The 57,106-nt window shown below is 71.8% G+C and carries 49 protein-coding genes (2 of these 49 only partly in view); 20 read left to right on the forward strand and 29 right to left on the reverse strand.

Annotation, left to right across the window (positions count from 1 at the left end; all coding sequences use genetic code 11):
* Window positions 1–309, reverse strand: the 5' portion of a protein-coding gene (locus ABZV42_RS17160; protein ID WP_355978897.1) for a hypothetical protein. It extends 78 nt beyond the left edge of the window; 309 of the gene's 387 nt are visible here — the first part of the coding sequence; it begins with the start codon at window positions 307–309; the stop codon falls past the left edge of the window.
* Between the two features lie 177 nt (window positions 310–486).
* Between ABZV42_RS17160 and ABZV42_RS17165 the strand changes: the two genes are divergently transcribed.
* Window positions 487–1,260: an MBL fold metallo-hydrolase gene (locus ABZV42_RS17165; protein ID WP_355978609.1), complete on the forward strand. Its 774-nt coding sequence runs from the start codon at window positions 487–489 to the stop codon at window positions 1,258–1,260.
* 89 nt (window positions 1,261–1,349) lie between these two features.
* The gene (locus ABZV42_RS17170; protein ID WP_355978900.1) at window positions 1,350–1,976 is read left to right on the forward strand and encodes a VTT domain-containing protein; all 627 of its coding nucleotides are present in this window, start codon (window positions 1,350–1,352) and stop codon (window positions 1,974–1,976) included.
* Between the two features lie 42 nt (window positions 1,977–2,018).
* Here ABZV42_RS17170 and ABZV42_RS17175 read toward each other — a convergent pair whose 3' ends face one another.
* The 7 genes from ABZV42_RS17175 to ABZV42_RS17205 all read right to left on the reverse strand — a co-directional run bounded on the left by ABZV42_RS17175 (window position 2,019) and on the right by ABZV42_RS17205 (window position 9,866).
* Complete coding sequence (locus ABZV42_RS17175) at window positions 2,019–3,140, reverse strand: MBL fold metallo-hydrolase (RefSeq protein WP_356052441.1); 1,122 nt, start codon at window positions 3,138–3,140, stop codon at window positions 2,019–2,021.
* On the reverse strand, window positions 3,137–4,384 hold the full coding sequence (locus tag ABZV42_RS17180; protein ID WP_356052443.1) for an aminotransferase class I/II-fold pyridoxal phosphate-dependent enzyme: 1,248 nt from the start codon (window positions 4,382–4,384) through the stop codon (window positions 3,137–3,139). Before ABZV42_RS17180 ends, ABZV42_RS17175 begins: the two co-directional genes overlap by 4 nt.
* A 266-nt stretch (window positions 4,385–4,650) precedes the next feature.
* Window positions 4,651–5,790 carry a hypothetical protein gene (locus ABZV42_RS17185; RefSeq protein ID WP_356052445.1) on the reverse strand — a complete coding sequence of 380 codons (1,140 nt, stop codon included), beginning with the start codon at window positions 5,788–5,790 and terminating at the stop codon, window positions 4,651–4,653.
* Window positions 5,791–6,208: 418 nt separating this feature from the next.
* Window positions 6,209–7,003 (reverse strand): RNA polymerase sigma factor SigF, encoded by a 795-nt coding sequence (locus ABZV42_RS17190; protein ID WP_355978621.1) that lies wholly within the window; start codon window positions 7,001–7,003, stop codon window positions 6,209–6,211.
* Between the two features lie 221 nt (window positions 7,004–7,224).
* A complete protein-coding gene (locus ABZV42_RS17195) occupies window positions 7,225–7,803 on the reverse strand; it encodes a TIGR03086 family metal-binding protein (protein WP_355978624.1) in 579 nt (192 codons plus the stop codon).
* Window positions 7,800–8,042 (reverse strand): DUF6158 family protein, encoded by a 243-nt coding sequence (locus ABZV42_RS17200; protein ID WP_355978626.1) that lies wholly within the window; start codon window positions 8,040–8,042, stop codon window positions 7,800–7,802. The genes ABZV42_RS17195 and ABZV42_RS17200 overlap by 4 nt, the downstream gene beginning before the upstream one ends.
* Before the next feature lie 204 nt (window positions 8,043–8,246).
* Window positions 8,247–9,866: an ATP-binding cassette domain-containing protein gene (locus tag ABZV42_RS17205; protein WP_355978628.1), complete on the reverse strand. Its 1,620-nt coding sequence runs from the start codon at window positions 9,864–9,866 to the stop codon at window positions 8,247–8,249.
* A 103-nt stretch (window positions 9,867–9,969) separates the two neighbouring features.
* On the opposite strand from ABZV42_RS17205, the gene ABZV42_RS17210 reads away from it, so the two are divergent.
* The 3 genes from ABZV42_RS17210 to ABZV42_RS17220 all read left to right on the forward strand — a co-directional run bounded on the left by ABZV42_RS17210 (window position 9,970) and on the right by ABZV42_RS17220 (window position 12,646).
* Complete coding sequence (locus tag ABZV42_RS17210; RefSeq protein ID WP_356052447.1) at window positions 9,970–11,475, forward strand: phosphatase PAP2 family protein; 1,506 nt, start codon at window positions 9,970–9,972, stop codon at window positions 11,473–11,475.
* A 129-nt stretch (window positions 11,476–11,604) separates the two neighbouring features.
* Complete coding sequence (locus tag ABZV42_RS17215; RefSeq protein ID WP_355978633.1) at window positions 11,605–12,432, forward strand: class I SAM-dependent methyltransferase; 828 nt, start codon at window positions 11,605–11,607, stop codon at window positions 12,430–12,432.
* Window positions 12,433–12,475: 43 nt separating this feature from the next.
* Entirely contained in the window at window positions 12,476–12,646 is a 171-nt protein-coding gene (locus tag ABZV42_RS17220; protein WP_355978636.1) for a hydrophobic protein, read from the forward strand.
* Window positions 12,647–12,746: 100 nt separating this feature from the next.
* On the opposite strand, the gene ABZV42_RS17225 is transcribed toward ABZV42_RS17220, so the two are convergent.
* The 13 genes from ABZV42_RS17225 to ABZV42_RS17285 all read right to left on the reverse strand — a co-directional run bounded on the left by ABZV42_RS17225 (window position 12,747) and on the right by ABZV42_RS17285 (window position 31,093).
* Window positions 12,747–13,487, reverse strand: a complete 741-nt coding sequence (locus tag ABZV42_RS17225; protein ID WP_355978639.1) for a GvpL/GvpF family gas vesicle protein — start codon at window positions 13,485–13,487, stop codon at window positions 12,747–12,749.
* Between the two features lie 204 nt (window positions 13,488–13,691).
* A complete protein-coding gene (locus ABZV42_RS17230; RefSeq protein ID WP_355978642.1) occupies window positions 13,692–15,539 on the reverse strand; it encodes a transketolase in 1,848 nt (615 codons plus the stop codon).
* A gap of 175 nt (window positions 15,540–15,714) precedes the next feature.
* Entirely contained in the window at window positions 15,715–16,206 is a 492-nt protein-coding gene (locus ABZV42_RS17235) for a phage holin family protein (protein ID WP_356052449.1), read from the reverse strand.
* Between the two features lie 222 nt (window positions 16,207–16,428).
* Complete coding sequence (locus tag ABZV42_RS17240; protein WP_355978647.1) at window positions 16,429–18,405, reverse strand: DUF5107 domain-containing protein; 1,977 nt, start codon at window positions 18,403–18,405, stop codon at window positions 16,429–16,431.
* Window positions 18,406–18,488: 83 nt separating this feature from the next.
* Entirely contained in the window at window positions 18,489–19,037 is a 549-nt protein-coding gene (locus ABZV42_RS17245) for a GNAT family N-acetyltransferase (protein WP_355978649.1), read from the reverse strand.
* A gap of 46 nt (window positions 19,038–19,083) precedes the next feature.
* Window positions 19,084–20,010: an LD-carboxypeptidase gene (locus tag ABZV42_RS17250; protein ID WP_355978902.1), complete on the reverse strand. Its 927-nt coding sequence runs from the start codon at window positions 20,008–20,010 to the stop codon at window positions 19,084–19,086.
* Between the two features lie 310 nt (window positions 20,011–20,320).
* Entirely contained in the window at window positions 20,321–22,297 is a 1,977-nt protein-coding gene (locus ABZV42_RS17255) for a prolyl oligopeptidase family serine peptidase (protein WP_355978652.1), read from the reverse strand.
* Window positions 22,298–22,306: 9 nt separating this feature from the next.
* Window positions 22,307–23,611 carry a M20/M25/M40 family metallo-hydrolase gene (locus tag ABZV42_RS17260; RefSeq protein ID WP_355978655.1) on the reverse strand — a complete coding sequence of 435 codons (1,305 nt, stop codon included), beginning with the start codon at window positions 23,609–23,611 and terminating at the stop codon, window positions 22,307–22,309.
* The gene (locus tag ABZV42_RS17265) at window positions 23,604–24,437 is read right to left on the reverse strand and encodes a M55 family metallopeptidase (protein WP_355978658.1); all 834 of its coding nucleotides are present in this window, start codon (window positions 24,435–24,437) and stop codon (window positions 23,604–23,606) included. Before ABZV42_RS17265 ends, ABZV42_RS17260 begins: the two co-directional genes overlap by 8 nt.
* A 74-nt stretch (window positions 24,438–24,511) precedes the next feature.
* The gene (locus tag ABZV42_RS17270; RefSeq protein WP_355978661.1) at window positions 24,512–25,237 is read right to left on the reverse strand and encodes a class I SAM-dependent methyltransferase; all 726 of its coding nucleotides are present in this window, start codon (window positions 25,235–25,237) and stop codon (window positions 24,512–24,514) included.
* A gap of 171 nt (window positions 25,238–25,408) precedes the next feature.
* Window positions 25,409–27,865, reverse strand: coding sequence for a SpoIIE family protein phosphatase (locus tag ABZV42_RS17275; RefSeq protein ID WP_355978664.1), 2,457 nt, complete (start codon window positions 27,863–27,865; stop codon window positions 25,409–25,411).
* A gap of 166 nt (window positions 27,866–28,031) precedes the next feature.
* Window positions 28,032–30,422 carry an MFS transporter gene (locus ABZV42_RS17280; RefSeq protein WP_355978666.1) on the reverse strand — a complete coding sequence of 797 codons (2,391 nt, stop codon included), beginning with the start codon at window positions 30,420–30,422 and terminating at the stop codon, window positions 28,032–28,034.
* Window positions 30,423–30,649: 227 nt separating this feature from the next.
* Window positions 30,650–31,093, reverse strand: coding sequence for an SRPBCC family protein (locus tag ABZV42_RS17285; RefSeq protein ID WP_355978669.1), 444 nt, complete (start codon window positions 31,091–31,093; stop codon window positions 30,650–30,652).
* A gap of 254 nt (window positions 31,094–31,347) precedes the next feature.
* Between ABZV42_RS17285 and ABZV42_RS17290 the strand changes: the two genes are divergently transcribed.
* The 3 genes from ABZV42_RS17290 to ABZV42_RS17300 all read left to right on the forward strand — a co-directional run bounded on the left by ABZV42_RS17290 (window position 31,348) and on the right by ABZV42_RS17300 (window position 34,835).
* Window positions 31,348–32,391 carry an Rv2578c family radical SAM protein gene (locus tag ABZV42_RS17290; protein ID WP_355978672.1) on the forward strand — a complete coding sequence of 348 codons (1,044 nt, stop codon included), beginning with the start codon at window positions 31,348–31,350 and terminating at the stop codon, window positions 32,389–32,391.
* A gap of 233 nt (window positions 32,392–32,624) precedes the next feature.
* Window positions 32,625–34,211: an alpha/beta hydrolase gene (locus ABZV42_RS17295; protein WP_355978675.1), complete on the forward strand. Its 1,587-nt coding sequence runs from the start codon at window positions 32,625–32,627 to the stop codon at window positions 34,209–34,211.
* A 60-nt stretch (window positions 34,212–34,271) separates the two neighbouring features.
* Window positions 34,272–34,835: a GNAT family N-acetyltransferase gene (locus ABZV42_RS17300; RefSeq protein ID WP_355978678.1), complete on the forward strand. Its 564-nt coding sequence runs from the start codon at window positions 34,272–34,274 to the stop codon at window positions 34,833–34,835.
* A gap of 86 nt (window positions 34,836–34,921) precedes the next feature.
* On the opposite strand, the gene ABZV42_RS17305 is transcribed toward ABZV42_RS17300, so the two are convergent.
* Window positions 34,922–35,506: an adenylosuccinate lyase gene (locus ABZV42_RS17305; RefSeq protein ID WP_356052451.1), complete on the reverse strand. Its 585-nt coding sequence runs from the start codon at window positions 35,504–35,506 to the stop codon at window positions 34,922–34,924.
* Window positions 35,507–36,068: 562 nt separating this feature from the next.
* On the opposite strand from ABZV42_RS17305, the gene ABZV42_RS17310 reads away from it, so the two are divergent.
* The 9 genes from ABZV42_RS17310 (at window position 36,069) to pssA (ending at window position 47,005) form a co-directional block, all read left to right on the forward strand.
* Window positions 36,069–37,874: a 3-hydroxyacyl-CoA dehydrogenase family protein gene (locus ABZV42_RS17310; protein WP_355978684.1), complete on the forward strand. Its 1,806-nt coding sequence runs from the start codon at window positions 36,069–36,071 to the stop codon at window positions 37,872–37,874.
* Between the two features lie 136 nt (window positions 37,875–38,010).
* Window positions 38,011–38,823, forward strand: a complete 813-nt coding sequence (locus ABZV42_RS17315) for a TetR family transcriptional regulator (RefSeq protein ID WP_355978687.1) — start codon at window positions 38,011–38,013, stop codon at window positions 38,821–38,823.
* A 425-nt stretch (window positions 38,824–39,248) separates the two neighbouring features.
* Window positions 39,249–40,586 (forward strand): crotonyl-CoA carboxylase/reductase, encoded by a 1,338-nt coding sequence (gene ccrA, locus ABZV42_RS17320; protein ID WP_355978690.1) that lies wholly within the window; start codon window positions 39,249–39,251, stop codon window positions 40,584–40,586.
* An 8-nt stretch (window positions 40,587–40,594) separates the two neighbouring features.
* Entirely contained in the window at window positions 40,595–42,643 is a 2,049-nt protein-coding gene (locus ABZV42_RS17325; protein ID WP_355978693.1) for a protein meaA, read from the forward strand.
* Window positions 42,640–43,605, forward strand: coding sequence for a CoA ester lyase (locus ABZV42_RS17330; protein WP_037621468.1), 966 nt, complete (start codon window positions 42,640–42,642; stop codon window positions 43,603–43,605). Before ABZV42_RS17325 ends, ABZV42_RS17330 begins: the two co-directional genes overlap by 4 nt.
* A 5-nt stretch (window positions 43,606–43,610) precedes the next feature.
* Window positions 43,611–44,138, forward strand: coding sequence for a MaoC family dehydratase (locus tag ABZV42_RS17335; protein WP_261705053.1), 528 nt, complete (start codon window positions 43,611–43,613; stop codon window positions 44,136–44,138).
* A 2-nt stretch (window positions 44,139–44,140) separates the two neighbouring features.
* On the forward strand, window positions 44,141–45,346 hold the full coding sequence (locus ABZV42_RS17340; RefSeq protein ID WP_355978696.1) for an acyl-CoA dehydrogenase family protein: 1,206 nt from the start codon (window positions 44,141–44,143) through the stop codon (window positions 45,344–45,346).
* A gap of 170 nt (window positions 45,347–45,516) precedes the next feature.
* Window positions 45,517–46,164, forward strand: a complete 648-nt coding sequence (locus tag ABZV42_RS17345) for a phosphatidylserine decarboxylase (RefSeq protein ID WP_355978699.1) — start codon at window positions 45,517–45,519, stop codon at window positions 46,162–46,164.
* Window positions 46,165–46,186: 22 nt separating this feature from the next.
* On the forward strand, window positions 46,187–47,005 hold the full coding sequence (pssA, locus tag ABZV42_RS17350) for a CDP-diacylglycerol--serine O-phosphatidyltransferase (protein ID WP_355978905.1): 819 nt from the start codon (window positions 46,187–46,189) through the stop codon (window positions 47,003–47,005).
* Window positions 47,006–47,153: 148 nt separating this feature from the next.
* On the opposite strand, the gene ABZV42_RS17355 is transcribed toward pssA, so the two are convergent.
* The 5 genes from ABZV42_RS17355 to ABZV42_RS17375 form a co-directional block, all read right to left on the reverse strand.
* Complete coding sequence (locus ABZV42_RS17355) at window positions 47,154–48,416, reverse strand: ABC transporter substrate-binding protein (RefSeq protein ID WP_356052453.1); 1,263 nt, start codon at window positions 48,414–48,416, stop codon at window positions 47,154–47,156.
* Window positions 48,413–49,456 (reverse strand): branched-chain amino acid ABC transporter permease, encoded by a 1,044-nt coding sequence (locus ABZV42_RS17360; protein ID WP_356052641.1) that lies wholly within the window; start codon window positions 49,454–49,456, stop codon window positions 48,413–48,415. The genes ABZV42_RS17355 and ABZV42_RS17360 overlap by 4 nt, the downstream gene beginning before the upstream one ends.
* Window positions 49,457–49,538: 82 nt before the next feature.
* Complete coding sequence (locus ABZV42_RS17365) at window positions 49,539–50,429, reverse strand: branched-chain amino acid ABC transporter permease (RefSeq protein ID WP_355978705.1); 891 nt, start codon at window positions 50,427–50,429, stop codon at window positions 49,539–49,541.
* Window positions 50,426–51,247, reverse strand: coding sequence for an ABC transporter ATP-binding protein (locus ABZV42_RS17370; RefSeq protein ID WP_355978911.1), 822 nt, complete (start codon window positions 51,245–51,247; stop codon window positions 50,426–50,428). The genes ABZV42_RS17365 and ABZV42_RS17370 overlap by 4 nt, the downstream gene beginning before the upstream one ends.
* Before the next feature lie 48 nt (window positions 51,248–51,295).
* Window positions 51,296–52,102, reverse strand: coding sequence for an ABC transporter ATP-binding protein (locus tag ABZV42_RS17375; protein ID WP_356052455.1), 807 nt, complete (start codon window positions 52,100–52,102; stop codon window positions 51,296–51,298).
* Window positions 52,103–52,282: 180 nt separating this feature from the next.
* Between ABZV42_RS17375 and ABZV42_RS17380 the strand changes: the two genes are divergently transcribed.
* A complete protein-coding gene (locus tag ABZV42_RS17380) occupies window positions 52,283–53,506 on the forward strand; it encodes a helix-turn-helix domain-containing protein (RefSeq protein WP_355978706.1) in 1,224 nt (407 codons plus the stop codon).
* A 159-nt stretch (window positions 53,507–53,665) separates the two neighbouring features.
* On the opposite strand, the gene ABZV42_RS17385 is transcribed toward ABZV42_RS17380, so the two are convergent.
* A complete protein-coding gene (locus ABZV42_RS17385) occupies window positions 53,666–54,784 on the reverse strand; it encodes a glycerate kinase (protein ID WP_356052643.1) in 1,119 nt (372 codons plus the stop codon).
* 210 nt (window positions 54,785–54,994) lie between these two features.
* Here ABZV42_RS17385 and ABZV42_RS17390 point away from each other — a divergent pair, with 210 nt between their 5' ends.
* Both ABZV42_RS17390 and ABZV42_RS17395 read left to right on the forward strand, forming a co-directional pair.
* Complete coding sequence (locus ABZV42_RS17390; RefSeq protein WP_356052457.1) at window positions 54,995–56,059, forward strand: ADP-ribosylglycohydrolase family protein; 1,065 nt, start codon at window positions 54,995–54,997, stop codon at window positions 56,057–56,059.
* A 126-nt stretch (window positions 56,060–56,185) separates the two neighbouring features.
* Window positions 56,186–56,677, forward strand: coding sequence for an NUDIX hydrolase (locus tag ABZV42_RS17395; RefSeq protein WP_355978711.1), 492 nt, complete (start codon window positions 56,186–56,188; stop codon window positions 56,675–56,677).
* Between the two features lie 180 nt (window positions 56,678–56,857).
* Here ABZV42_RS17395 and ABZV42_RS17400 read toward each other — a convergent pair whose 3' ends face one another.
* Window positions 56,858–57,106 carry the 3' portion of an SHOCT domain-containing protein gene (locus ABZV42_RS17400; RefSeq protein ID WP_355978713.1) on the reverse strand. It continues 33 nt past the right edge of the window, so the window shows 249 of its 282 coding nt (coding positions 34–282); its start codon lies beyond the right edge, outside the window — the gene reads right to left on this strand; the stop codon is at window positions 56,858–56,860.

Raw genomic sequence — 57,106 nt, forward strand, 5'->3', positions numbered from 1 at the left:
TTCGGCGGTACCCACGGTCTCGACGCGGACCCCCCGGCGCGCGCACTCGGCGGTGAACTCCTCCACCGAGGCGAGAGCCCGCTCCAGCACCCGGCGGCTGGGCGCGACGAACAGGTCCACGAGGCCGGCCTCGACATCCGCCCACAGGCTGCGGTGGTCGGGGCGCAGACCGCGTACCAGCAGTTCCCGGGTGACCACGTAGCCGTGCTCGGCGGCCCAGCGGGAGCACATCGCGTGCTGGCTGCGGGAGTCGACGAGAAAGGGGTCCTCGTCGAGTTCTTCCAGGGGGGTCAGGCTCGCGATCGCCATGACGCGGAGCGACTCGGGCCGCGGCGCGGGGCCGCCGCGCTCGTGCGGGCGCGTGAGGGCGTGCGAGCCGGAGGCACCGCGTGCGTCTCCCATGGTGTCCCCCTCACCTCCTGGTTTCGCCGCAGACCCTACTCCTGCCCGTAGGCTCGGGGGGAGTCGTGCGAAGGAGGCAAAGAGGTGCCGGTGGAGATCACCTGGTGGGGGCACGCCACCTGCACGCTGGAGGACTCCGGGACACGCGTGCTCACCGACCCCCTCTTCGCGCGCCGGCTCGCACACCTTCGGCGCAGGCGCGGAGCACCGCCCCCTCCCCCGGCGGCGGTCGCCGACGTCGCGCTGGTCTCCCATCTGCACGCCGACCACCTGCATCTTCCCTCGCTGGCACGGCTGGCCCCCGGTACCCGGCTGCTGGTGCCGCGCGGGGCCCCGCGCTCGGTGCCGGGACTGCGAAGGCTCGACCATCTGCGGCTCACGGAGGTCGCGCCCGGTGACCGCACCCGGGTCGGCGACCTGGCCGTACGCACGGTTCCCGCACGGCACGACGGACGCCGGCTGCCGATCGGACCGCACCGCTCCCCCGCCGTGGGGTACGTGATCGAGGGAGAGGCGCGGACGTACTTCGCCGGGGACACGGGGCTGTTCGCGTCGATGGCCGAGGAGGTCGGTCCCGTCGACCTGGCGCTGCTGCCGGTGGGCGGCTGGGGCCCGTATCTCGGGGAGGGACATCTGGACGCGGGCCGTGCCGCCGAGGCCCTCGCGGCGCTCGCTCCGCGCAGCGCTGTGCCGGTGCACTTCGGCACGTTCTGGCCCATCGGGATGGATGCCGTGCGCCCCCATGAATTCCACGCGCCGGGTGAGGAGTTCGTGCGTCTGGCCGCCGAACGCGCTCCGCAGGTGGCGGTGCATCTGCTGCGGCAGGGCGAGAGCGTGCGTCCGGAGGCCGCTCGGTGATTTCCTGGTCCGCCGCCGGGACGACGGCTCCCTCGGTCCTTCAGTCGGTCAAGGGCACCGCGTTCCTGTCGCTCAAGAGCACCGCCCCGGTGGTGTTCCTGTCCGCCACGGCGCCGACGGTCCCGCCGGAGTCCACCCAGCAGGCGATCGGCTATCCGTCGCTGTTCCTGCTGGTGCTGATCGGCGCTCTGGTGCCGGTGGTGCCGACGGGTGCGCTGGTGAGTTCGGCAGCGGTGGTGGCCTTCCATCAGACCTCGCCGTTCGCGCTGCTGACGGTGTTCCTGGTCTCCTCGGTCGCCGCGTTCCTCGGGGACATGTCGCTCTACTGGCTCGGGCGGCGCGGCATGGGCTCGAAGAACGGATCCCGCTGGCTGGAGGCGATCCGGGAACGCGCCCCCGAGGACCGGCTCGCCCGGGCGCAGCGGAAACTGGACGACCACGGCATCGCCGTCCTCGTCCTGTCCCGCCTCGTTCCGGCGGGCCGCATTCCGGTGATGCTGGCCTGTCTGCTGGCGAAGATGCCGCTGCGCGTCTTCGCCCGCGGGGACATCCCGGCCTGTCTCGCCTGGGCGGCCACCTACCAGATCATCGGCATCCTCGGCGGCTCGCTCTTCCCCGAGCCGTGGGAGGGCGTGGTGGCGGCGGTGGCGCTGACCGTCGCGATCAGCCTGGCGCCGGGGGTGTGGCGCCGGTTCCGCGGGAGGAAGCTCTCGTAGGAGCACCGGTTCCGCGGGAGGAGGCCCTCGTAGGAGCGCGGTTCACTCCAGCACCCGGGAGGCTCCCACCGCCAGATCCCACAGGTTCTCCCGGGCCAGGCCCGCCCGCTCCCACGCGGCCCGCACCCGCCGCAGGGGTTCGAGCACCGGTTCGGCCGAGAGCACGAACGTGCCCCAGTGCATCGGGGCCATCCGCCGCGCGCGCAGATCGACGGCAGCCTGTACGGCCTCCTCCGGGTCGCAGTGCACGTCGCTGAGCCACCAACGGGGGTCGTACGCGCCGATGGGCAGGAGGGCGAGATCGATCCCCGGGTGGCGCTGCCCGATGCGGGCGAACCAGTGGCCGTATCCGGTGTCGCCCGCGAAGTACACCCGCCGGCCCTCGGGCGCCGTGAGCACCCAGCCGCCCCACAAGGAGCGGCAGGTGTCGGTGAGGGTGCGCTTGGACCAGTGGTGGGCGGGGACGAAGTCGAACCGCACGCCGTCGAGTCGGGCCGCCTCCCACCAGTCGAGCTCGGTGACACGGGTGAACCGGCGGCGTCTGAACCAGCGTCCGAGGCCCGCCGGTACGAACACGGGGGTGTCGCGCGGGAGTCGGCGCAGGGTCGGCGCGTCCAGATGGTCGTAGTGGTTGTGGCTGATGACGACCGCGTCGACGCGCGGCAACGCGCTCCAGGCCACGCCGACGGGCGTGATCCGGGCCGGGGTTCCCACGATCCGGCGGGACCAGACCGGGTCGGTCAGGACGGTGATCCCGCCGATCCTGATCACCCAACTCGCGTGTCCCGCCCAGGAGACGGCGACCGTCCGGACGTCCGCACCCGGGAGCGGTCCCGGCTCGAAGGGCAGCAGCGGGATCTCGGCGAGCGCTTCGGGGCACGGCCGCAGCGCACCCTCACGGGCGAGGCGTGCGAAGGCCCGCAGACCCGGCAGCGGCGCGGTCAGCCGGTCCACGAAGGACCGGGGCCAGACACGCCGCTCGCCCAGCGGGCGGGGCTCGGCGAGCGGCGGGGAAGGGGGAAGGACGGTCGGCCGCCCCGGCGCCGCGCCACCCTGGACAGCGGGGGCGGCCGGGGGCGCGGGATCGACGGTGTCCCGGGGCGCGGGCTCGGCCGTGTCCTGGGGCACCGTGCTCGTGGTGGTCGACTCGGACCGCTGCGTCATCGAGGGGACTCCCGTCGCTGAGCGTCGTCGCGGAGATCGTCGAAGGCCGACCCCAACGTGGTCAACGCGCGGTGCACATGCGGCAGTTCCAGTGGCGATTCGGAGGTGAGCGATTCCTGCCGCTCAGCGTCCGTGGAGCCGAGCAGCGGTCCGGTGCCGAGGCGGACCCGGAGTGCTGCCAGGTCGTCGCCGAAGCGGTGTCCGCCCGGCGCCGGCATGCCCAGCCGGGCGGAGAGCCAGTCCTCCAGGTCCTGCGCGTCACCGACTCCGTGCGCGCCGAGGGCGGAGCGGAACGGGCCGAGGTCGACATACAGGTGCCGGCCGGCCCGCGGGGGGCGTGCGACGGCTCCCGCGCCGCTCACCGCGCGGTGGGCGGCGTCCGCCACGCGCGCGTGCAGGCGTACGGCGGCGGTGAGCCGTTCGGTGATCGCGGCCGGCTCGCCGAGCGCGTACACGGCCGCGGCGGCGACCGGTTCGGCGACGCGCGCTCCGAGCACGGTGAGCACGTCGAGAACGCGGGAACGCAGCGACGCGCCCGCCTCGTTGTCGGGGAAGCGGGCGACGGCGGCCGGCCAGCCCTGCGGCAGGAAGGCGCCCGCGAGGTCGGTGATCACGGTGACCTCGCCGGGGAGCATCTCGGCGGGGCTGAGCAGCACCGTGTCCTGCGGCTGGTGCAGGGTGTCGCGCCAGGTCTCGTCGCTGACGATGTGCAGGCCCTCGCCCGCCGCGGCCTCCACGGCCTCGTGCACCGCCTCGGGCGGTGCGACGGTGGCGGTCGGATCGTCGGCGACGGACAGCAGGAGCAGACGCGGGTCGCCGCCCTCCTGGCGGACCCTGCGGACGGTCTCCAGGAGTGCGTAGGAGTCGGGGACACCGCCGCACTCCGCGGGCGTCGCCACATGGAACACGGATCTGCCCAGCAGGCGTGCCTGCGGCGCCCACCACGCGGCGCACGGGCGGGGTACGAGAAGGTCGCCGCCGACCGCTCCCGTCAGGGCAAGCAGCAGCGCGGCGGCCCCGGGGGCGGCCGCCACCCGGTCGGGTGTGGCGCGCAGTCCGCGCCGGGTCCAGTAGCCGCTCGCTGCGTCGAGGAGCACCGGGCCGCCGCCGCACGGCTCGGCATCGGGGCGGTCCGCGGCGGCGGCCAGCACGGAGCGGAGCTCCCGCAGCACGGGCAGGCCCTGGTCGGGCAGGTGCGGACCGTACCTGACCGGTCCGTGGCTTTCGGGGTCCGTCCGCCGCATACCTGCCTCCGCACCATGGATGCCGCCGTTCCCTGTTCCGGAGCCTGTCCGCCCGTACGGTTCCGGGGTCTTCGTCCCCTCGTACAACTCACCGGGCGCGGCCCGCCGACCCGCGCCGTGAGCCGCTCAGTGCCCAGAGGCCTGCCGTCCCGTGCACGCACTCGTGCGAGCTCTCATGTGTGCTCTCGCGTGTGCGCCCGTCACCTCGTCATCCCTCGTGCCGTCCACCGCCGTCGTGCCGTCGGCCACCCTCGTGCCGTCCCCCGCTAGGTCCGCCGTCGGCGCAGTCCGTGCAGCCGCTGCGCCGCCCAGCCCACGGCCCCGGCGATCAGCACCCCGCCGGTGATCAGGGCGGGCACCGAGTCGGTGAACACACCGCCCTCACCCGCCCGTACGCCGCGCTGGACGGTGGGGGGACGCTCACCCGCGCCGGTGCCTGAGCCGGTCCCGTCGTCGGGACCGTGGGTCGCCGTGGCACCGCGGGCCACGGAGTACGAGGCCGTCCACTGCTTCCCGTGGCCGCCGGGCGGCGCGGGACAGACCCCGCCGACGTCCCAGCGCCCGTCGGCGCCCCCGGTGCCGGGGCCTCCGGTGTCGGGGCCCGTCCTGTCCGGGCTCACCGCGCCGGGAGCCGCGGTATCGGGACTCACGGCGCCCGGCCCCACGGTGTCGGGGCCCACGGCGCCCGGCCCCACGGTGTCGGGAACCGTGTCGGGTCCCACCGCGTCCGGGCCCAAGTCATCGGGGCCGACCGTGCCCGGACCGACCGTGTCGGGACCGCCGGTGCCGGGGATCAGCGAGTCGGGGACCACGGGGTCACCGGCGCCGGGAGCCGGTGCCTGGGCCTGGGCGTCGGGCACGACGGTGTTCGGGTCCCCGGCGGCGGGAATCGCCGAACCCGCCCCGGCACCCGCTCCCGCACCCACATCGCCGGAGTTCTTCGCGTCTGAGGCACCGGAGGCACCCGAGGCACCGGAGGCACCGGAGGCACCGGAGGCACCGGAGGCACCGGAGGCACCGGAGCCGAGCGTTCCAGGACTCACCTCGTCGAAGCCGCGCCCCGCGTCGGACCCTTCCGTGGCGGAGCCTCCGGCGGAGTCCGGCCCGCCGGAGGAGACGAGGGCGGTGCCGCTGTAGGAGGCCGCGCCCCCCGCGCCCGGGCCGGCGCCCTCGACGCGGTGCAGTTGGACCCTGCCCTCCTGGAAGCCCTGGGAACTGGCGTCGATGGAGTCGGGCAGGGTCCCCCCGATCGCGTCGCAGCTGACCGTGACGGTGACGGAGCCGCCGGGTTCGACGGAGCCCGGACTGACGTCCGCGGCCGGATCCGCGGCCGCGCCCGACGCGGCGGCGCCGAGAGCGGCGCCGGCCAGGGCGGTGGCGTACAGGACACGGGCGGTACGGCGCATGAGCGGGGCTCCTTCGGCGGGGCTGCGGTCCGAGAGCCACGGCCGTCGTGTCCCTCGGAGCCATCAGAGCCCGCCGTACCGCCCGGCGCGAACGGCCGGGCACCATTCGCGGGAAAGCGGGGGCCCGAGCGGGTGACATCCGGTCGGGCGGCGACCCGTTTGCCCGCGTACGGCATCGACGGCACCGTCACCCGAAACCACCCTCGCCATCGCCCGCGCACTCGCACTCGCCCGGCTCCGCCCTAGCCCGGAGCCCGTACGACACCCGCGACCGGCGTCCGCAGGGCTGCTCTCCCCCGGGAAACCGGTCACCGGCCACCCTTCACCCGACCCAGGGCGCCACCATGCTCGGGATCGTTGGACGCGGCCCCAGCCGACGGGTCCACGCTGCCCCAGACTGCGGGTCCGCGCGGAGCGCTCAGGCCGCGTCGCGCATGATCTGCTCGCGCAGCCGGTTGCAGCAGCGGTTGATGAGGCGGGAGACGTGCATCTGGGAGATGCCCAGTTCGTCGGCGATGCTGCTCTGGGTCATGTCGCTGAAGAACCGCATGTAGAGGATGGCGCGCTCCCTCTCGGGCAGGGCCTGGAGCCGGGGTTTGACGGCCTCGCGGTCGATGACGGTGTCGAGGGCCGGATCGGGCGAACCGAGGGCGTCGCTCAGGGAGTAGCCGTCCTCTCCGCCCGGCAGTTCGGCGTCCAGGGAGAGCGCGGTGAAGCTCTCCAGTGCCTCCAGCCCCGTCAGGACGTCCTCCTCGCTCAGGCCGGCTTGCTCGGCCAGCTCGGCGACCGTGGGCCGGCGTCCCGGAATGGTCTGTGACAGGTCCTGGCCGGCGAAGCGGACCCGATTGCGCAGGTCCTGGACCCGGCGAGGCACGTGCAGGGTCCACATGTGGTCACGGAAGTGGCGCTTGATCTCGCCGGTGATCGTCGGCACCGCGTAGCTCTCGAAGGCGTTGCCGAGCTCGGGGTCGTAGCGGTCGACGGCCTTGACCAGTCCGAGCGCCGCCACCTGGCGCAGGTCGTCGTAACTCTCGCCGCGGCTGCGGAAGCGGCCCGCGAGTCGTTCGGCCATCGGCAGCCATGACTCGACGATCTCCGCACGGAGTGCGTCACGTCGCTCCCCCTGGGGGAGTGCGGCGAGCCTGCGGAATGCCTCCCCGGTGTCGGGGGCGTCGTCGTGCGGATGGTGCGTCGCGCTCGCTCGGGTTCGCATGGTGCGTCGCAACTCCCTTGATGGTGCCAGGTGATGGACAGTCATCGTGGGAACGCACCCGTGCTCCGGACGAGTACACCCATGGCGCGGATAGCCGCTCCCACGGACGTGCCTCCTGTCCGAAGCACTGCAACTGCGTCTGCCCCGCGCCATGCGGGGCAAACACGCTCCGATTCTCCCCGACTCCGGACAGCGCCCGCTCCCCGGGGGTCCGGGTCGGGTCAGGGCCGGCGCCCGACCAGGCAGAGCAGTTTCGTCTGGACGTCGGCACCGGGCGGTGGCTCCTCCGGGGGCGCGAAGAGCCCGGAGTTCTCCAGTTCCTCCGCGTGCGGGGTGACCTCCCGGACCGCGAAGGACAGGAGGTCGCCGGGGAGTTGTTCGTCGGCCCCGATGGCGCGGGACAGATCCCAGCTGTGGACCGTCAGATCGGTGACGAGTTGCGCGCAGTAGTCGCCGGCCGGCATGTCCCCGAACGAGAGATGGACCGTGCGGTCGAGCGCGCCCGCCTCGGCGAACACCGCGCGGGAGGCCTCGGCCGCGGACTCCCACGCGGCGACGGGGTCGGGGCCGAGCAGGTCGCTGTCCAGAGCGTCGCCGACCGCGTCGACGGTGGCGCCGTCCCGGACCAGGGCGGGCACCCATGCCTGCTCGGCGACGAGGTGGCCCACGAGATCGCGCACACTCCAGGCGGCGCACGGCGTGGGCGACTCCCACTGGTCGTCGTGGATCGCGTGGACCCGGCGGCCGAAGAGCTCCAGGGCCTCGGCCTGCCGGCTCAGGATCGGATGCGCATCGCTCATGCCGGCGGCACCCCCGCGGGTCCGCGCTCCCGGGCGCCGTCACGGGTGCGGCCCGCCGTGACGGGCCGCCGTGGGTGGCGGCGCAGGTACTCGCCCTCCAGCTGGGCCATGCGCACGTTGTGGGTGTGCAGCGCGTCGTTCGAGCCGTGCAACAGCGTGTCGTGGCGGGTGCGGTGGATGGCCTCCAGCTCTTTCATCAGCTGCTGGTCGTCCAGCCGGCCCGGGTCGACTCCGGTCATGGTGCTACCCCGCTCGTCGTGGACGTCGGTGCGGTCCGGGCACCCGACCGGGCAGTCACTGCCCCGAGCGGCGTCCGGGAGGGAGCCATGGATCGAACCCACTGACTCCACTCTACGAACATCCGAGGTGCCGGGCCTCCCCGGGACGGGCCCGGTGCCCCTGGCCAGGGGCACCGCGCGGGGGGCCTTCGTCTCGCGCCCCCCTCAGCGCTCCCGCTCCACGCGACGCTCGTCCCACACCGGCTCCTGCGTCTCCCGCACGCGGCCGTCCGAGCCGAAGACCAGGTAGCGGTCGAAGGAGCGGGCGAACCAGCGGTCGTGGGTGACCGACAGGACCGTCCCCTCGTACGCCTCGAGGCCCTCCTGAAGCGCCTCGGCGGACTCCAGGTCGAGGTTGTCGGTGGGCTCGTCCAGCAGCAGGGCCGTCGAGCCCTCCAGTTCCAGGAGCAGGATCTGGAAACGTGCCTGCTGGCCGCCCGACAGCTTCTCGAAGCGCTGCTCGGCCTGGGCGGTCAGCTCGTAGCGGCGCAGCCTCGACATCGCGGCGCCACGGTCCTGCGCATGCTCGGTCCACAGGATGTCCAGGAGCGTGCGGCCCTCCAGCTCCGGGTGGGCGTGCGTCTGCGCGAAGTGGCCGGCGACCACACGGGCGCCGAGTTTCCACTCACCGGTGTGCGCGACGTCCCCGCCCGCGAGCAGCCGCAGGAAGTGCGACTTCCCGGAGCCGTTGGAGCCGAGGACGGCGACACGCTCGCCGTAGTAGATCTCCAGGTCGAAGGGCTTCATCAGCCCGGTGAGCTCGAGTCCCTTGCAGGTCACGGCTCTCACCCCGGTCCGCCCGCCGTGCAGCCGCATCTTGATGTCCTGCTCGCGCGGCGGCTCCGGGGGCGGTCCGGCCTCCTCGAACTTGCGCAGCCGGGTCTGCGCCGCCGAGTAGCGGGACGCCATCTCGTGGCTGACGGCGGCCGCCTGACGGAGGTTCAGCACCAGCTTCTTGAGCTGCGCGTGCTTCTCGTCCCAGCGCCTGCGCAGCTCCTCGAAGCGCGCGAACCGCTCCCGCCTGGCCTCGTGATAGGTCGCGAAACCGGCGCCGTGCACCCAGGCGTCCGCGCCCGCCGGACCCGGCTCGACGCTGACGATCTTCTGGGCGGCGCGGGCGAGGAGTTCACGGTCGTGGGAGACGAACAGGACGGTCTTGCGGGTCTCCCCCAGCCGCTCCTCCAGCCAGCGCTTGCCGGGCACGTCGAGATAGTTGTCCGGCTCGTCCAGGAGCAGCACCTCGTCGGTGCCGCGCAGCAGCGCCTCGAGCACCAGACGCTTCTGCTCGCCCCCGGACAGGGTCCGCACCAGCCGCCACTGCGCCTTCTCGTAGGGGATCCCGAGGGCGGCCATGGTGCACATGTCCCAGAGGGTCTCGGCCTCGTAGCCGCGGACCTCGGCCCAGTCGGACAGGGCCTGCGCGTAGCGCAGCTGTGCCGCCTCGTCGTCCACGGCCATCATCGCGTGCTCGGCGGCGTCCACGGCCTCGGCCGCCTGCCGGATGCGGGGCGGGGCCACGGACACGAGCAGCTCGCGCACGGTCGTCTCGTCGCGTACGGACCCCACGAACTGGCGCATCACCCCGAGCCCGCCGCCCACGTTCACGGTGCCGCCGTGGGGCTTGATCTCCCCCGAGATCAGCCGCAGCAGCGTCGTCTTCCCGGCGCCGTTCGGTCCCACCAGGGCGACGACGTTCCCTTCCCCCACCCGAAACGACACATCGCCGAGCAGCGCCCTCCCGTCGGGAAGGTAGTACTCAAGATGTGCGGCTTCGAGATGTCCCATGGGCAGGCATTCTCCGGGGCTCGGGGGAATGGGGCAAACGGGTATGCGACGAAGGGCCGGGGACGCAGGCGGGAAGCGCCTGATCGGGGGTAGACGGACCCGCATGACCACGACCCCGGATGTCGACCTGACCGCCCTGGTACCGGGCCGCCACGCCCTTCGGGACCGCCTCCTCGCTCTGGACTGCCGGCTCTTCGAGGCGGTCGCGGCACGCCACTGGCCCGGCGGCGACCCCGTGCTGCCAAGGCTGAGCCGAAGCGCGAACCACGGTCTCCTGTGGTTCGCCACGGCCGCCGCGGTGGCCGCCGGCCGCACTCCGCGGGCCCGCCGGGCCGCCGCGCGGGGTGTCGCCTCGCTCGCTCTGGCCTCCGCCACGATCAACACCGTCGGCAAGCGCTCGGTGCGCCGCACCCGGCCCGGTCTCGGCCCGGTCCCCGCCGTCCGGCAGCTGAAGCGGCAGCCGATCACCACCTCGTTCCCGTCGGGGCACGCCGCCTCCGCCGCCGCCTTCGCCGCGGGGGTGGCGCTGGAGTCCCGCGGCTGGGGCGCGGCCGTCGCCCCGCTCGCCGCGGCCGTCGCGCTGTCCCGCGTGTACACCGGCGTCCACTTCCCGAGCGACGTCGTCGCCGGCGCGGCCCTGGGCGTCGGGGCCGCGTACGCCGTGCGGGCGCTGGTGCCGACCAGGGACCAGCTCACGCCGCCCGGCCGTCCTCGTACCGACGCGCCCGCGCTGGCCGAGGGCGAGGGTGAGGGCCTGATCATGGTCGCCAACAGGGGCTCGGGTACCGCGGAGCGGGTCGGCGCGCTGGTCGGCGCGTTGCCGCGGGCGAAGCTCGTGGAGTGCGAACCGTGCGACGTGAGGGAGGAGCTGGAGAAGGCAGCGGCCCGCGCCCGGGTGCTGGGCGTGTGCGGCGGCGACGGCACGGTGAACACCGCGGCCGAGGTCGCCCTGCGCCACGGGGTCCCCCTGGCCGTCCTGCCGGGCGGCACACTCAACCACTTCGCCCACGACCTCGGTGTGGAGGGCGAACGCGATCTGGTCCGCGCGCTCAAGGACGGCGAGGCGGTCCAGGTCGACGTGGGCCGGTTCGCGTCCGGCGGCAAGCGCGGCATCTTCCTCAACACGTGCAGCCTGGGCATCTATCCGGAGCTGGTGCGCGAGCGGGAGAACTGGTCCAAGGTGATCGGCAGCTGGCCCGCCGGAGTGCTGGGCGCCCTGCGTGTACTGCGCGCCGACCATCACCCGCTGCGGGCCGAACTCGGCGGCCGCAGCCACCCGTTGTGGCTGCTGTTCGCCGGCAACGGCACCTACCACCGCATGGGCCTGGCGCCCGCCCGCCGCTTCGATCTCGCGGACGGCCGTCTCGACGTACGGGTCGTGCACGGCGGCCGGCATCCCGCGATGCGGCTGCTGGCCGCGGCCTTCGCGGGGCCCCTCACCCGCTCACCCGCCCACGCGGCCGTGCGGGTGGCCCGTCTGCGGATCGAGGGCGTGGCACCCGGCACCCTGCTGGCCTACGACGGCGAGGTCACCGAGGTGAGCGGGGAGGTGACCCTGGACAAGAGTCCCGGGGCACTGACCGTCTACCGCCCCCTTCCCGCCCACTGACCCATCCGGACGTGTCCATATAACAAGACGCGGATCTCATTATTCGACATGACCGCGTACGGTGATGACATCGCCCCAGGGAGTGCGCGCACGCCCGGCGAGGCCCGTACGACGAGAAGGGGATCGGTCATGTCGCAGTCGAAGTCGCAGGAGACCGCCGTCTACACCCACGGCCACCACGAGTCGGTGCTCCGCTCGCACACCTGGCGCACGGCCGCCAACTCCGCGGCCTACCTGCTCGGCTCGCTGAAGCCCCACATGAAGATCCTCGACATCGGCTGCGGACCCGGCACCATCACCGCGGACCTGGCGGAACGGGTGCCGGACGGTCATGTCACCGGAGTCGACCACGCCCCCGGCATCCTGGACCAGGCCCGCCGGACGGCGGCCGAACGCGGCCTGCGCAACGTCGAGTTCGCGGTCGCCGACGTCCACGCGCTGGACTACCCGGACGACACGTTCTGCGTCGTCCACGCCCATCAGGTGCTCCAGCACGTGGGCGATCCGGTGCAGGCGCTGCGCGAGATGCGCCGGGTCACCAAGCCCGGCGGGCTCATCGCGGTCCGCGACGCGGACTACTCGTCCATGACCTGGTACCCGGCCACGCCGGGGATGGACGACTGGCTGGACCTGTACCTGCGCGTCGCCCGGGCCAACGGGGGCGAGCCCGACGCCGGCCGCCGTCTCAAGTCATGGGCGCTGGCAGCCGGGCTCCGGGACATCACGTCCACGTCGGACACCTGGACCTTCGCCACCGAGGACGAGCGGGAGTGGTGGAGCGGCCTGTGGGCCGACCGCACGCTGGCCTCGGCGTACGCGGAGCGGGCCACGGAAGGGGGCCACGCGACCACGGAGGAGCTGCGGGCGGTGTCGGAGGCCTGGCGGCAGTGGGGACGGCAGGAGGACGGCTGGTTCACCGTACTGCACGGAGAAATTCTCTGCCGAAAGGAAGCTTGATCCCGCGATATCGGGCAACCAGGAAGCCAGGAGGTCACACACTATGGTTCCCATTCTGCTGGTTCTGTTGCTCGCGCTGATTCTCTTCGGTGCCGGATTCGCACTGAAGATTCTGTGGTGGATAGCGCTGGTGGTCATCGTCCTGTGGCTGCTCGGATTCCTGGTGCGCGGCACGAACGCTTCTGGAAGCCGGGGCCGCTGGTACAGGTGGTAAACCCTCCTCTTCGAGGAGAGAAGCATTGCGGGTGACGGCCCGGGGTCCACGAATTCCTGGACCCCGGGCCGTCACCCGTCCCGTATCCGGGCAACCACGGCTACGGCGCGTTGCCCCTGAGGCCCATGAGGTCCGTGAGGCCCATCAGGTCCGTGAAGCCGGTGAGTCCCGTGGAACCCGTGAAGGAGTACGCCGCCCAGGGCCCCCTCAGCACCACCCGCACCCCGGGCTCGTCACCCACGCTTCCGTTCACGCGCTCCACGAATTTCTCCGAATCACCGCGTGGCACCAGATAGGCGGCGTCGAGAACATCGACGCCGGCCGCCTCCGAAGAATCCGGATTCCGGAGAGTGCGCAGACGGGTTTCCTCGGCGACATCGGAAAGGGCGTCGTGCAATCGGCGGGTGAACGCGTCCGCCCGTTCCGGGTTCTCCGGCGTCCCGGTGTTCTCGGCGTACACCTTCACGTCCCATTCCACTCGACCGTCGAGCCGGTCGAGCGCCCGCAGGAAATCCTCCCTGCGCCCGTCCATCATCACGCGTACGCCGCTGTCGTCCCGGAGAACGGTGGCCAGCCGGAGCGGGAGCGGGCTGGTGACGGCGGTGAGCGCGTCGAGGACGCCCTGGTGGGCGCGGGCCGTCGCCTCCAGCCAGTGCACGTCCTCCAGCCGGCGGCGCAGCGGTTCCGGGGCGAAATCCCGTTCCGGGACCGCGCCGACGACGGCGATCAGGTCCCGGTGGCGCAGCAGTTTGGGCGGAACACCCCCGACCCCGGTCAGCTCGACCGACAGCGCCGCCGGGAAGGGGCGGCAGATCGCGTAGACATAGCGCAGAGTGCCCATGGATCTCCTCCCGCCCTTCCACTCGCACCCCCGTGGCGTACTGACCATGGTGCCCCCGGGCCTCCGGTCGGCGCACCACGACGACCGGCGCCTCCCGTCGGAGCCTCCCGTCGGTGGACCACGACGATCAGCACGCCCTGTAGGCGCACCACGACAGCGGGCGCGTGGCAGATCCGCGCACCACGACGGCCCGCGCGTGTCCCGTCAGCGCACGACGGCCGTCTCGACCAGCAGACGGCCCGCCGCCGCGATCGACTCGGCGTCGATGCCCGCGGCGTGCAGCTGCTCGTCCGGGCTCGCGGAACCCGGCATCGTACGGACGGCCAGCCGCACCAGGCGGGGCACCGGGCGCCCGTCGGTGAAGGCGTCGAGCACCGCGTCCCCGATTCCGCCCTCCTCCCGGTGGTCCTCCACCGTGACCAGGCAGCCGGTCTCCTCCGCGGCCTCCCGCAGGGTCTCGCGGTCCACGGGCTTCACCGAGTAGAGGTCGATCACGCGGGCCTGGATGCCCTCGCGGTCGAGTGCCTCCGCGGCGGCCAGCGCCTCGTGGACGGTGACACCGGCGGCGACGAGCGTGAACCGGTCGTCGGCGGAGGCGCGCAGCACCTTGCTGCCGCCGACCGGGAACTCCTCGGTGGCGCTGTAGATGACGGGGCTCTCACCGCGTGAGGTGCGCAGATAGCGGACGCCCTCCAGCCCCGACATCGCGGCGACGAGCTTCGCCGTCTGGTTGGCGTCGCACGGATACAGCACGGTCGAGCCGTACACGGACCGGAACATCGCCAGGTCCTCGAGTCCCATCTGCGAAGGCCCGTCCTGCCCGATGGAGACACCCGCGTGGGAGCCGACGAGGTTGATGCCGGCACCGCTGATGGAGGCCATGCGGACGAAGTCGTGGGCCCGGGTGAGGAAGGCCGCGAACGTCGAGGCGTAGGGCACCCAGCCGCGTACGGCCATGCCGACGGCGGTGGCCACCAGTTGCTGCTCGGCGATGTAGCACTCGAAGTAGCGCTCGGGGTGGTCCTTGGCGAAGAACTCGGCGCGGGTCGAGTCGCCGACCTCGCCGTCCAGGGCGACGACATCGCCGCGGGCGTCGCCGAGCGCGGCGAGGGCCTTTCCGAAGGCGTCCCGGGTGGCGACCTCGTCACCGGTCTCGTAGCGCGGCAGGTCGAGGTGCCCGGACCGTACGGCGTGCAGCATCCTGGCGGCGGGCGGCTGCTGGACCGCCACCCGGCGGTCGTGCACACCGCCGAGTTCGGTGATCGCCCCGTCCGCGTCCGGCAGCGGTTTGCCGTGCAGTCCCTCACGGTCCTGGACCGAGGCCACGCCCTTGCCCTTGAGGGTGCGGGCGAGGATCACGGTGGGCTGCCCGCCGGTGGAGTCCGCCTCCGTGAAGGCGCGGTCGATCGCGTCCACGTCGTGTCCGTCGATCTCGACGGTGTGCCAGCCGAACGCCCCGAACCGGCGCGCGTACGCGCCGAGGTCGTGGCCGTGCCGGGTCGGCCCGCGCTGGCCCAGGCGGTTGACGTCGACGATCACGGTGAGGTTGTCGAGGTGCTCGTACCCCGCGTGCTCGGCGGCCTCCCACACGGAGCCCTCGGCGAGTTCGCTGTCGCCGCACAGGACGCGGACGCGGTATCCGGTCCGGTCGAGCCGCTTCCCGGCTAGCGCGATGCCGACCCCGACGGGCAGCCCCTGGCCCAGCGATCCGGTGGCGGTCTCCACCCATGGGAGCCGCCGGGGCGTGGGGTGCCCTTCGAGCCGGCTGCCCGCCTTGCGGAAGGTGAGGAGCTCGGCTTCGTTCAGCGCGCCGGCGGCCTTGTAGGCGGAGTACAGGAGCGGTGACGCGTGTCCCTTGGAGAGCACGAAGCGGTCGTTGCCGGGATGCCGCGGGCGTTCGAAGTCGTAGCGTGTGTGGTTGGCCAGCATGACCGCCATCAGGTCGGCGGCGGACATGGACGACGTCGGGTGTCCCGAGCCCGCGGCGTCGGCGGCCCGGACGCTGTCGACCCGCAGTTGCTGAGCGAGGTCGATGAGCCGGCGTGTGTTCATGATGCTCCTTCCCTGGGTCCGGCGGCTTCCGGACAGCCCGGTGGTCCGGCCGCCCCCGGCACCGTGGGTGAAGCCGGTTCCCGCCCGCCGTACGGGCTTTCCGCGTCCCCCCGGCACGGGGGCCCAAACACGGGCGTACCCGGTGTTCGGGCCCCCACCGCCGTCAGGGGCGGTCTCAGCGCGCCCGGTGCAGCCAGACCTCGGGGTCGTCGGAGGGCCCCTGATCCATGCCGGAGCCCGGGGCATCGGGCGACCCGGACGGGATCGGCGGGTACATCAGGCCCATGCCGCTGGGCGGGGAAGCGGGCGCGTGGGCGCCGATGACCCGGCCGGGCGGGGTGAGCGCGTCCGGGTCCGAGGTCGCCGGGCGGGGCGCGGCGGGACGGGCCATGCCCCGCAGCGTGTACGCGGCGGCCCCCAGCACCGCCGCGGCGACGAGGGCCGCCGCCCAGCCCGGCATCGCCGAGTCCAGGGCCAGCCCGAGGGCGAGGACGACGGCGGCGCCCGCGTACAGCGCGGCGGCTCCCGAGGCGGCGTACAGCGCTGCCGTACGGCGCTTCGCGCTCGCCTGCTCGCGCAGTTCGTCCCGGATGCTCTCGCGTGCCACCGTGGTGAGTTCGTCGACGAGGTCCTTGTCCAGATGCTCCAGGTGCTCGATGCGCTTCATCGTCTGCGGGTACCCGCCCGGCCCGACGCCTAACGGGGGCGCGGTGGGCGGTGTACGAGCATGTGGACCGACGCGGCTGATGGGCACCCGCCCCGGAACGCGACGCGCCCCGGATACCCCACCCGACGGTGGAGTGCCCGGGGCCGTGATCACGAAGACCGTGACCGCGACGGGGCTCGGAGGCCGACAGCGCCGGCCCCCGTCGTCGCGGTGACGCGCGGCTCAGGCCGTGGACGGCGGCCGCATGCGGAAGTCGTGGCGCGCCGGCAGGGGCTCGTCGCTCAACCGGGACCACAGCAGGCCGATCGTCTCCGCCCCCTCACGCAGATCGGCGACCTCGAAGCCCGCGTCGAACACCGCCCGCGCGTCCTCGCGGCGGCCCTCGGCGAGCAGCAGTTCGGCCTCGACCAGGCGGAACCGGCCGCGGTCCCGGGTCACGGGGTGCAGCCGGGCCCACACGGTACGCGCCTGCTCCGGACGGCGGGCCTTCAGCAGGGCCTCGATGGCCTCGCGGCCGAGCGCGGCGGTCACCGCCGTCCACCGCTGCCCGTCGTCGCGCCGCTCCCGGCACAGGTCGTCGAAGGCCTCGGCATAGCGGTCGGCCGCGCGCTCGTCGTTGCCCGCCTCCTGGTCGGCGACGGCGAGGCAGCGCAGCAACGGCCAGAGCGACGGGGCGAGTTCGAGTGCCCGCTCCCAGCTCCGCACGGCCTGCGCCACGTCTCCGGCATGCCACTGCGCGACTCCGAGGTGGTACTCGGCGACCGGTGCGGCGGGTGCCGTCTCCAGCATGTCGCGCCAGTGCGACGCCACCAGCGTCTCGCCGGGCGGCCCGACCCGCCGGGGCTCCGGGAACGCGCCGGAGCTCAGCAGTTCCAGCCACGGATCCTGATCCTCCCCGAGCGTGCTCTCCTCGAAGGGGGTACCGGGCAACTTGTGCGCGGCGCGCCGCACTTCGAGCGCTCCCCAGCCTGATCCGACGGCGAGGATCTCGCCCGGCGCGGTGTCGGCGTGCGGCAGCCAGGCGGCGTAAGCGGCGTCGACGGCGTCCCGGGAGAGCGCGCTCTCCAGCCGGCCCTCCGCCTCCGCCCGCGCGCCCTCCCAGTCGGCCCCGTGCGCGGCCTCCGCGCTCACGGACAGCGGCCCGTACGCCTCCAGCCAGGAGACGTCGCTCTCGGCCTCGAGCCGTACGTGTTCGAGCTGGGTGCGCGCGAGTCCGGCCTGGATCTCGCAATACCCGCCGGTTCCGGGCTCGGTGAGCCACTCCTGCCAGCGCCGCCCGCCGGGCCCGGCCCCCCAGACGAAAAGCTTGCGCCCGCGCAGGACGTCGGTCGACGTCTGGACCAGGCCCTCGCCCGTGTCGTCGACCGCGGCGATCCAGCGGCGCCGCCCGTCGGGCACCTCGTAGAAGTAGTCGGCGGGGAACGTGCTGTTGAGCGGGTACGTCCGGTCGGTCCCGTCGTACGCCGGCACGGGCACCCGGCGCAGCCGCCGCTCGTAGCCGAAGTGCCAGGCCTCCTCGGCCGGGGCGAGCACCCTGCGCTCCTCGGGGACCGCGATGTTGGACCACCAGTACAGCGGGGCGGGCCTCTCGTGCGGGTTGCGGACGCGGACGCCGACGTACAGGAAGTCGGAGCCGTCCGGCAGCCACAGATCGACCTGGAAGGGGAGGTCGCGCAGCCGCTCCCACTCCCACAGGCGCAGCATCTCGCCGCCGCCCGGGGCCGGGACGCGGGCGGCGTGGACGGGTGAGCACGACAGGGTCGTGTGCCCGGTGGCTCCGATGTTCCACTCGATGCCGCCGGAGAACCAGGCGCCGTTGAGGGCGAAGCAGGCCGGCTGGAGGACCGGGTTGGTGTAGAGCAGCTCGGTCTCGGTGGGCTTGTGGAAGAGCGAGACGATACGGCCGCCGTAGCCGGGCAGCACTGTGGCGCGCAGCCGGTCGTTCTCGATCACGATCGTGTCGAGTTCACGCAGCGGCCGTTCTCGCTCGTACCCGTCCCGTATGCGTTCCGGCAGCACGCTGCGCAGCGGCTCGTACCCGATCTGCCGGGCCATGTCTCCCGGCAGACCGACGCGGTCGCGGTCGTCGATACGGTGCATCTCGTCGAGGGTCCGCAGGGGCGGCAGCGGGTTGCTCGGGCCCAGTTCCGCCGCGGGAAGGGCCAGTACGTCACGTCGGATCGTCGTCACGATGACCATGGAACATGCTCATCGGCCTGCTGACCAGGGTGTCCGCTCACCAGAATCGGGTCAGGATTCCGCAAAGGCGCCGAGCGCGGCCGTCAGCGGGGCTTGACCATCTCCGCGGTGATCGCCCACCGCTCGTGGTCCCGCCAGGCGCCGTCGATGTGGATGAAGGCCGGCGAGAAGCCTTCGAGCCGGAAGCCGCAGGTCCGGGCGAGCGCGATCGAACCCGTGTTGCCGGGCTGCGCGTTGATCTCCAGCCGGTGCAGGCCCAGTTCCCCGAAGGCGTACCGCACGACGAGGCCGAGGGCCTCGGTCATCAGCCCGCGCCCCGCCGCGGGCGCGAAGGCGCCGTAGCCGAGGGCACCGCACAGGAAGCCGCCCCGGACGATGTTGTTGATGTTGATGAAGCCGGCGATCCCCCCGCCGTCCCGCTCGCAGACGAGGAACCCGGCCTTGGTCGGGTCCTCGATGAGCCGCCCGGCGTAGGCCGTGTAGGCGTCGATGTCACCGGGCGGGAAGAGCCAGGGGTGGTGCAGACGCCGGCTCTCCCTGGCCCGTGCGGTGAACTCCGCGCCGTCCTCGATGGTGAAACCGCGGATGCCCACACGGGGGCCTTCGGCGAGAAAGCCGACGTTCTCAGGCATCCGGTCACCCTACGCGAGCACGGACTCGGCGGCAGCCTCCCGGAAGTCAGAGCAGCGCGGGCTCCTCCAGGGTCAGTGTCCCCGCGTCCGCGTCGAGCTCGGCGCTGACACCGAACGGCATCGTCAGCGACCCGTCCGCGTGCCCGAACCCGAAATGCTCCACGACCGGAACGCCGAGCGGGCCCAGCCGGTCGGCGAACACCGCGCGCAGCCCTTCGTACGGTCCGCAGTCCGCCCAGGAGCCGAGCGCGATGCCGGCCACCCCGTCGAGCCAGCCGCCGCGCAGCAGTTGGGTCAGGATCCGGTCCAGCCGGTAGGCCTCCTCGCCCACGTCCTCGATCAGGAGCAGCCCGCCCCGGGCACCGGCTCGGGCGTGCGGTGTGCCGAGCTCCGCGGCGAGCAGGCTGGCGCAGCCGCCGAGGGTGACGCCGCGGGCCTTCCCGGGCACGAGCGCGACGGCCGCGCCGGAGGCGATGGTCCGCACCGATTCGGGTTCGAAGAGGGTCGCCCGCAGATGCTCCTGCGACCGCGCGTTCTTCAGGAAGCCGACGGACGAGACCATCGGCCCGTGCAGGGTCGCGAGCCCCACCCGGGTGGCGAACGCCTCGTGCAGTGCGGTGATGTCGCTGAAGCCGACGAAGACCTTGGGGCCCGCGGCCCGGATGGCCTCCCAGTCGAGCAGGTCGATCATGCGCTGGGCGCCGTAGCCTCCCCGGGCGCACAGCACGGCGGTGACGTCCGGGTCGCACCAGGCCGCCTGGAAATCGGCGACCCGGTCGGCGTCCGTCCCCGCCAGATAGGGGAACTCGGTGTGCCGGTCCAGGACATGGGGTGCCACGACGGGGTCGAGGTCCCAGCCGCGCAGGACGTCGAGGCCGGCTTCGAGCCGCTCCTCGGGGACGGGCCCGCTGGGCGCGACGACCGCGACCCTGGCCCCCGCGGCGAGCCGTGCGGGCCGGGTCAGTGCGGTGATCGGTGCGGTCGTTCGGGTCACTCGTGGTGCTCCAGGTGCTGGTGGTTCAGGTGCATGTTTTCAGGTGCATGTGTTCAGGTGCCGGTGGCCATGTGCCGGTACTCATGTTCCGGTGTTCATGTGCCGGTTTCAGGAGCTGCTGTCCAGATGCCGGTGTCCAAGGCGCGGAGCCCTGGTGCCGGTGTTCATGTGCTGCTGCCCAGACGCCGGTGTCCAAATCGCGGAGCCCAGGTGCCGGTGTTCATGTGCCATGTTCCGGTGCCGCTGTTCAGGTGTCGTCGGCTCGTCTGCCCCCGGCTGTCCGGCCGGCTCACTTGGACAGTTGCAGGGTGGGAACGCCCGGCGGGTTCAGGCCGAGGACCTGCGCGTACAACGACAGTTCGGCCTCCAGGGCGCGTTCCATCGTCTCGGCCCGCCGGAATCCGTGCCCCTCCCCCTCGAAGGCGATGTAGGCATGAGGGACATGGCGGCCCTGCTCCTCGACGCGGGCCAGGAAGCGCTCGCACTGCGCCGGCGGGCAGATGGCGTCGTCGAGCCCCTGGAGCAGCAGGAAGGGCGCGGTGATCCGGTCGGCGTGCGTGGACGGCGACCGTTCCGTGTACCGGGCCGGCACCTCGGCGATCGGGCCGACGAGCGATTCCAGGTACTGCGACTCGAAGTCGTGGGTACCTCCCGAGGCCCATCCGGTGAGGTCGACCACGGGATAGATGATCGTGCCGCAGGCGTAGACGTCGGTCGTGGCCAGCGAGGCGGCCGTGGTCCAGCCTCCGGCGCTGCCGCCGCGGATCGCGAGCCGCCGCCGGTCGGCGGTGCCCTCGTCGGCGAGCGCGACGGCGACCGCCGCGCAGTCCTCGACGTCGACGACACCCCACTGTTCGCGCAGCAGGTTGCGGTACGCCCGTCCGTGGCCGGTCGAACCGCCGTAGTTGACCTCGGCCACTCCGATTCCCCTGGAGGTGAAGTAGGCGATCTCCAGGTCGAGAACGAGGGACGATCTGCTGGTGGGGCCGCCGTGGACCCATACGACATACGGCGGGAGTTCGTCCGCGCGGCCGACGTGACCGGGATGGTGCGGCGGATAGATGTGTGCGTGGACCTCGCGTCCGGCGGGGCCGGCGAAGGTGCGGATCTGGGGTTCCGGGTAGTACGCCGGATCGACCGGGTCGTCGTGCGCGGCGCCGATCACCCGGGCCCGCCCGGTGCGGGCGTCCAGTTCGACGACCTCGTGGGCGCTGCGCGGGCTGGCTCCGACGGCGACGACCCTGCTGCCGTTGACGGCGAGCGTGGGCGCGAACTCGGTCCAGGGGCCCGCCGTGTCGACGAGTTCGCCGGTCTCGGGGTCCAGTATCCCGAGCGTGGTGGCACCCCGGCCGTGCACGACGGCGATCAGACCGCTGTTCAGCGGCGCGAACCACCGGAGTCCGACCTTCCAGAGAGGGCCGCCGAACTCCTCCTCGCGCGGGCCGCCGACGGCGATCGCCTCGCCGTCGGCGCCCAGCCGGTGGAGGTTCCACCAGCCGCTGCGGTCGCTGACGTAGAGCAGGGTGCCGTCGGCCGCCCAGTCGGCCTGGACGACGGACTCCTCCGGGCCCCCCGCCACGGCTCGCGGGGCGGACAGCGCCCCGTCCTCGGTGACGTCCGCGAGGATCACCTCGGTGCCGTCCCAGGGCATGCGCGGATGGTCCCAGGCGAGCCAGACCGCCTGCCCGCCGTCGGGCGAGAGCCGGGGCCCGGTGACGAACCGGTGCCCTCCGTCGGACAGTTCGCGCACGGCGCCCCGGTCCTGCGCCGCCGATCCGTCCAGCGGCACCGCGACGACGGCCCGGCGCACATCGGTGGGCCCGTCCCCGGTGAACTCCTCCATGACGCACCAGACCTCACCGCGCTCCGGCCGCAACTGCGGGTCCACCCAGCGCAGTCCGCCTCCCACGGTCGAGAGCGGGGTCAACGGGATTGGTTCGCCGCCGGGTTCACAGCGGTGGAGGCGCTGGTCGGCGAAGTCGACGAAGACGATCAGCGGCCCTTCGGGGCGCATGACTCCGGCCCAAGGGCTGCCTCCGTACTCGATGACACGGCTGCGCACGTTCCAGGGGGCCGGGAGGACCTGTTCCTCGGTGCCGTCCGCTTTCCGTCGCACCAGCGTGCGCCGTCCGCCCTCGGCCGGCCGGGGCTCGGTCCACCAGGCCTCGTCGCCGACGAATCCGACGAACTCGGGATGGCCGTCGTGAGCGGCGGCGAGCCGCGCGCCGATCGGCGAGGGCCATGAACCGTATGGCGTGGTCTGCATCTCGTCCCCCTAGGCCGTGCGCAGAAAGCGGTCGAGAACCCGGACACCGAAGTGGAGCGCCTCGACCGGGACGCGCTCGTCGACTCCGTGGAACATGGCCTGGTAGTCGAAACCCTCCGGGAGCCTGAGCGGCGAGAAGCCGTAGCCGGTGATGCCGAGGCGGGAGAACTGCTTGGCGTCCGTGCCGCCCGACATGCAGTAGGGCACGACATGGCCCTCGGGCGCGAACTCCTCGACGGCCGCGCGCATCCGCGCGTAGGTCGGCGAGTCGAGCGGCGCCTGGAGAGCCACCTCGTGATGATGGAACTCCCACTCCACGTCCGGTCCGGTGAGCCGGTCCATGGTCGTGCGGAACTCGTCCTCGCCGCCGGGCAGATATCTGCCGTCCACGTAGGCGACGGCCTCCCCCGGAATCACGTTGATCTTGTAACCGGCGCTCAGCATCGTCGGGTTGGCGCTGTTGCGGACGGTCGCCTCGACGAGCGCGGCGGCCGGGCCGAGCTTGCCGAGCAGGGCGTCCACGTCGTCGAGGCCGCCGTCCACGCCGTACAGGGAGGCGAGTTCGGTCAGGGCGGCCCGCACGGTCGGGGTGATGCGCAGCGGCCACTCGTGGGCGCCGATGCGGGTGACCGCGGCGGCCAGGCGGGTGACCGCGTTGCTCCGGTTCACCTTGGAGCCGTGGCCCGCCCGTCCCCGCGCGGTGAGCTTGAGCCAGCCGGTGCCGCGCTCCCCCGCCGCGATCGGATACAACTGCCGTCCGCTGCCGTCGTGGAAGGTGAACGCCCCCGACTCGCTGATGCCCTCGGTGCAGCCCTCGAAGAGTCCGGGGTGCTCGTCGGCCAGGAAGCCCGAGCCGTCCTCGGCGCTCGCCTCCTCGTCGGCGGTGAAGGCGATGACCAGGTCGCGCCGGGGCCGTACTCCCTCGCGCGCCCAGGACCGGACGACGGAGAGGATCATCGCGTCCATGTTCTTCATGTCGACCGCGCCGCGCCCCCAGACGACGCCGTCGCGGATCTCCCCGGAGAACGGGGGGACGCTCCAGTCCTCGGCCTGGGCCGGCACCACGTCGAGGTGACCGTGGACGAGCAGCGCGTCGGCGGACGGGTCGGTGCCCGCCAGCCGGGCCACGACATTCGTACGCCCCTTGGTGCGCTCCAGGAGGGTGGGCTCCAGGCCCGCTTCGGCCAGCCGCGCGGCGGCGTACTCGGCGGCCGGGCGCTCCTGGCAGTCCCCGCCGCCCCGGTTGGTGGTGTCGATCCGGATGAGGTCGGAGGTGAACCGGACGACCTCGTCGAGTGCCCGTTCGTCAGCCATACTGCTCCTCCACCGCGGCCGAGGCGATCGTGGTGACCGCCTTGAAGGTCCGAATCCCCTCGTACATCGTGTCGCTGGTGTACGCGATCTTCCGTTCACCGACACGGGCGACACCCGGGACGACGGTGGCGGCCATGGCCAGGTGCTCGGCGTCGAACTCCAGGGCGATGGTGAACGGCCCGCCGACGACCGGCTCGTGCCGTACCGCCAGCGCGGCCGCCTCCTTGGCCGCGGCCCTGATGTCCGCGGCGGTCCTGGCCGGCGTGCGGCACACGGCCGCGTAGCGCGAGACATGGTCCTTGACCGCGACCTTCAGCGCCTCGGGCGCGTACCCCAGAGCGTCCTCGCAGGCCACGTCGTCGCCGGTGACCAGCACGACCGGCACGCCGTACTCGGCGACGACCCGGGCGTTGAGCAGCCCTTCGCTGGCCCGTACCCCGTCGACCCACACGCCCGTGATGGAGTTCGCCAGATAGGTGTGCGCGAGGACGCCCTCCATACCCGCTCCGGCGTGATAGCCGACGAACGCGATGCCGTCCACGTCGTCGTGCTGCACGCCCTCGACCATGGACAGCGACTTGTGCCGCCCGGTGAGCATCTCCGCTCTCTCGTCGAGCCGCTCGAGCAGCAGGTTCCGCATGGTCCAGTGGGCTTCGTTGATCAGCACCTCGTCGGCGCCGCCGTCGAAGAAGCCGAGCACCGCCGCGTTCACGTCCGAGGTGAACAGCGCGCGGCACCGCTCCCACTGGGGAGTCCCCGGCAACACGTCGGCCGGCCAGGTCACACCCGTGGCGCCTTCCATGTCGGCGCTGATGAGGATCTTCATGCCGAAACCGTACGCGCTTCGGCCCGGACCCGGCAGAGCCTGTGGACAACTCTTGCCGGGCCGGACCGGCGACGTCAGCCGGTACGCCCGGCGACCAGCCACCGCGAGGGAAGTTCGATGAGCGTGCCGTCTGGCGTGTACTCGGTCGTGAAGAGCGGGAGTTCACCGCTCGCGAGCACCGTGAGGCCGGCCTGGCGCAGATGCTCGGGGACCGCCGCGTCCATGACCTCGCCCGGGGCGATGCCGTGCCGGAACACCGGGGCCAGCTTGGCCGGGGGACCGTCCGGTCCCTCGGCCAGACCGCGCAGGACCTTGCCCGCGGCCTCGGCGAGCTCGACCAGGAAGACCCGGCCCCGATCGCCCGCCAGAACGGCCAGACCGTCCACCAGCGGCTGCCGGTCGTCCGGCTCGGACTGGTGGAGCACACCGCGCATATAGACGTTGGCGTCGCCGAGCTCCGCGTGCAGCGCCTCGGTCTCGGCCTTGTCCGCCGCGTCGAGCAGCCGGTAACCGGCCCGGCCCGCGGGATCGCCGGCGCGGGCGTGGTCGAGCGCCGCGGGAGCGAGGTCGGTACCGACGACGTGCGGGAACCGGTCGGCCAGGAATCGGGTCTGGGTGCCGTTGCCGCAGCCGAGATCCACCAGGGGCAGGTCGGGCGCGTTCAGGTGCGGCTCGAAATGGGCGAGGTGGACCGCGGCCGTGAGCGCGGGTTCGGCGTCCCAGAGGACCCCGCCCTGTCCGTCGGGGGCCTCACGCCAGAAGCCCTCCCAGGCCCCTCTGTACCGACTGCTCACGCTCATGCCCGCTCCCCGGGGTCGCGACCGCGCCCGCCGGATCCCGGCGGGCCTGATCGGTCTACCGCGCCCGGTGCACGGCGACAAGCGGCCTGCGCATACCTTCACCGCTCATTCGAACCCCGTACGCCCTCGTGCACCGGAGCCACCGCGACGTACGGACGCCGGACGAACGGATCAGCCCCGCGGCAGCGTCAGTTCGAACCACACGGTCTTGCCCGCACCGGTGCGGCTGGCCCCCCATTCACGGGACAGCGCGCTGACGAGCCGCAGTCCGCGCCCGAACTCGTCGCCGGGTCCAGCGCTGAGCAGGATCGGGAGCGTGTGGTCGTCGTCGTCCACCTCGCACAGCAGGGTGTCGCCGCGAACGAGCCGCAGTCCGACGCCGCGGCTGTGCGCGTGCCGTACGGCGTTGGTGACGAGCTCGCCGACCATCAGCTCGGCGTTGTCCGCGAGGCCCGTCAGGCCCCACGCGCGCAGCTGCTCGCGGACCACGGCGCGCGCCCTGCCGGCCTCGGCCGGGGCGGGCGTCAGGCGCCATTCGGCGACGTCCTCGGGCTCGATACCGTTGAGCCGGGCCATCAGCAGGGCGACGTCGTCCTTGCGCCCGCCTCGGGTGTTGAGCGCGCGGATGATGGTGTCGCAGGCGTGGTCCATGGAGGCGGCCGGGTGTGCGGCGGACTCGCACAGGGTGGCGAGGCCGACACCGATGTCCTCGCCGCGCACCTCGACCAGCCCGTCGGTGCACATCACGAGCCGGTCGCCCGGCTCCACCCGTACGCGGATCGCTTCGAAGGGCACTCCGCCGACCCCGACGGGTGCTCCGGTCGGCAGGTCGAGCAGCTCGCTGCGGCCGTCCGCGGCACGGACCAGGACCGGCGGGATGTGGCCGGCGTTGGCGAGGTGCAGCAGTCCGGCGATCGGGTCGTAGACGGCGTACAGGCAGGTCGCGAGGTAGTTGTCGCCGAGGCGCTGGGCGAGGTCGTCCAGGTTGCGCAGAAGCTGGGCGGGCGGCAGGTCGAGTGCGGCCATCGTCTGCACGGCGGTGCGCAACTGGCCCATCATCGCGGCGGAGTTGAGGCCGTGCCCCATGACGTCCCCGACGACCAGGGCGGTGCGCGATCCGGGCAGTTTCACCGAGTCGAACCAGTCGCCGCCGACACGTCCGAGGAGCGTTCCGGGCAGATAGCGGGTGGCGATGTCGCAGCCGGCCATACGGGGTGCGATGGTCGGCAGCATGCTGTCCTGGAGGGTCTCGGCGACGCTCTCCTGGTAGGTGTACATGCGCGCGTTGTCCAGCACCAGGCCCGCGCGGGCGGCCAGTTCGGCGCCCGTGACCCGGTCCATGTCGTTGAACTCGACGCGCTCGGGGTGACGCAGCAGGATCATGAACCCGAGCACCACGTTGCGGGCCTTCAACGGCACGACCAGCATGGAGCGGTGGGTGATCAGCGGGCGGATGTCGCGCTTGTCGAACTGCGCGGCGATCATGTGCCCCAGCTGCTCGCTGATGCGCGGCACGAGGACGGGTTCACCGGTGGTCATGCACTGGAAGAACGGCGTGTGCTCAGGGAAGGGCATGGCCTCGCCGACCGGCACGACGTCGTCCCAGCGGCCCGGCTCGTCCGTGTGCTCCAGGGCGACGCGGTGCCACATGGTGGTCGTGTCGGGCACCCCGTCGGGGAAACCCTCACCGGCGACGACCTGCTCCCGCAGATAGGTGCCCGCCACGTCGGTGAAGCGCGGCACGACGGCCCGGCTGACCTCGACGATGGTCCGTGACAGGTCGAGGGAGGTCCCGATGCGCCCGCTGACCTCGTTCAGGAACTCCAGGCGCTCCCGTACGGCCGCGTACTCGAGGTCCTCGCGCTCCTCCTCCGGGAGGTTCCGCGGCGCCGGAGTGCCCGGGTCGGCCGCCCGGAGCGCCCGCTCGCGGCGGGCCTTGCGTTCCGCGCGCCGGGGCACGCCCCAGTCGGGGGTGACGGGCACCCGGTCGTTCTGACTGAACTCCAGGACGGGATAGCCCAGTTCCAGGACCTGCGAGACGATGCGGGCACTGTCGCCGACGCTCATGCTGGGCAGGATGTCGGGGAGCCGGCGGGCCAGCTCCTCGGAGCCGGGGAAGTCGGTGTGCAGTGCGAAGCCGGGCGCGATGCGCTCGAAGGACGCGTCGTCGTCCTCGTGGCGCATCGCGGCCGCGTCGGCGGCGAGCACGAGCAACCGCTCCGGGCCGGGGCCGACCAGCGGATAGGCCCACCACAGGACGTCGATCCGGCCGGGACCGGCCACGGTGAGCCGGGCGCGTCCGGCGGCGGGGTAGGAGAGCCGTCCGTCCAGGGAGGACTCAAGACCGGGCCCGAGACCGTCGTACGTGGCACGGCTCCCGAAGGGGATCGCGTCCGCGGCCTCGGGGAGCGCGCCGGAGACGGGGAGCAGGTCCACCGCCTGGCGGCCCAGCGCTTCTTCCTTGGCGGCGCCGAACAGACGCCGTGCCCCGCTGCTCCAGTGCGAGACGAGTCCGTCGCCGTCCACGACCACCACGGCCAGCGGGATGCGACCGGCGTCGGCGTGCTCCGCCGCGCCGTTCCCAGCTCCGGGGCTGGGAGCCGCGCCCGCTTCGGTGCCACGGTCCATGGCCCAGGCCCTCTCTCCCCACGGCTCCGCAAGATCTGTGCCGCCTCCACTACCGTACGGCGGCGGCCGGTCGCGATGTGTGGCAACGCGGGAATTGAACGCGACGGGGCGGCTCCGGCGCGCGGCGCGTCCCTCGGGCGCCGTCCGGCCCGCGTCCGAGGGCGGGTCAGTCCTCGTGGCCCACTTGCAGGTCGCGCTCCGTGCGGCCGCCTCCGGCGACCTGGAGCACGGTGGCCACCGGCGGATAGCCCGCCGCGATGACCGTGTACTCGCCCGACGACAGGTCGATGAACCGGAACGTCCCGTCCGGGCCGGTGGTGAGGGTGTCGACCACGTTGCCCGCGGCGTCCAGCAGCGTCACGCGCGCGTCCTCCACCGGCCGTCCGCCGCCCGCCCGGACCGTGCCCCGCAGCACCGCGCCGCCGGCGAGTTCGACGTCCTGGCGGGTCTCGCGGGCCGCCTGGACGGTCACCGGGAGCGCGGCCGGGCGGAACGCGGGCGCGCCGGCGGCGAGGGTGTACTCGCCGGCCACCAGTTCCGTGATGACGTAACCGCCCTCGCGCCCGCTGCGGGTGGTGGCGACGACCTCGCCGTGCGCGTTCGTGAGGGTGACGGTGGCCTCGCGCACGGGGGTGCCGTCCGCGGTCAGCACGCTGCCGGTGAGCCGGCCCGCGCCGCCCAGCACGACGTCCAGTTCCACCGGCCGTTCGCCGACCGTCACCGAGACGGCCTGCGGCTGGTGGCCCCCGGCCGCGGCGATCAGCACGTACGAGCCGGAACCGGGCGTGGAGAGCGCGTACCGGCCGTCCTCCGCGCTGGCGCCCCGTCCGATCTGCTGCCCCCCGATGTCGATGAGGGTGAGCGCGGCGCGGGCCACGACGGTGCCGTCGGGGTGCTGCACCGTGCCGCAGACGGGGATCCCGCCGAGGTGTCCCGAACGGGCCTGAGGGATCCGCTCGTTCGTCCGCGCGGCTTCCGGGTCGGCGGTGGATGCGTTGTGGGACACCAGCGGTTTCTCCTTGAGGAAGAAGGCGATGAGCAGGCCGAGGACGAGTACCGGCACGAGGTAGAGGAAGATCCGTGGCATGGCGTCGGCGTAGGCGCCGATGTACCGGTCGCGCAGGGCGGCGGGCATCGCGTGGACGAGTTGCGGGGTGATGGACTCGGGGTCGGGGGCCGCCCCGCCCGCGCGCGCGGGGAGGCGGTCGGCGAGCGCGTCGGCCAGCCGGTGGGCGAAGAGCGTGCCGAAGACCGCGGCGCCGACGCTGCCGCCGATCTGGCGGAAGTAGTTGTTCGCGCTGGTCGCGGTGCCGAGGTCGGCCGGCTCCACGGAGTTCTGTACGGCGACCACCAGGACCGGCATCACCATGCCGATGCCGACGCCGAGGACCGCCATCCAGGCGCTGTAGTGGAGCCGGGGAGTGCCGGCGTCGAGGCGGGAGAGCAGCCACATGCCGACGGCCGAGAGGGCGCAGCCGAGGACCGGGAAGACCTTGTAGCGGCCGGTACGGCTGATCAGCTGCCCGGAGACGACGGAGGCGACGACGATGCCGCCCATCATGGGGAGCATCAGAAGCCCGGACTCCGTGGCCCCGGCGCCGTCGGCCATCTGGAAGAACGTGGGGAGGTACCCGGCGGCCCCGAAGAGCGCGGCTCCGACGACCAGACCGACGAGCGCGGTGACGTTGAAGACGCGGTCCCTGAACAGCCGCAGCGGGATGAGGGGTTCGACCGCGAAGCGCTCGACGACGAGAAAGAGCGCCGTCGCGGCGAGCGCTCCCGCCGCGAGCGCGACGACGGGCCGCGAGTTCCAGGCGTACTCGGTGCCGCCCCAACTGGTCAGCAGGACCAGGCAGGTCGACGCGGCGGCGAGCAGCACCACTCCGAGGATGTCGACCCGCCCCCGCACAGCGGGCTTGGGCAGCTTCAGGACGACGGTGACGACGGCCAGCGTGAGCAGCCCGAAGGGCACGTTGACGTAGAAGCACCATCGCCAGGACAGATGGTCCGTGAAGTAGCCGCCCAGCAGGGGGCCGGCGACCGAGGCGAGACCGAACGCGGCGCCGATCAGCCCCATGAACCGGCCGCGTCGGCGCGGCGGAACGATGTCCGCGATGATCGCCTGGACGCCGATCATGAGGCCGCCGGCACCGATCCCCTGGACCGCGCGGAAGGCGATCAGCTGGTCCATGGTCCGCGCCCGCCCGGCGAGCGCGGAGCCGACGACGAAGACGGCGATGGCGAACTGGAAGACGCCCTTGCGGCCGTAGAGGTCGCCGAGCTTGCCGTAGACGGGGAGTCCGACGGTGGACGTGAGCAGGTAGGCCGTGATCGCCCAGGACATCCTGTCGAGGCCGTGCAGTTCTCCGACGATCTTCGGGAGCGCGGTGGCCACGATCATCTGCTCGAGCGCGGCGAGGAGCAGGGCCGGGATCAGCCCGCAGAAGATCAGCCGCACCTGCCGCGGGGTCGGCCCGAGGAGTTCGACGGCCACCGGGGCGGGGTCGGGCACGGGTGCGACGGCCGGTTCGTCCTGCACCAGAGTGATCCCGCCCATGTATCCGCTCCCCTCGCCACGCCCGCCGTACAATTGCCGCCAATCGCGACAACTCCCGGCAAGCATGACGAGTTACGGCATAGCGCCGCACAGGGCGGAGATCCACCCGAAACGGTGAGGGCACAACACGCCCTCGGGCGCGGCCTCTTGGCGACCGCTACCGTCAAGTGACTGTCGGGCGGCCGGACCTGGGCCCCCGGGAGCCCGCGCCTCCCGGGGGCGGGAGGTCACTTCTCGGTGTGCGCCGCGAGGTTGGCGAGCAGGGTGTCGTAGATGCGGCCGAGACCCTTGGGCGCGAAGGTCCGCTCGAAGAAGCCACCGATGCCGCCCGCGCCGTTCCAGACGCTGGTGACCACCACACGGGACTTCCCCTCGCCGGCGGGGGTGACCCGCCAGGTGGTGACCATGGAGGAGTTGCGGTCCTTCTCCACGAGCTCGCCGTCGGTGGGCTCGCTCACCTCGAGCAGGCAGTCACGGACGCGCTTGCTGGTGGCCTGGAGCTTCCAGTGGACGAGGGTGCCGTCGCCGTCGCCGCCCTCGCGCACCTCGTACTCGCTGAAGTGCTCGGGCAGCAGCTTCGGCCGCGCACCGCTGTAGTCGGCCAGGGCGTCGAACACCGTTTCCGCGTCCGCCGCGATGACCCGCTCCGTCGTGGCCTCGACCTGCGCCATGGCACTTCCTCCAGCACTTGGTTCCTCGGGGTGTGCCGCCAGCCAACCACCCGGCGCCCCGGCCGCCCAAATCGGGGTGCCCGTGGGCGCGGGCGGCGCGGCCGGGGCGACACCGGGAAACGGCGCGGGCGGCGCCGGCGGAGCGACACGCGGAAACGGCCCGGGCGGCACCGGCGGGGCGACACGGGGAAACAGGTCGCACGATCAAGGGAACATGTGTTCTATTCTCTGTTCAGTGCTACCTAGGAGGCGCCATGCGCTGGGAGAACCTGACAGCGGAGCTTGCCGAGAGCCCCGCCCGGGACGCCGCCCTGTTCGGCGCGGACGCGGTCACGACGAGGACGTTCGACACCCCCGAGTTCAGAGGGATCACGTTCCACGAGATCCGGGCGCGGTCGATCGTGAACCGGGTGCCGGGGGCCTCCCGTATGCCGTTCGAATGGACGGTCAACCCCTATCGGGGCTGCTCACACGCGTGCGTCTACTGTTTTGCCCGTAAAACGCACAGCTATCTGGACCTCGACACCGGACTCGGCTTCGACTCCCAGATCGTGGTGAAGGTCAACGCGCCGGAGCTGCTGCGCCGCCAGCTCGCCTCACGCCGCTGGCAGGGCGAGCACATCGCCATGGGCACCAATGTCGACTGCTATCAGCGCGCCGAGGGCCGCTACGGGCTCATGCCGGGCATCATCGCGGCCCTGCGCGACCACGCGAACCCCTTCTCGATCCTGACGAAGGGCACGCTCATCCTGCGCGACCTCGACCTGCTGAAGCAGGCGTCCGAGGTCACCGACGTCGGGATCTCGGTCTCCGTCGGCTTCACCGACACCGCGCTGTGGCGCACCGTGGAGCCCGGCACACCGGCCCCCGAGCGCCGCCTGGACGTCGTCCGCACGCTGACGGACCACGGCATCGGCTGCGGTGTCCTGATGGCCCCCGTGATCCCGTTCCTGGGTGACCACCCCGGCCAACTGCGCGCCACCGTGCGGGCCATAGCCGCTTCGGGAGCCACCTCGGTGACCCCGCTGGTCCTGCATCTGCGGCCCGGCGCCCGCGAGTGGTTCATGGCCTGGCTCGAGCACCACCACCCCCACCTCGTACGGCGCTACGAGCGGCTGTACGCGGAGGGCGCCTACGCCCCGAAGTGGTATCAGCGCCGGATCACCCGTCAGGTCCACGAGCTGGCGCAGGAGTACGGCATCGGCCCCACGCGCGCGGAAATGCCGCGCCGCGTCACCGCGCCCGAGCCCGCCCCGGCGCCCGCCGAACCCGGCCCGACACAGCTGAGTCTGCTCTGAAGCCCCGTGACCGAGGCCCGATGACGAACCGTCACGGCGGCCCGTCGCGCGCGCCCGCGAAACCTCCGGACCCCTGAAGACCCCCGGAGGCACTCGTGACGGCATCCGAGCGCATCCCGCCATCCAATCGGGTCGAGTCTCGTCGGAACACGTTCTTCCAGGACCCGCCTCCGGCACGATACGGCGAAGGCCGTGGCGTGCACGGCTCAGAATCCTCCGTCCTGGGAGGCCTTGTGAAGAAACGCGCAGCCGCTCTGTGCGGGGCGGCGGTCGTGCTGGCAGGGATGATCACGTCGATCCCCGCCGACGCGAGCACCGGCCCCGCCGCCGCACCGCGCACCGCCCGGACCGCGAAACCCGTCTGGAAGAAGTGCGGCACCAGCGACTACCCGACGCTCCAATGCGCCTCCCTGAAGGTGCCGCTCGACCATTCGAACCCCTACAGCGAGCGGATCACCCTCGCGCTGTCCCGCGTCCCGCACACCGCGAAGACGTATCAGGGGCCGCTGCTGGTGAACCCGGGCGGTCCCGGTGGCAGCGGACTCACCCTGGCCGGCTTCGTCGCCTCCGCGCTGCCCAAGGCCGTGGCGGCACAGTACGACGTCATCGGCTTCGACCCGCGCGGTGTCGGCGCGAGCAAGCCCGCGCTCGACTGCAAGCCGGGTCACTTCAAGCCCGTCCGCCCCGACACGGTGCCGAGCACCCGGGCCATCGAGAAGGCGAACCTCGTCCGCGCGAGGGCCTTCGCCGAGGCGTGCGGCAAGAAGTACGCGAAGCTGCTGCCGTACCTCGACACGGTGAGCGCGGTCCGTGACATGGACGCGATCCGCGCCGCCCTCGGCGCGAAGAAGATCAACTACTTCGGCTACTCGTACGGCACCTATCTGGGCGCCGTGTACGGCAAGCTCTACCCGCAGCGGGTCCGCCGGCTGGTCCTCGACTCGATCGTCGACCCCACCGGCGTGTGGTACGACGACAACATCAGCCAGGACTACGCCTTCAACGACCGCCACCTGGCGTTCCTGGCGTGGGTCGCCAAGAACGACGCGGCCTACAAGCTCGGCACCGACCCGGCCGAGGTCGAGGCCAAGTGGTACGCGATGCGTGCGGCCCTCGCCAAGGTCCCCGCCCAGAAGAAGGTGGGCGCCTCCGAACTGGAGGACACCTTCATCCCGGGCGGCTACTACAACGGCTACTGGCCCTACCTCGCCGAGGCGTTCGCGTCCTACGTGAACAGCAAGAACTCGGACGCGCTCGTCGAGGCGTACGAGAACTTCGGCGCCGTCGACGCCTCGGGCGACAACGGCTACAGCATCTACACGGCGGTCCAGTGCCGTGACGCGTCCTGGCCGCGCGACTGGCGCCAGTGGCGCCGGGACAGCTGGGCGGTGTACGACAAGGCGCCGTTCATGGCGTGGAACAACGCCTGGTACAACGCGCCGTGCGCGTTCTGGCCCACGGACTCGCTCCAGCCGGTGGACATCTCCAACCGTCACCTGCCGCCGGCGCTGCTCTTCCAGGCGACCGACGACGCGGCCACTCCCTACGAGGGCGGGGTGACCGTCCATCACCAACTGCGCGGCTCCAGCCTGGTGGTCGAGCAGGGCGGCGGCAACCACGGCATCACGCTGAGCGGCAACGCCTGCCTGGACCAGTATCTGTCGGCGTATCTGACCGACGGCAGGGTGCCGCACGGCGGCGGCGGCGAGGCCGACGCGGTGTGCAAGACGCTGCCCGACCCGAAGCCGCTGACCGCGAAGGCCGCGTCCTCCTCGTCGAGGGGGTCGACACTGCACGGGCTGCTCGGATACCGGGGCTGAACCTCCCCCGCACGATCGCCCGTCGGGGGCGTTGTCGGACCCATGGTCCACCATGGACCCATGAACGAGCCGACACCCATCGCCGCCCCCGGCGGGCTGCGGGTGCGTGAGATGACCCTCGACGACTGCGCGCGCGTGGCCGAGATCCGGGTGCGCGGCTGGCAGGCCGCGTACAAGGGCCTGATACCGCAGTCGTACCTGGACGGGCTCAGCGTCGCCGAGGACGCGGCGCGTCGCCGCCGCAACCTCGAACAGGGTGACGGCGGCGTCGTGAACCTGGTCGCGGAGCGCGACGGATCCGTGGTCGGCTGGGCCTGCCACGGACCGCACCGGGACAGCGAAGTCCGGTCCGGGGAAGTCGAGTTGTACGCCATCTACGTGCACCCCGACGTATTGGGCCAGGGCGTCGGCCACGCGCTGCTGCGGGAGTCCGCGGGCCGCTGCGCGGCGGCCGGGCACGAGCGCATGCTGCTGTGGGTCCTCGAGGAGAACACCCCGGCGCGCCGTTTCTACGAGAGAGCCGGCTTCCGTCCCGACGGCGCCGAGGAGCCCTACGAGGCGGCCGGCGTCGCGGTGCCCGAGGTGCGCTACGCGCGCGTGCTGACGGGCAGCGGCCTGGACTGACGACGACGGGCCGGCCCTGACGACGTGTGCCGGCCCCAGGCCCGCCCGCGTGAGCGCACGCGGGTGCCGCCCGGTACAGGCCGGCCCTAGTCCCACTCCCCGGTCAGCCGGTTCAGTGCGCGCACGGCCGTCTCCGCGAGCGCCGGGTGCGCCAACGCCTCGTGCAGAACCCCCCTCGCGCGGGTGTCGCCCAGCACGCCCAGTCCTTCCGCGCACGCGAGGGCGACCTTGCGGTAGGGGTCGTGCGGGCGCAGCCTGCGCTCCAGGGTGGTGATCAGCGCGGGAACGGCCTCCGGCGCGCGCAGTTCGACCAGGAGCCGTACCGGCTGGAGCGCGTACGCGACCCGCAGTTCGTTCGTGGCGAGCGCCGCGGCGGCGCGGGCGGTGCGCGGGTCGCCGAGCCGGGCCAGGGCGTGGGCGGCGGATGCGCAGCGCTGCGGATCACGGTGGTTGAGCAGCAGGACGAGCGCCTCGAAAGCCCGCTTGTCGCCTGCCGTGCCGAGCCGGAAGGCGACCAACTCCCGCGCCCAGAGCGGCTGTCCGGGCTCGGTCAGCACGGAGGCCAGCACATCGGGGTCCTCGGCCGCCGCGAGACGCTCGTACGCCGCCGAGCCCCCGGCCCCGGCCTCGCTCCGTAAACGCTCCGTGAGTGATCGCAACGCCTCGTCCATGGGCCGAGCTTAAGGGCTGTCCAGTGATCCCCGGCGGGCGCACGACGACAGCTACGGCTCCCCCAAGCTCTTCGAGCAGGGGGTACCCCCACGCCGCGTTGTCGGATCGCCCGAATACGCCCAGTACGAGGACGACCCTCCGCCTTGCGATGCACCGCATCCGACGCCGCGCGCTGATCCACCGGGGATTACGGGACAGCCCTTAGGCAAGCCCGTGAGGTGCGGGGACGTACATCACAAAGTCGGGGGCTGGCGCGCTCGTTACCGGCGGGTTAAGCTCAGACGAGCGAGTTACCCACTCGTGTCTCACCTCTCGGTGGCCTGGTGACGCAGCCACCGTGAGAGCAGTCGGTTCGGTACTTCAGGTACCGCAGTACGGCATGGCTCCGGGACAGGGCCGGTCGGCTTTCACCGCCCATGGGCGCCCGTTCGTCGGCGCTTCGGGACGGCACCGGGCGTGTGCGCTCGTCAGCCCGGAAACACCCGCAACCTCCGCACGCCGTACGCCTGTCGGCGTACCCGCGTGCGCTCCTCAGTCGTCACTTCCTCCAGGAGTCCCGCGATGGCCACTCCCCTGTCCGACACCCCTCTGTCCCCGCTGAAGACCGTCGCCGTCATCGGCCTCGGCACCATGGGCACCGGCATCGCCGAGGTCCTGGTCCGGGCCGGCCGTGACGTGATCGGCATCGACATCAGCGAAGCCGCGGCCGCCCAGGCCGTGGCCACCCTCGAAGCCTCCACCGCCCGCGCCGTGCGCCGCGAGCACCTGAGCGAGCAGGAGCGCACCGGCGCCCTCGCCCGCTTCCGCACCTTCACCGACCTCGCCGCCGCGGCCGCCGCCGACCTCGTCATCGAGGTGACCCCGGAGTCGTACGACATCAAGCAGCAGGTCTTCCGGGCCCTCGACACCATCGTGCGCCCCACGGCGATCCTCGCGACGGGCACCAACGCGCTGTCCGTGACGCGCCTTGCCGCCGACTCGGCGCACCCCGAGCGCGTGCTCGGTCTGCACTTCTTCAACCCGGCTCCCGCGATGAAGCTGGTCGAGGTCGTCTCCTCGGTGCTGACCGCGCCGACGGCCGTCTCGGCGGTCACCGACCTGGCCCTCGAACTCGGCAAGGAGCCGGTCGCGGTGGGCGACCGCCCCGGTTTCGTCGCCGACGGGCTGCTCTTCGGCTACCTCAACCAGGCGGCCGCGATGTACGAGGCGAAGTACGCCTCCCGCGAGGACATCGACGCGGCGATGAAGCTCGGCTGCGGGCTGCCCATGGGCCCGCTCGCGCTGCTCGACCTGATCGGCGTGGACACCGCGCGGACCGTGCTGGAGGCGATGTACTCCGAGTCGCACGACCGGCTGCACGCCCCCGCTCCCATCCTCAAGCAGCTCAGCGAGGCGGGCCTGACCGGGCGCAAGTCCGGCCGCGGCTTCTACACGTACGAGGCCCCGGGCAGCGACGCCGTCGTGCGGGACGCGCTGACGCCGCTCGAAGGTGCCGTCCTGGCGGAGGGCCGCGTCATCCGCTCGGTGGGTGTCGCCGGCTCCGGCACGATGGCCTCCGGTATCGCCGAGGTCTTCGCCAAGGCCGGGTACGAGGTCGTCCTCGCCGCCCGTACGGAGGAGAAGGCGCAGACCGCCAAGGCCCGGATCGGCAAGTCGCTGGCCCGTTCCGTCGACAAGGGCCGGATGACGGCCGAGGCGGCGGCGCGGACCCTGGAGCTGATCACCCCGACCGGCAGCTACGACGACTTCGCCGACGTGGACCTCGCGCTGGAGGCGGTCGCCGAGGACCTGGAGATCAAACAGCAGCTGTTCGGCGCGTTCGACAAGGTCTGCAAGCCGGGCGCGATCCTCGCCACCACCACCTCCTCGCTGCCTGTCGTCGCCTGCGCCCGCGCCACCTCGCGCCCGCAGGACGTCATCGGCATGCACTTCTTCAACCCGGCCCCGGCGATGAAGCTCGTCGAGGTCGTGCGGACCGTGCTGACCGCGGACGACGTGCACGCCACCGTGCGCGAGGTCTGCGCGAAGATCCGCAAGCACCCGGTGGACTGCGGCGACCGGGCCGGCTTCATCGTGAACGCGCTGCTGTTCCCGTACCTGAACAACGCGATCAAGATGGTGCAGGAGCACTACGCCTCGCTGGACGACATCGACGCGGCGATGAAGCTGGGCGGCGGCTACCCGATGGGGCCGTTCGAGCTGCTCGACGTGGTCGGGCTCGACGTCTCGCTGGCGATCGAGAAGGTCCTGCACCGTGAGTTCCGGGACCCGGGACTGGCCCCCGCGCCGCTCCTGGAGCACCTGGTGGCCGCGGGCTGCCTCGGCCGCAAGACGGGCCGCGGCTTCCGCGAATATGCCCGCCGCTGAGGGGAAGGGCGACCGGCTCGCGGCCGACGGCGACTGGGGCGGACTCCTCGGCCCCACCGGACACCCCCTGCCCTTCCCGGGCGGGGGGATCCCCGGACATGCGCGCTCTCCTGCGCACATGCAGTACGTTCGGGGCATGCCCCAGCCCGCCAGGTCCTCACGCACACCAGCCACGCCCGATGCGCCGGAGAGCGCCGCGGGCAGTCGCGCGGCGGCCCAACGCCTCAAGATGCGCCGGGAACTGGCGGCCGCGGCCATGGAGCTGTTCGCCGCCAAGGGGTACGAGGCGACCACGGTCGACGAGATCGCGGCCCGGGCCGGAGTGGCCCGGCGTACGTTCTTCCGCCACTTCCGCTCCAAGGAAGAGGCGATCTTCCCCGATCACGACGACACCCTGATCCGGGCCGAGGCGGTGCTGAACGCGGCACCGGCGCACGAGCATCCGCTCGACACCGTGTGCCGCGGCATCAAGGAAGTCATGAGGATGTACGCGGCACAGCCCGAGATCTCCGTCTCGCGCTACAAGCTGACGCGCGAGGTGCCGACGCTGCGCGAGGCGGAGATCGCCTCGGTGGCCCGCTACGAGCGGCTCTTCACCCGCTACCTCCTCGGCCACTTCGACGAGCACGCGCACGACGACGACGCCAACGACGATCCGCTGCTCGCGGAGGTCGCCGCGTCGGCCGTGGTCACGGCCCACAACCACGTCCTGCGGCGATGGCTGCGGGCCGGCGGCCAGGGCGACGTGGAGTCGCAGCTGGACCACGCCTTCGCCATCGTCCGCAAGACCTTCGGCACCGGGATCGGCGCGGGACGGGAGACCGCGACGCGACCGGCACAGGCGTCGGCCTTCACCGAGGGGGACGTCCTGGTGACCGTCGCCCGTGTCGACGCCCCGCTCGACCAGGTGATGCGCACCATCGAGCAGGCCCTCAAGGAACGGTCCTAGCGCGTTCCCCGAAACGCTCCCTCGAAACCAAGACCTCGCCGGACCCGCTCATTTCGAGCGGGTCCGGCTTCTTTGTGCCGTGATCTGACCCTCTGCCGCCCGATCTGATCGATCATCGCTCACGTGTTACGTAAAGATTTCACCTGAGCGCAACTTCTGGCACTCCGTGCCTTGTCAGGTGACACGGCGTGCCATACGTTGAAGGAGTCCGGGCGGCCGGCGTGCAGAGACCATTCGTACGTCGGCTGTCCCCGCAAGCCCCATGGCCTGCGTGCCCGGACGCCTGCGTCACAGGCAACCTCTCGCGCCAACCACAGCGCTGCCAAAGCACCACCTTCGCCGAACCGACGGCACACCCCTCAGCAGCAGCACCGACGTAACCCTCAGCGTTCTCCCTCGGAACGCGCATCGCCGGAGGCAACACCGTGAAGGAAATCCTGGACGCGATTCAGTCGCAGACGGCCACGTCCGCAGACTTCGCCGCACTTCCGCTCCCCGAGTCCTACCGCGCGATCACCGTGCACAAGGACGAGGCGGAGATGTTCGCCGGGCTCAGCAGCCGCGACAAGGACCCCCGCAAGTCGATCCACCTGGACGACGTGCCGGTGCCGGAGCTCGGCCCGGGCGAGGCCCTGGTCGCCGTGATGGCGTCCTCCGTGAACTACAACTCGGTCTGGACGTCGATCTTCGAGCCGGTGTCGACCTTCAGCTTCCTGGAGCGCTACGGGCGGCTCAGCGACCTCAGCAAGCGCCACGACCTGCCGTACCACATCATCGGTTCGGACCTCGCGGGCGTCGTCCTGCGCACCGGCCCGGGTGTGAACTCCTGGAAGCCGGGCGACGAGGTCGTCGCGCACTGTCTGTCCGTCGAGCTGGAGTCCTCCGACGGCCACAACGACACGATGCTCGACCCCGAGCAGCGCATCTGGGGCTTCGAGACCAACTTCGGCGGCCTCGCCGAGATCGCGCTCGTCAAGTCCAACCAGCTGATGCCGAAGCCGGACCACCTGAGCTGGGAGGAGGCCGCCGCTCCCGGGCTGGTGAACTCCACCGCGTACCGGCAGCTGGTCTCCCGCAACGGCGCCGGCATGAAGCAGGGCGACAACGTCCTGATCTGGGGCGCGAGCGGCGGACTCGGCTCGTACGCCACGCAGTTCGCGCTGGCCGGCGGTGCCAACCCGATCTGTGTCGTCTCCAGTGAGCAGAAGGCGGACATCTGCCGCTCGATGGGCGCCGAGGCGATCATCGACCGTAACGCCGAGGGCTACAAGTTCTGGAAGGACGAGCACACCCAGGACCCGAAGGAGTGGAAGCGCTTCGGCAAGCGCATCCGCGAGTTCACCGGGGGCGAGGACATCGACATCGTCTTCGAGCACCCGGGCCGCGAGACCTTCGGCGCGAGCGTCTACGTCACCCGCAAGGGCGGCACCATCACCACCTGCGCCTCGACCTCGGGCTACATGCACGAGTACGACAACCGCTACCTGTGGATGTCGCTGAAGCGGATCATCGGCTCGCACTTCGCGAACTACCGCGAGGCGTGGGAGGCCAACCGCCTGGTCGCCAAGGGCAAGATCCACCCCACGCTCTCCAAGGTCTACTCCCTGGAGGACACCGGGCAGGCCGCCTACGACGTGCACCGCAACCTCCACCAGGGCAAGGTCGGCGTGCTCGCGCTGGCGCCCCAGGAGGGTCTGGGCGTGCGCGACCAGGAGAAGCGCGCCACGCACATCGACGCCATCAACCGCTTCCGGAACGTCTGAGGTCACCCATGACAGAGCGTCAGATCGCGGATGGGCGGCGGGAGAAGGACCGGCCGTGGCTCATGCGCACGTATGCCGGCCACTCCACGGCCGAGGCGTCCAACGAGTTGTACCGGCGCAACCTCGCCAAGGGGCAGACGGGGCTCTCCGTGGCCTTCGACCTGCCGACGCAGACCGGCTACGACCCGGACCACATCCTCGCCCGCGGCGAGGTCGGCCGGGTCGGCGTGCCGGTCTCGCACCTCGGTGACATGCGCCGGCTGTTCCAGGACATCCCCCTGGAGCAGATGAACACCTCGATGACCATCAACGCCACCGCCATGTGGATGCTGGCGCTCTATCAGGTCGTCGCCGAGGAGCAGGGCGTCGACATCACCACGCTCCAGGGCACGACCCAGAACGACATCGTGAAGGAGTACCTCTCGCGGGGGACGCACGTCTTCCCGCCGGTGCCCTCCCTCCGTCTCACGACGGACATGATCACGTACACGGTCAACCACATCCCCAAGTGGAACCCGATCAACATCTGTAGCTACCACCTCCAGGAGGCGGGCGCCACTCCGGTCCAGGAGATCGCGTACGCGATGTCCACCGCGATCGCCGTGCTGGACGCGGTGTTCGCGTCCGGGCAGATCGCCGAGGACCGCAGGGGCGATGTCGTGGCCCGTATCTCCTTCTTCGTGAACGCGGGCGTCCGCTTCATCGAGGAGATGTGCAAGATGCGGGCGTTCGGGCGGATCTGGGACAAGATCACGCGCGAGCGGTACGGCATCGAGGACCCCAAGCAGCGGCGCTTCCGGTACGGCGTCCAGGTCAACTCCCTCGGTCTGACCGAGGCGCAGCCGGAGAACAACGTCCAGCGGATCGTACTCGAGATGCTGGCCGTGACCCTCTCCAAGGACGCCCGCGCCCGTGCCGTACAACTGCCCGCCTGGAACGAGGCGTTGGGCCTGCCCCGCCCCTGGGACCAGCAGTGGTCGCTGCGCATCCAGCAGGTGCTGGCGCACGAGAGCGACCTGCTGGAGTACGAGGACATCTTCGAGGGCTCGCACGTCATCGAGGCCAAGGTGGCGGACCTCGTCGAGGAGTCGCTGGCCGAGATCGACCGGATCGAGGCGATGGGCGGCGCGATGGCCGCCGTCGAGTCCGGCTACCTCAAGTCGCAGCTCGTCTCCTCGCACGCCGAGCGCCGGGCCCGTATCGAGGGCGGCACCGACAAGATCGTCGGCGTCAACATCTTCCAGTCGACCGAGCCGAACCCGCTCACGGCCGACCTGGACGCGGCGATCATGACGGTCGACCCCGCGGTCGAGGCCCAGGCGATCTCCGCCCTCCAGACCTGGCGTGACACGCGCTACCAGCCGCCCTTCAACCACCCGCGCCCGTGCAAGGCGCTGGAACGGCTGAAGGAGGCCGCGAAGGGCACCGCCAACCTCATGGAGGCCACCCTGGAGTGCGCCCGCGCCGGTGTCACCACCGGCGAGTGGGCCGGGGCCCTGCGCGAGGTGTTCGGCGAGTTCCGCGCCCCGACCGGTGTCTCGTCCGCGCCCGTCGCGGTCACCGCCGAGGAGGGCACCGGGCTCGCCCTGGTGCGCCGCAAGGTGGAACTGACCGCGAAGGACCTCGGTGTCGGCAACCTCCGGTTCCTGGTGGGCAAGCCGGGCCTTGACGGGCACTCCAACGGCGCCGAGCAGATCGCCGTGCGGGCCCGTGACGCCGGCTTCGAGGTGGTCTACCAGGGCATCCGGCTCACCCCGGATCAGATCGTGGACGCGGCCGTGGCCGAGGACGTGCACGCCGTGGGCCTGTCCATCCTGTCCGGCTCGCACGCCCAGCTGGTGCCGGACGTTCTGGAGAAGATGCGCACGGCCGGCGCGGGCGACATTCCGGTGATCGCGGGCGGGATCATCCCGAACGCCGACGCCGAACAGCTGCGGGCCGCCGGAGTGGCCGCGGTCTTCACACCGAAGGACTTCGACATCACCGGAATCATCGGCCGTATCGTCGACGAGATCCGGAAAGCGAACAAGCTCGACCCCCTGGAGGTCCTCGCATGAGCACGCCCGTCAACCGTCTGCGTCCGCGACGCTCCTGTCTCGCGGTCCCCGGGAGCAACCCCCGCTTCCTGGAGAAGGCCCAGGGCCTCCCCGCGGACCAGGTCTTCCTCGACCTGGAGGACGCGTGCGCGCCGCTGGCCAAGCCCGACGCCCGGCACACCATCGTCAAGTTCCTCAACGAGGGTGACTGGACCGGCAAGACACGGGTCGTGCGCGTCAACGACTGGACGACCGAGTGGACGTACCGCGATGTCGTCACGGTCGTCGAGGGCGCGGGGCAGAACCTCGACTGCATCATGCTGCCGAAGGTGCAGACCGCCCAGCAGGTCGTGGCGCTCGACCTCCTGCTGACGCAGATCGAGAAGACCATGGGCTTCGAGGTCGGCAAGATCGGCATCGAGGCGCAGATCGAGAACGCCCAGGGCCTGAACAACGTCAACGAGATCGCCACCGCCTCGCAGCGCGTGGAGACGATCATCTTCGGCCCGGCCGACTTCATGGCGTCGATCAACATGAAGTCGCTGGTCGTGGGCGAGCAGCCGCCCGGCTACCCGGCGGACGCCTACCACTACATCCTGATGAAGATCCTGATGGCCGCGCGCGCCAACAACCTCCAGGCGATCGACGGTCCCTACCTCCAGATCCGCAACATCGACGGCTACCGCGCGGTCGCCCAGCGTGCCGCGGCCCTCGGCTTCGACGGCAAGTGGGTGCTGCACCCCGGTCAGGTGGAGGCCTCGAACGAGATCTTCTCCCCCTCGCAGGAGGACTTCGACCACGCCGAGCTGATCCTGGACGCGTACGACTACTACACGTCGGAGGCGGGCGGCAAGAAGGGCTCCGCGATGCTCGGCGACGAGATGATCGACGAGGCCAGCCGCAAGATGGCGCTCGTCATCTCGGGCAAGGGCCGGGCCGCCGGCATGCAGCGCACCACCTCGTTCGAAGCCCCGGAGGCCTGAGCACCATGCAGTTCGGACGCACCTACGAAGAGTTCGAGGTCGGGGCGGTCTACAAGCACTGGCCCGGAAAGACGGTCACGGAGTACGACGACCATCTCTTCTGTCTGCTGACCATGAACCACCACCCGCTCCACATGGACAGCAACTATGCGGAGAAGACGACCGATTTCGGGAAGAACGTCGTCGTCGGGAACTACATCTACTCCCTGCTCCTCGGGATGTCCGTGCCGGACGTCTCGGGCAAGGCGATCGCCAACCTGGAGGTCGAGTCGCTCAAGCACGTGGCGCCGACCTTCCACGGCGACACGATCTACGGCGAGACCACGGTCCTCGACAAGACGCCCTCCCGGTCCAAGTCGGACCGCGGGATCGTCTACGTCGAGACCAAGGGCTACAAGCAGGACGGCACGCTGGTCTGCGTGTTCCGCCGCAAGGTGATGGTCCCCACCGAGACGTACATCAAGGAGCGCGGCGGCGAGCAGCCCGGCCGGCCCGAACTCACCGCCCCGGCGGAGAAGAAGACGGAGAAGTAGTCATGGCGCGACTCGCCCAGACCGCCGGTCTGACCGACGTCCAGCAGGAGATCCTCTCCACGGTCCGCGATTTCGTGGACAAGGAGATCATCCCGGTCGCGACCGAGCTGGAGCACCGCGACGAGTACCCGCAAGCGATCGTCGACGGGCTCAAGGAGCTCGGCCTCTTCGGGCTGATGATCCCCGAGGAGTACGGCGGTCTGGGCGAGTCCCTCCTGACGTACGCGCTGTGCGTCGAGGAGATCGCCCGCGGCTGGATGTCCGTCTCGGGCATCATCAACACCCACTTCATCGTGGCGTACATGCTCAAGCAGCACGGGACGCAGGAGCAGAAGGACCACTTCCTGCCCCGGATGGCGCTCGGCGACGTACGCGGCGCCTTCTCCATGTCGGAGCCGGCTCTCGGCTCCGACGTGTCGGCGATCACGTCGAAGGCGGTGAAGGACGGCGACGAGTACGTCCTCAACGGCCAGAAGATGTGGCTGACGAACGGTGGATCATCGAATCTGGTGGCCGTTCTGGTCCGGAGTGACGAAGGACACCCGGAGGGCACGGCGCCCCACAAGTCGATGACGACCTTCCTCGTGGAGAAGGAGCCGGGCTTCGGAGAGGTCCGTCCCGGCCTGACCATCCCCGGCAAGATCGACAAGATGGGTTACAAGGGGGTCGACACCACCGAACTCATCATGGACGGACTGCGCATTCCGGCCAATCGGGTTCTCGGCGGCACCACCGGCCGAGGGTTTTACCAAATGATGGACGGAGTCGAGGTCGGCCGCGTCAATGTCGCGGCTCGTGGCTGCGGTGTCGCGCAGCGTGCATTTGAGCTCGGCGTCTCATATGCCCAGCAACGTCACACTTTCGGCAAGGCGATCGCCCAGCACCAGGCCATCCAGTTCAAGCTGGCCGAGATGGCTACCAAGGTCGAGGCCGCCCATGCAATGATGGTGAACGCAGCTCGCAAAAAGGACTCTGGTGAACGAAACGACCTCGAAGCAGGGATGGCGAAGTACCTCGCCTCCGAGTACTGCAAAGAGGTGGTTGAAGATGCTTTCCGGATCCACGGCGGCTACGGCTTCTCCAAGGAGTACGAGATCGAGCGCCTCTACCGTGAGGCGCCGATGCTGCTGATCGGCGAAGGTACCGCCGAGATCCAGAAAATGATCATCGGGCGCCGACTGCTCGAAGAGTATCGACTCCAGGGCTAGATGTCCGGGTTCGGGGTGTTTTCATCGCGAAGAAGATCACACCCCGTCAGCTCTCTCCAGCCGTCGACTCCGCATCTTGGCTTGCCCAGTTGCGGTCTGCGACCGGTACGATCGCGTGAAAGCCGCCGTCCCCCGTTCGAGCGCGGCATCATCCGCTACGAAGGTCATCCATGCCCCACAGCCAAACCTCTGCACCTCGCGGCCGGGTCCGCCTCGCGCGCGGAGCATCGCCGTGGCTTCTCCCGACCGTTGCCACCGCAGCACTCAGCCTGGCCCGTTCGCGCCGTTCCGGCGCGGCCAAGGCCGTGGCCGTACCCGTCACCGCTCTCGCGGCCGGGATGCTGTGGTTCTTCCGCGACCCCGAGCGTGAGATCACGCAAGGCCGGGTCATCTCGCCCGCCGACGGTGTGGTGCAGAGCATCATGCCGTGGAAGGACGGACGCACCCGCGTCGCGATCTTCATGAGCCCGCTCAACGTCCACGTCAACCGCGCGCCACTCTCCGGCACGGTGACGTCGGTCGAGCACATCCCCGGTGGGTTCGTTCCGGCGTTCAACAAGGAGAGCGAGAACAACGAGCGCGTCGTCTGGCATTTCGACACCGAACTCGGTGACATCGAGATGATCCAGATCGCCGGCGCCGTCGCCCGCCGCATCGTGCCGTACGTCCCTCAGGGGACGAAGGTCGAGCAGGGCGACCGGATCGGTCTGATCCGCTTCGGCTCGCGCGTGGACATCTACCTCCCCGAGGGTGTCGAGGTCGACGTGGAGGTCGGTCAGAAGACCGTGGCTGGGGTGACTCGAATTGACCGTGATTGATCCCGAGACACAGGCCGGCTGGGTGCCGGAGGCCGATGAGATGGACGACGACGAGGAGATGCCTCTCTCGCTCCGCCTCTCGATAGCGGACACGCTCACGCTCGGCAACGCCACGTGCGGCTTCATGGCGGTGTACTTCACCACCACCGGCATCCTGATCCCGCACCTCACGGGCAGCGACGAGTCGGGCATGGCCCGTCACTCCGCCGCAACGGCCGTGATCCTCATGCTCTGCGCCGCGGTCTTCGACCTGTTCGACGGCCTGGTTGCCCGCAAGCTGCGCTCCTCCCCCATGGGCGCCGAGCTGGACAACCTGTCCGACCTGATCAGCTTCGGTCTCGCACCGGCCTACTTCGTGCTCGTGTACGGCATGGTCGCGGACGACGCCTACCAGAAGGTGGCGGCGGTCGGGGCGATCGTGGTGCTGCTCGCCGTGGTGCTGAGGCTCGCGAGATTCTCCTGCGTCACGGTGAAGGACGGCACGTTCCAGGGCATGCCGAGCCCGTTCGGCGCGCTGACCGTGGTCTCGATCATCCTGCTCGAGCTGCCCTTCGTCGCCACGCTCATGGCGATCATGGGCACCGCCTGGCTGATGGTGAGCCGGGTCGAGTACCCCAAGCCGCGGGGTCGCCTCGCGGTCGCGATGCTCTCGTGGATCGTGCTCTCGATGGGTCTCCTGGCCGCGTGGGCGTTCGACGCGCCGGGCGGCCAGCTGCTCCTCCAGACCGGCTGCGCTCTCCAGCTGGTCATGGGCGCGGTGATCCCGCTGTTCGCCACGGCCCGCCGGGTGAACAACTTCCGGGGCAACCGCCGTGAGGCACGAGCCGCACAGCTCCCGTAACACCCCGTACGTCGCCGAAGGGCCCCGAACCACACGGTTCGGGGCCCTTGTGCTGTGGCGGAGACTTCTGTGCCCGGGCGGAGTCCTTCCCGTCCCGTGCGCCCCCACGCGGGGGCGCACGGGATCAGGCGCCGGGCGCGCGCTGGTGTCAGGCGCCCGGTGTGTACCCCTGGGCGACGGACGAGGCCTCCGCCTCGCGGACGACCTTCATCCCGCCCACCGCGTTCTTGTCGGGCTGGAGGATGACGCTCTGCTTCGACGACGCCGACTTCGGGTCGGTGAAGTTCTGGGGGACGCCGAACCCAGGGTCGAACGAGTCGATGGTCAGCAGGGCCTTGTCGACTCCCTCGCGGGTGAGGTCCTTGGCCGCGCAGGCCTTCTTCAGCGCCTCGCCGAACGCCGACGCGGCCGTCCAGCCGGCGACCACGCCGTTGTCCAGGGCGTCCTTCGGATAGGCGGCCCTGTAGTCCGCCACCAGCTTCTTCGCCTTCGGGGTGTCCGCGCCGATCGGCAGCGAGGGGTTGGCCACGTAGAAGTTCGCCTCCAGGGCCGGGGCCGCCGCGGTGGCGAGGAGCTGCGGGGCGAACGCCGAGTTGTTGCCGATGACCGGCACGTCGAACTTCAGGGCCGCCGCGACCCCGACGAGGGAGGCCGCCTGCCGCGGACCGGCGCTGATCACGACGGCCTTGACCCCGGCCTTCTTCAGCGCGACGACCTGGCCGGTCATGTCGTTGTCCGTCGGCTTGATCTTCTGCTCGACGACCTTGAGACCCGACTGCTTCGCCATGTACCGCGAGCCGGTCAGGGCGTTCTCGCCGTAGTCCCCCTCGAAGTACACATGGCCGATGCTGTCGCCCTTCTTGAGCCCCTTCTCCTTCATCAGGAAGTCGATCGCGTTGATCGTCTCGATGTCGTACGTGGAGCCGATGGGCCGGATGTACGGGCTGCCCAGCAGGGTGGCCGACCAGGCCTGCGGCAGGACCAGACCCTTGTCCTGGCCGTCGATGCGCTGCTTGACGGCCGCGACGAACGGCGAGCCGATGAACTGGGTGAAGCCCAGCACCTTCGGCGCGAGCTCCGTGTAGCCGGAGACGGCCTTCTGCGGGTCGTAGCCGTGGTCGCGGACGGTCAGCGCCAGCTTGTAGCCGCAGACACCGCCGGCGGCGTTGGTCTGCTTCACATAGAGCTGCTGAGCCTGGGTGACGCTCTTGCCGAGCGTCGCGTAGACACCGCTCATGTCGGTGAGCGCCCCGAGGTTGATCGTCTTCCCTGAGATCCCCTCGCCGGTCTTCACCCCGCCGGCCGCCGGCTTGTCACCGCCGCCGGTCTTGGCCTTGGAGCTGCATCCGGCCAGCACGAGCAGGGCGGCCAGCGCCCCGGCGGCCAGCCGCGCGGTGTGTGTCGTTCTCATCGTTCCTCCCCTGGAGTGGCCCCGGGACGGGGCTTGACGCGGAGCCGGGCGGTCACCCTGACCAGGCCGCCCGGAAGAAAGAGCACCACCGCCACGACGGCGGCGCCGTACAGGTACCGGGCCGCCTCACCGGGCGCGATCCCGCCCGTGCCGGGGTCGGAGACGAGCGGCAGGGTGTCGCTGTAGCGGGTCAGAAGCTGCGGCAGCAGCGAGACGAAGACGGCCCCCGCCACCGCCCCGGCGACCGAGCCGAGCCCGCCGATGACGATCATGGCGAGGTAGTCGAGCGAGAGCGTGATCCCGAAGTAGTCCGGCACCGTGCGCTGGAAGACCAGGGCGAGCAGCACCCCGGCCAGACCCGCGTACATCGAGGACAGGACGAAGACGCCGGCGCGGTAGCGGGCGACGGGCACACCGATCACCCCGGCCGCGATCCGGTGGTCGCGGATGGCGTTCATCGCCCGGCCGGGGCGGCCGCGCAGCACCCCTCGGGCGAAGAGCCCGCAGCCGAGGAGCAGCAGCAGACCCACGTACCAGAGCTTCTCCGCCGAGCCGAACGGCACGTCCGCGACGACCAGCTCGCGGTCGTCGAACGTGAGCCCGAAGAGGCTCAGCGGCGGTACGTCACGGCCGTTGAAGCCGCCGGTCAGATCCCGGGCGTTGAACAGGACGTGCTGTCCGATGAAGATCAGGGCGAGTGTGGCGATGCCGAGGTAGGCACCGCGCAGCCGTCCCGCGATCGGGCTGAACAGACCGCCGGCGATGCCGGAGACAACCACGGCGAGCACGGCCGCGAGCCAGGTGGGCAGTCCCAGGCCGGTGAGCCCGTCGCCCCCGTCGGCGGCGAACACGCAGTAGCCGTACGCGCCGACCGCGAGGAAGAAGGCGTGCCCCATGGAGAGCTGCCCGGTCGCGCCGGTCAGGAGGTTCAGGCCGATCGCGCCGATCGCGGCGGCCATCGCGAAGAGTCCGGCCTCCAGCCAGAAGCGGTCGACGTAGAAGGGCAGGGCGAGCAGCAGGACGGCTCCGGCGGCCCCGATCGCGGTCCGGGGGCCGGGCGGCCGGACCGGGTGCCGGCGGGCGGCCCGGGGCGCGCTGCCTGCCTCGTCGCGGGTGAGGACCTCAGACACGGGCGAGCTCCTTCGTGCCGAACAGTCCGGCGGGCCGGATGAGCAGGATCGCGACCATGACGACGTAGGGCGCGAGATCGCCGAGGCCGCGCCCGAGGAAGGTGAGGTCGCTCTGGTAGCCGGTGGCCATGGACTCGGTGACGCCGACGAGGAGTCCGCCGACCAGCGCGCCGGTGGTCGAGTCGAGGCCGCCGAGGATCGCCGCGGGGAACGCCTTGAGCGCGGCCAGCGAGGTGGCGCGTTCGAGCCCGGGGGTCGGGAAGACGGTCAGGAACAGCGCGGCGACGGCCGCGAGGCCGCCCGCCACCGCCCAGGCCCCCAGTGACACCCGGCCGAGCCGGACGCCCATCAGGGCGGCGGTCTCCGGGCTCTCCGCGGCGGCGCGCGTCGCCACGCCCCAGGAGGTGAGCCGGAAGGCCAGCAGGAAGGCGGTGATGAGCAGGGACGCCGTGACGAAGGCCGCGATCCGGGTGTGGGCGATGGAGACCGGCCCGACGGTGAGGACGGCGTCGCCCCAGGGGTCGCCCATGGCCAGGACGTCCGTGCCGATCCGGCGGGTCAGCTCGGTGGTGAGCAGGATGTCGACGCCGATGGTGACGATGGCGAGGACGCTCTGGTCGGAGCCCCGGTAGCGGCGTATCACCAGGAACTCCACGGCGGCGCCCACCAGCGCGGCGCCCGCGACGCCCGCGAGCAGCGCTGGCCAGAAGCCGATGTCGTCGTGGAGGACCGCGGTGACATAGCCGCCCGCGAGCAGCAGGGAGGCGTGCGCGAAGTTGACGACCTCGGTGGCCCGGAAGATGACGACGAATCCGAGTGCGATGAGGGCGTAGACGGAGCCCAACGACAGTCCGTTGAGAAAGAGTTCGGCGAAGGTGCTCATGGCTGGGTCTCCTCTGGGTCGGCGCGCTCGCCCAGATAGGCGCGTACCACCGCCGGGTCGTTCTGTACGTCCGCGGGGGCGCCGTCGGCGATCCGGCGCCCGAAGTCCAGGACGGTCACCGCGTCCGCGAGCCGCATCACCACGCCCATGTCGTGTTCCACCAGCACGATCGAGATGCCGAGACTGTCGCGAACTCCCGCTACGACGGCGGCGGTACGGCGTCGTTCGTCGGCGGTCATGCCGGCGACGGGTTCGTCCAGGAGCAGGACCCGGGGTTCCATGCACAGGGCCCGGGCGAGCTCGGCGAGCTTCTGTTGTCCGTACGGCAACGAGCCTGCGGGCCTGTCGAGTTGGTCCTCCAGGCCGACGAACGCGGCGATCTCGCGGACGCGTTCGCGGTGGAGCCGGTCCTCGCGGGCCGCCGAGGGCAGCCGGAGTCCGGCGGCGAGGAATCCGGCGCGGGTCAGCCGGTGCCGGCCGAGGAGGAGACAGTCCTCGACGGTGGCGTGCGGGGGCAGCGCGAGGTTCTGGAAGATGCGGGCCACGCCGAGTCCGGCGATCCGGTGCGGCGGCAGCCCGGTGAGCTCGTGCTGCCCGAGGCGGACGCTTCCGGCGGCGGGCCGGCACACACCGGACAGCACGTTGAAACAGGTGGACTTCCCGGCGCCGTTGGGGCCGATGAGGGCGTGCACGGTGCCCGGACGCACGGTGAAGCTCACCGCGTCGAGCGCGGTCAGCCCGGCGAACCGGACGGTCACGTCCCGGACGTCGAGCGACGGAATGTCAGAGGGCGCGGTCGCCGGCTCGGTCGCCGACATCCTGCCCGGCGCGGGAGTTGACGTGCTGTCGCGTTCTTCCACGGCAGGTCACCCCTTCCAGCGGGACAGGGACGGAAGACCGTCGGACGGGGCCGCAGCGTCGGCCGCGGCGTCCTCGTCGACCACGCCGAGGTAGCGGCGGCGCACCTCGTCGGAGGCGGCGAGTTCGTCCGCGGGACCGGACAGGGTGACCTCGCCGACCTCCAGGACGTAGGCGCTGGACGCGAGGCGCAGGGCGAGGACGGCGTTCTGTTCGACGAGCAGGACGGAGGTGCCTTGCTCGTTGATCTCCCGCACGGTGTCGGCGATCCGCGCCGCCATCAACGGGGCGAGTCCGAGGGAGGGTTCGTCGAGCAGCAGCACCTTGGGGGCGCCCATGAGCGCCCGGCCGACCGCGAGCATCTGCTGCTCCCCGCCGGAGAGCAGCCCCGCCCGCTGTCCGGCGCGGTCGGCGAGGACGGGGAACAGTTCGTGCACGCGACGCAGGGCGCGCGCCCGCTCCGCGCGTCCACGGGGGCCGCCGAGTGCCCCGGCGCGCAGATTGTCCGCGACCGTCATACGGCTGAACACCCGGCGCCCTTCAGGGACTTGGGATACCCCGGCGGCCACCACCCGGTCCGGTGGAAGCCGGTCGAGCGGGCGTCCGCCGAGGGTGACCGTGCCGCCGGTGACCGCTCCCCCGTGGAAGGAGAGGGTCCGGCACACCGCCCGCAGCAGCGTCGACTTGCCCGCGCCGTTGCCGCCGAGCACCGTCACCACGGCTGCCTCGGGCACCTCCAACGACACATGGCGCAGAGCGCGTACGGGGCCGTATCCGACCGACAGTTCCCGCACGAGCAGAGCGGAACCGCCCATGGCATCTCCCTTGTCCTCGCTCGGTGTGGCGCTCACCTCAGCACCGGCGGACACCCCCGTCCACGGGCCGGGGCGGATACGCGGCGGCAGCCCACCGGTGGCGCCCGCCCGTTGTGCACGCGCACAACACCGCGTGTCAGGGGCCTGTGCGACCCCGGGTCCCGGTGGCATCCTCCGGCCATGGGAGGGCGCAGACCGCGGACCGGTCATGACTGGAAGCTGCTCGCGGAGTCGTGCACGGCTCTGCTGGAACGGCTGCCCGAGCTCGTCGACGAGCACGTCAGGCAGCTCACCGAGTACTCCCCCGTCTACGGACAGGTGCTGCCGTACGACCAGCAGTGGCGGGAGGCGGAGACCGCGATGCGCATCGGTATCAAGGCGATCTCCGCGCCGCGGGACTCACCGCGCCGCGATCTGGCGCACGCCGAGGAGGCGGGCAGGCGGCGGGCCCTCCAGGGGCTGCCGCTCGAACTCCTCGTGCACGCCTACCGCGCCGCGGGCTATCTGGTGTGGGACGCACTGATGGAGGGCGCGGCGAGCCGGGAGCCCGAGCGGCTCGGTGTGCTCATGCGGTGCGCCACGATGGTGTGGTCGGCGGTGGACGCGCAGGCCGCGACCGCCTCGGAGTCCTACCTCGCCACGGAACGGGAGCTGCGGCGGCGCACCGACGAGCAGTTGCAGGCGCTGCTCGACGCCCTGCTCGAGGGCCAGGAGGCACCCGGGCTCGCGGCGCGGGCGGCCGCAGGGCTCGATCTGCCCGAGCACGGACCGTACGCCGTCGTCGTGCTGCGGACGGAGCGTCACGACGGACGGGACGTCTGTGTCCGGCCGGTGGTGGGCGCGGGGCTGCGGTTCATCTGGCGGATGCGGGCCGACTGCGAGATCGCGGTGGTGGCGCTGGACGCCGGACAGGGTCTTGACGGGGTGGCCCGGCTGCTGGACGGACGCCGTTCGGGTCCGGGCGGCATCAGTCCTGTGGTCTCGGGTCTCGGCGAGCTGGGGCGGGCCCGGCGGTGGGCCGAACTGGCGCTGCGCACCTGTCCGCCGGACGCGACCGGTGTCGTACGCCTCGACCAGCGGATGCCGACGGCGCTCGTCGTGAGCCAGCCGGAGCTGGCGGGCCGGCTGGTGTCGGACGTGTTCGGCCCGCTGCTGGAGCTCGAACCCGGCGACCGGGCGGTGCTGATCGAGACGCTGGACATGTGGCTGGCCTGCGAGGGGTCCGCCGGGCGCGCGGCAGGACGTCTGTACTGCCACCGGAACACCGTCTTCAACCGCCTGCGCCGGCTGGAACAGCTGACCTCACGCCAACTGGCCCGGCCCCGCGACCTGATCGAGATGACCCTGGCCCTGGACGCCTACCGACTGGCGGGCGCCACGGCGGTCACGGGGCCGGGACGGTGAGACGGGGGCGGGGGCCGGGGCGGGGCGGGTGTGGCCCGCGATTCGTCCCGCGCGGTACAGCCGACGTCCGCGGAACAGCCGCCGCCCGCGGAACAGCCGACGTCCGCAGGACAACCGCAGCCCGCGGCACCCGGCCCAGGGCGGTGAGACCCCGACCCCTCAGACGAGGAAGTCCCGCCCGATGTTCTCCGCGACCCGCTCCAGGATCGGCCCGGCGTCGGCGATGCACTTCGCGATGTCCGGCTCCGCCTCGGTGAGCGGATAGGCCCGCCGGATGCCCGCCCTGCCGAGCGCCTCGGGCGGCAGGGCCAGACGGCCGCAGACCGCGACGACCTCCTTGCCCTGCGCCCGGGCGGCGGCCGCGACCCCGGCGGGCGCCTTTCCGTGCAGGGTCTGCGCGTCCAGCGACCCCTCACCGGTGATCACCAGCGTGGCACGCTCCAGCGCGGACGCGAAGCCGAGCACATCGAGCATCACGTCGATGCCGGGCCGGAAGCGTGCGCCGAGGACCAAGGCCCCGTAACCGACCCCTCCCGCGGCACCGGCGCCGGGCGCGCCGGCGTACCCGGCGGCCTTCGGCCCGATCTCCTTCTCCAGGACACCGGCGAAGTGGGTGAGGGCGGTGTCCAGCACCGCCACGTCGTCGGGACCGGCGCCCTTCTGAGGGCCGTAGACGGCGGGCGCGCCCTGGGGGCCGGTCAACGGGTTGTCCACGTCACTGGCGAGGACGAGGTCGACCGCGGCGAGCCGGTCGTCCAGGCCGGACAGATCGGCCTTCTGCACGTCACTCAGCGCGGCGCCGCCGGGAGCCACCGGCTCACCGTCCGCGTCGAGGAAGCGCGCGCCGAGCGCGGAGAGCATGCCCGCGCCGCCGTCCGTCGTCGCGCTGCCGCCCACGCCGAAGACGATCGTGCGCGCACCGGCGTCCAGCGCGGCGCGCAGCAGTTCCCCGGAGCCGTACGTCGAGGACGAGAGCGGCGCGAAGACGCCCTTGGGCAGCCGCTGCAACCCGCTCGCCTCGGCCATCTCCACGACCGCGGTGTCCCCGCGCAGCGCGAACGCGGCGGTCACCTCGTGGCCCAGCGGTCCGGCCACGCGCACCTCGCGGCGCTCGAATCCGGCCGCGACCGCCGCGTCGACGGTGCCGTCGCCGCCGTCGGCCACGGGCAGCGACTCGACCTCGACGTGCGGCGCGGCCCGTCGCAGCCCGGCCGTCACCCGCTCCGCGACCTGTACGGCCGTGAGCGATCCCTTGAACTTGTCCGCCGCGATGAGCACACGCGGGGTCCGATCCACAGCAGCGTCCGCCACCTTGCATTCCCCTTGCTTCCTGGCCTTGCACACGTCAAGGCAGTCGCGCCGCTGCGACCATAACCGGAGCGGGCCCCCGCCGTCATGCCCCTGCCCAACCCGCGGGACCGCCCCGGCGTACCCGGCTCCGCCCCGTCCCGGCGCGCACGCCCGGCCGGAATTGGGTAGACCGGAGCCATGACCCCTGTGGGCACCGACATCGCCGACCGCGTCCTCGGAGGCTGGCTGGGCCGGATCGCGGGCAACATGCTCGGCAAGCCGGTCGAGCAGGGCGACCACTGGACGCGGGACCGGATCGACCGCTATCTGCGGCAGGCCGGGGCCCTGCCCCTGACCGACTATCTCCCCGGGCCCGCCGACGAAGACGGGGGCGAGTTCGAGCTGCGGCCGGAGTGGCGCAGCTGCGTGCGCGGCCGCATCCACGGCAGCTGCCGTGACGACGACGTGGACTACGCGATCCTCGGACTCGACCTGCTGGAGACGCACGGCTTCTCGTTCAGCACCGAGCAGGTCGGTGACCTGTGGCTGGCGCGCCTTCCGTATCTCCAGACGTTCACGGCGGAGCGCGCCGCCTACCGCAACCTCGCCAAGGGCCTGAAACCGCCGGTGACGGCGACGTACGAGAATCCCTACCAGGAGTGGATCGGCGCGCTGATCCGCGCGGACGTCTACGGCTGGACGTCCCCGGGACTGCCGAAGCGCGCGGCCTCGCTGGCCCGCCGTGACGCCGTTCTGTCCCATACAGGCAACGGTGTCTACGGCGCGATGTGGGCGGCGGCGCTGATCTCCGCGTCCTTCACCGCCCCGTCCGTCCGGGACGCGCTGGGCACGGCGCTCGACGTGATCCCGGCGAGCAGCCGTCTGTCCCGTACCGTGCGCCGGGTGATCGCGCTCCACGAGACCCGTATGACCTGGGAGGACACGCTCACCACCCTGTCCGAGGAGACCTCGGGGATGGGCTGGATCCACACGGTCCCGAACGCGGCGGTGCTGACCGCCGGGCTGCTGTACGGCGACGGGGACTTCACCCGCACCATCACGCTGACGGTCCGGGGCGGCCTGGACACGGACTCGAACGGCGCGACCGCGGGTTCCGTCGCGGGCGTCCTGTGCGGGGCGGAGGCGATTCCCCCGCAGTGGAAGGACCCGCTGGAGGACACCGTCCGCAGCGCGGTGTTCGGCTTCGACGGGGTACGGATCAGCGAGCTGGCATCACGCACGGTCGCCCTGGTCGAAGCCTGAGCCGGAACCCGGGCCCGCGGCGCTGGCGGAGATCCGGTCCGGGCCGGGTTCCGGGGCCGGCGCAGACGGAGGCGCCGCCGAAGGCGCAGACGGAGAACGCGCGGGTCTTCTCGTTACCCTGCCGAAGTGACCACTTCGGACTTCGCCGCGTACATCGCCGGCCTGCCCCGCGTCCTCGCCGGGGCCGCCACCCTCTTCCGCGACACCGACGGGCGGGTACTGCTCGTCGAACCGAACTACCGCGAGGGCTGGACACTTCCGGGCGGAACGGTGGAGTCGGACGAAGGCGAGAGCCCGCGGCAGGGCGCGCGCCGCGAGACCGCCGAGGAGATCGGCCTGGACGTGGAGCTCGGACGGCTGCTGGCGGTCGACTGGGTCCTCGGGACGGGACGCCCGCCGCTGGTGGCCTATCTGTACGACGGTGGGGTGCTGGGCGAGCGGGACCTGGAGGCGATCCGGCTCCAGGAGGAGGAGCTGCTGTCCTGGCGGCTGGTGCCGCGCGAGGAGCTGGCCGCCCACCTGCCGGGCGCCTCGGGCCGCCGGGTCCTCACCGCGCTCGACGTCCTGGCGGACGGTTCGGGAACGGCGGAACTGGAGAACGGCCACCGGGTGGGCTGACGAGCAGTCCGTGGTTGGCTGACCAGCGGTCCGCCCGGTACGCGACCAGCCCCGGCGGGCCGCCGGGACCGGTCACAGCCCGGCGGCCGAGAGCTCACCTCTCGGCCGCCGGGCATGTGTTTCGCGATGTGGTCCCCCGTCGGGGTTCTCGTCAGGGTTCCCCGACGGGGTCGAGTGCGGTCAGCCGAGGATCCGGGCCTTCTGCGCCTCGAACTCGGCCTCACTGAGCACGCCCTGGGCCTTGAGCTCCCCGAGCTGCTTCAGCTGATCGATCTTGCTGGTCATGTCATCGGCCGGAGCAGCGGGCGGAGGCGGAGGCGGGGGCTGCTGCTCCTGGTACTGCTGCTGCGTTTCCTGCTGCGCCCACCGTCCCTGCTGACGACGTGACACACGATTCGAGACGGCGGTGGCCGTACCGGCCACCACGGC

It is taken from the genome of Streptomyces sp. NPDC005281 (assembly GCF_040607495.1).
Classification (GTDB): domain Bacteria; phylum Actinomycetota; class Actinomycetes; order Streptomycetales; family Streptomycetaceae; genus Streptomyces.

Bases quoted from the DNA above. Each gene is read 5' to 3' on its own strand.
- ABZV42_RS17180 (WP_356052443.1), bottom strand. From the start codon at position 4,384: ATGCGGCGGACGGACCCCGAAAGCCACGGACCGGTCAGGTACGGTCCG.
- ABZV42_RS17325 (WP_355978693.1), top strand. From the start codon at position 40,595: ATGACAGAGCGTCAGATCGCGGATGGGCGGCGGGAGAAGGACCGGCCG.
- ABZV42_RS17230 (WP_355978642.1), bottom strand. From the start codon at position 15,539: ATGAACACACGCCGGCTCATCGACCTCGCTCAGCAACTGCGGGTCGAC.
- ABZV42_RS17305 (WP_356052451.1), bottom strand. From the start codon at position 35,506: ATGGACGAGGCGTTGCGATCACTCACGGAGCGTTTACGGAGCGAGGCC.
- ABZV42_RS17200 (WP_355978626.1), bottom strand. From the start codon at position 8,042: ATGACCGGAGTCGACCCGGGCCGGCTGGACGACCAGCAGCTGATGAAA.
- ABZV42_RS17285 (WP_355978669.1), bottom strand. From the start codon at position 31,093: ATGGCGCAGGTCGAGGCCACGACGGAGCGGGTCATCGCGGCGGACGCG.
- ABZV42_RS17280 (WP_355978666.1), bottom strand. From the start codon at position 30,422: ATGGGCGGGATCACTCTGGTGCAGGACGAACCGGCCGTCGCACCCGTG.
- ABZV42_RS17340 (WP_355978696.1), top strand. From the start codon at position 44,141: ATGGCGCGACTCGCCCAGACCGCCGGTCTGACCGACGTCCAGCAGGAG.
- ABZV42_RS17245 (WP_355978649.1), bottom strand. From the start codon at position 19,037: ATGCCTGAGAACGTCGGCTTTCTCGCCGAAGGCCCCCGTGTGGGCATC.
- ABZV42_RS17355 (WP_356052453.1), bottom strand. From the start codon at position 48,416: ATGAGAACGACACACACCGCGCGGCTGGCCGCCGGGGCGCTGGCCGCC.
- ABZV42_RS17225 (WP_355978639.1), bottom strand. From the start codon at position 13,487: ATGGGCACTCTGCGCTATGTCTACGCGATCTGCCGCCCCTTCCCGGCG.
- ABZV42_RS17375 (WP_356052455.1), bottom strand. From the start codon at position 52,102: ATGGGCGGTTCCGCTCTGCTCGTGCGGGAACTGTCGGTCGGATACGGC.
- ABZV42_RS17235 (WP_356052449.1), bottom strand. From the start codon at position 16,206: ATGAAGCGCATCGAGCACCTGGAGCATCTGGACAAGGACCTCGTCGAC.
- ABZV42_RS17310 (WP_355978684.1), top strand. From the start codon at position 36,069: ATGGCCACTCCCCTGTCCGACACCCCTCTGTCCCCGCTGAAGACCGTC.
- ABZV42_RS17205 (WP_355978628.1), bottom strand. From the start codon at position 9,866: ATGGGACATCTCGAAGCCGCACATCTTGAGTACTACCTTCCCGACGGG.
- ABZV42_RS17240 (WP_355978647.1), bottom strand. From the start codon at position 18,405: ATGGTCATCGTGACGACGATCCGACGTGACGTACTGGCCCTTCCCGCG.
- ABZV42_RS17275 (WP_355978664.1), bottom strand. From the start codon at position 27,865: ATGGACCGTGGCACCGAAGCGGGCGCGGCTCCCAGCCCCGGAGCTGGG.
- ABZV42_RS17390 (WP_356052457.1), top strand. From the start codon at position 54,995: ATGACCCCTGTGGGCACCGACATCGCCGACCGCGTCCTCGGAGGCTGG.
- ABZV42_RS17265 (WP_355978658.1), bottom strand. From the start codon at position 24,437: ATGAAGATCCTCATCAGCGCCGACATGGAAGGCGCCACGGGTGTGACC.
- ABZV42_RS17300 (WP_355978678.1), top strand. From the start codon at position 34,272: ATGAACGAGCCGACACCCATCGCCGCCCCCGGCGGGCTGCGGGTGCGT.
- ABZV42_RS17175 (WP_356052441.1), bottom strand. From the start codon at position 3,140: ATGACGCAGCGGTCCGAGTCGACCACCACGAGCACGGTGCCCCAGGAC.
- ABZV42_RS17210 (WP_356052447.1), top strand. From the start codon at position 9,970: ATGACCACGACCCCGGATGTCGACCTGACCGCCCTGGTACCGGGCCGC.
- ABZV42_RS17370 (WP_355978911.1), bottom strand. From the start codon at position 51,247: ATGTCGGCGACCGAGCCGGCGACCGCGCCCTCTGACATTCCGTCGCTC.
- ABZV42_RS17195 (WP_355978624.1), bottom strand. From the start codon at position 7,803: ATGAGCGATGCGCATCCGATCCTGAGCCGGCAGGCCGAGGCCCTGGAG.
- ABZV42_RS17255 (WP_355978652.1), bottom strand. From the start codon at position 22,297: ATGCAGACCACGCCATACGGTTCATGGCCCTCGCCGATCGGCGCGCGG.
- ABZV42_RS17290 (WP_355978672.1), top strand. From the start codon at position 31,348: ATGCGCTGGGAGAACCTGACAGCGGAGCTTGCCGAGAGCCCCGCCCGG.
- ABZV42_RS17335 (WP_261705053.1), top strand. From the start codon at position 43,611: ATGCAGTTCGGACGCACCTACGAAGAGTTCGAGGTCGGGGCGGTCTAC.
- ABZV42_RS17365 (WP_355978705.1), bottom strand. From the start codon at position 50,429: ATGAGCACCTTCGCCGAACTCTTTCTCAACGGACTGTCGTTGGGCTCC.
- ABZV42_RS17185 (WP_356052445.1), bottom strand. From the start codon at position 5,790: ATGCGCCGTACCGCCCGTGTCCTGTACGCCACCGCCCTGGCCGGCGCC.
- ABZV42_RS17345 (WP_355978699.1), top strand. From the start codon at position 45,517: ATGCCCCACAGCCAAACCTCTGCACCTCGCGGCCGGGTCCGCCTCGCG.
- ABZV42_RS17190 (WP_355978621.1), bottom strand. From the start codon at position 7,003: ATGCGAACCCGAGCGAGCGCGACGCACCATCCGCACGACGACGCCCCC.
- ABZV42_RS17380 (WP_355978706.1), top strand. From the start codon at position 52,283: ATGGGAGGGCGCAGACCGCGGACCGGTCATGACTGGAAGCTGCTCGCG.
- ABZV42_RS17260 (WP_355978655.1), bottom strand. From the start codon at position 23,611: ATGGCTGACGAACGGGCACTCGACGAGGTCGTCCGGTTCACCTCCGAC.
- ABZV42_RS17270 (WP_355978661.1), bottom strand. From the start codon at position 25,237: ATGAGCGTGAGCAGTCGGTACAGAGGGGCCTGGGAGGGCTTCTGGCGT.
- ABZV42_RS17220 (WP_355978636.1), top strand. From the start codon at position 12,476: ATGGTTCCCATTCTGCTGGTTCTGTTGCTCGCGCTGATTCTCTTCGGT.
- ABZV42_RS17315 (WP_355978687.1), top strand. From the start codon at position 38,011: ATGCCCCAGCCCGCCAGGTCCTCACGCACACCAGCCACGCCCGATGCG.
- ABZV42_RS17215 (WP_355978633.1), top strand. From the start codon at position 11,605: ATGTCGCAGTCGAAGTCGCAGGAGACCGCCGTCTACACCCACGGCCAC.
- ABZV42_RS17330 (WP_037621468.1), top strand. From the start codon at position 42,640: ATGAGCACGCCCGTCAACCGTCTGCGTCCGCGACGCTCCTGTCTCGCG.